The following is a 54790-nucleotide window of genomic DNA, read 5'->3' as shown; positions in this document are numbered from 1 at the left end:
GGGCTTTGCCGTGTCGCTGGCCTATCTGGACACCAACGCCGACCGTGGCGCCTACACCAACAGCAAGGGCCGCTACATGGGCCGCGCCACCGGGCTGCTGTCGTTGACCAAGACGTTCTGAGCCGACCGGGCGTTGACGCGGTTTTTACGCGCCGCGCCCGCATTTATCGGCAGGATTTACGACGCGCTTCCTATAGTGGAAGCGTCGTCAACCACCCCAAGCCGGTACCCCGGAAACACGTTTTCCGGCTTCGCCCGGCCCCACGCCATGATTCCTCGACAAGCTCGCGCCGCCTCCCCAGTCTTCAATCCCGCGTCACGGATTCCGCCGCGCCACGCGCCGGCGGACGTGTCGCTGACCATCCGGATCGAAAGCCTGGACGCGCTGAACCTGCGGCTGGCGCTGCATCGGGCGCTGGGCGCGCGCATCGGCGTCTACGTGCTGGCGGTCGATCACCAGCATGGCCAGACCGCCGTCCAGTTGCAGTGCGCTCGCGACCAGGTCGACGCCATCATGCATGCGGTCATGTCCGGCCTGCCGCGCGCCGAATTCGGCCCGGTGCTGCTGGCCGGTTCCGCGCGGAGGCACTGAGCCATGGACATGCCCGCCCGCCCCGTCTTCGAAGGCATCTGGCTGCCCATGGTCACGCCCATGCGCGCCGGACACGTGGATTGCGAGGCCGCCCAGGCGCTGGCCCGCTACTATCGCAACGCCGGCATCGCCGGCCTGGTCCTGTTCGGCTCCACCGGCGAAGGCAACCTGCTGAGCCTGCCGGAGAAGATCGACATGATCGAAGCCATCCGCACCGATCCGCACGCGCTGCCGCTGGTGTTCGGCGCCGGCGGCGTGGACACGCGCGGCGTGGCGGCGGCCATCCGCCGCCTGGACAAGCTGAGCCCGGCCGGCTACCTGGTGCCGCCGCCGTACTACCTGTGCCCGTCGCAACAAGGCATCCTGTGGCACTACCGCCAGATCGCCTGGGCCACCGAACGCCCCGTCATCCTGTACAACATCCCCAAGCGCGCGGGCGTTGCGATGACGGTTGAGACCATGGAAACGCTGGCCGCGCTGCCGCAGTTCGGCTCGGTCAAGGAATGCAATCCCTCACTGTTGTCCGCGCTCAACGCGCGCGGCAGGATGGACGTCCTGTGCGGCGAGGACATGGCCTTCCTGGATCACTTCCAGATGGGAGGTCGCGGCGCCATTCCCGCCGCGGCGCACCTGTATCCCGAGCGCTACGTCGAGGTCATGCAGCTGGCGCGCGACGGCCACGCCGAAGCAGCGCGCGAGCTGTTCGAACCGCTGCGCGGCCTGATCCGGCTGTTGTTCGCCGAACCCAATCCGGCGCCGATCAAGCGCGCGCTGGCCTTGCAAGGTTTGATCACGGACGAGCTGCGCCCGCCCATGACCAGCGCCAGCCGCGAACTTAGCGCGCGGCTGCAGCGCGCCATGAGCGTGGTCCAGTGCTCGCCTAGTAGGCTGCAGACAGCTTGAACACCGACACGGCGCGGGCCAGGTCGTCGGCCTGGTCGTGCAGCGTGGCGGCCGACGCGGCGAACTCCTCCACCAGCGAGGCGTTCTGCTGCGTCACGCTGTCCAGGTGCGTGACGGCCTGATTGATCTGCTCGATGCCCACGCTCTGCTCGGCCGAGGCCGTGGCGATCTCGCCCATCAGCGGCGCGCTGTTGCGGGCCGATTCCAGCACGCTGCCCATGGTGGCGCTGGCCTGTTCCACGCGCTGGCTGCCGCGCTCCACCGAATCGGAGGACGCCTCGATCAGGCCCTTGATTTCCTTGGCCGCGGTGGCCGAGCGCTGCGCCAGCGCCCGCACTTCGCCCGCCACCACGGCGAAGCCCCTGCCCTGTTCGCCCGCGCGCGCCGCCTCGACCGCGGCGTTGAGCGCCAGGATGTTGGTCTGGAACGCGATCTCGTCGATCAGGCGGATGATCTCGTCGATGCGCTGGGAGCTTTGCGAAATCTCGCGCATGGCGTCGATGGCGTGCTGGGTTTCCTCGCTGCCCTGACGCGCCAGCTGCGCCGACTGGCCCGCCAGCGCGCTCACTTCGCGTACATGGTCGGCGCTCTGCTTGGCGGTGGCCGTGATCTGCTCCACGCTGGCCGCCGTCTGCTCCAGCGCAGCCGCCTGCTTCTCTGTGCGGTCATGCAGGTCCATGCTGCCGGCGGCGATCTGGCGCGAGGCCGCGGCGATCGAGCCCGTGGAATGCACGATGCTGCGCACGGCCACATCGAGGCGTTCCTGCATCAGCGCCATGGCGTCGAACAGCCGGCCGATCTCGCCCCGGTGATGACGCGACACGATGCTGGACAGATCGCCCTGCGCCACTCGCTCGCACACGACCACCGCCTCGTCCAGCGGACGGATGATGTGCGTCCGGAAAAAGCGCAATGCCGCCAGCAGCACCACCGCCAGCAAGCCCAGCGTCACGCCGCCCTGACGCCACAGCGTGGCGCGGAATGCCGCGTCCACGTCATCGACGTACAGCCCGGTGAACAGCAGCCAGCCCCATTCGGGTTCATAGACCGCATAGCTGATCTTGTGCAGGGCTTCGTCCGATCCCGGACGCGGAAACAGGTAATCGACATAGCCGCCGCCGGCCTTGCCCTGCGCATACAGATCCTCGAAGATCGGCCTGCCCTCGGCGTCGCGCGTGTCCCGCACATTGGTGCCGACCAGCTTGGAATCCGGATGCACCAGCAGTGAATAATCGTCGCGGAACGCGCCCACGTAGCCGTCGGCGCCATAGCGCAGCTGCGCCAGGCGCTGGGCGACATTGCGCTGCGCCTGCTCCAGCGTGAGCCCCTCCCTCACGCCCCGCTTGCCGTTCTGCACGATGCTGGACGCCAGGTCCAGCACGTGCCGCAGCTCGGTCTTGCGCTGCGCCACCATCTCGGCCCGCCGCTCCCAGGCGTCCCAGACGCCCAGGGCCAGCACGGCCGCGCCGATGGCGAATACGAACCACAGCAATTCCCTACGCAAACTGGAATTTTTCATAGAACCTCTCTTTCTATGCCCACCCTGCGCATGCAAGCAATAGCGGCAGAATGTGACGGTTTATATGTTGCGTTTCATCAGAATACGGGGATGAGCCAGGGTTTTCACCAGGAAGAGATCGGGCGATTGACGCAGGTCAATGCCACCTGGGTTTTGGTCGCGGATGAAAAAAAACGCAAGGATCAGACCTTGCGTTTTTTGACCGGAGCAGCGCGTAAAGCGCCTCGGATTTCAGGCGCTGGCGGACGAGGCCTGGGAGCGGTTCCCGCGAACCGTGGTCAGCGCGTACAGCAGCACGACCGTCACCGCGTAGATAGGCACGCTGCGCATGTTGCGAAACATCATTTCGGACAGGCTGAAGACGCTGTAGCCCAGGCAAAACAGCAGGCCGAGCTGGGCGCCTACCCGCACCACCACATCATCGCTGCGCATGCGGCGCATGAACACCGCCGCGGGGACGAAATAGAGGGCGAAGATGCTCAGGATGCCAAGCAGGCCGTAGCCCGCCAACGCGCCCAGATAATCATTATGCGGCTCGCCAAAGTCCGTGGAGACCAGCTTGGTCACAGTCCCCTGCTCCGCCATCTTGACCAGCTCGGGCCGGAAGTTGGGCACGCCCACGCCGACCAGCGGGCTTTGCTTGAACATCAGCCAGGACGCGTGCCAGAGCTGCATGCGTATGCCGACGGAGGTATCGCGTTCCTTGTTCTCGGTGAAGAGGCTCACGTCCGATGCCGCTTCAGTCCAGCGCGTGCCCTTGGCATGCCATGCCGCCACCGCTCCCAGGGCCAGGACCGCGGCAATGCAGGCCACGAAAATCGCCTTCTTGCGTACCGTCCAGCCACGTTTGGCCAGTAGAAACACCACACCGCACACCGGCAGCAAACCCCAGCTGCTGCGGGTCTGGGACACCCAGACGGCAGCCAGCGTCAGCGGCAGGGCGAAGATCTTCAACGCCGCCTCAAACCTGGCCCAGCGCGTCAACGTCCAGGGCAGGGTCACGATCGACATCACGCCGAACAACAGGGTCAGGTCGGCGAAGGCAACGGCGTTGTAGCGCCCGCCGTAGTCCGATACGAATCCACGTCCCAGACTCGGATGCAGCAGAATGACCATTAACATGATCGAGCCGGCATACGCGCCGAACAGCAAGCTCCATTGCACATGCTGCAACCAACGGCGCGGCGCTCGCAGCAGCAGCCAGCAAACTGGCACTGCCAACGCAAATCGAAGCAGCTTTTCAACCTCCGAAGCACTCCACACGCCCAACCAGACGCTGCTGATCAACATGGCAAACAAAGGCGCGAAGAACGCCACCGCCATGGTGGTCAGATCCTGGAAATCGAACGGTTCCCACTGCTTGAAAGCGTTCGAGACAAGGGTCCCCAACGCGATGAGCGCGGTAAGGTAAATCACGGCAGGACCGCCGATCGCGCTGGTCAGAGCAAGCGCCGGCACCAGCAAGACCAATAGAGCAGCGCTGCGGAAACAAATTATCGGCATGTCGGTAAGCATGCTCGCCGGGAAACAGGCGAGCAGATAATCAATAGGAGTTGAAGGTGCCTGGACAGCGCGGGCGCGGTCCGTGCCTGCGGGCACGGGATCATTCGGGATGGAATCGCTTCGATGAAGACGAAGATCCCTCGTACTCTCGCGCAAGACGGCCGAACGCCGCCATGACGCTCCCCGGCCACAGCCAGTCTCGCCAAAAGCGGTCGCGCCATCTGCCGCCGGGAATATAGGCTGGATAAACGATATGCGACAAGGACCACCCCGGCCTCCACGCCCTGGTTCGCGTCGGACGGCCGGTAAGCGTCAAGGTCGGAACCCCCACGCTGGACGCCAGATGCCCGACGCCGGATTCGTTGCCGATGAACCAGCCGCACTCATGGATGAAGGCGGCGACGTCCGCCAGCGAGGGCGCTTGCTGGATCTGCAGGCCGGCCTCCGCCAGGCACGCCCATTGCTCCCGCTCATGTGGCGCCAGGATATAGAACGGCTCATAGCCATCCCGCTTCAAGCGCAGCCCCAGCTCAACGAAATGCCTGGGCGCCCAGCAGCGTTCTATCCCGCTCGACGACGGATGCACGGCGATACGCCGCCTATGGAGGCGATGCCGCCCTCCCACCGGGGGACGCAAGCCTATATCAGTAGCCGAAAGCGCCAACCCAAGCTGGTCGCGGCAAAAATCACTGATCTGGTTGACCTTTACGAAGCCTTTGCCCGTGACCACCACATGGGCATCGTAATAGAAATACGAGCGTGCATGATCGTGCAGCGCATAGGGCCAGCCCACATGCATCTGCGCGGCACAGTCAAAGTCGGCCAGCGCCGAAGCGGCCTCCGATTCCGACAACGATGGACGGATGTCCATGCCGGGAAACCAAGTGCGCAACGCATGCGCGTAGTCGCCAAAAACCGTCACGGCGCGCCCGTGCTTGGCCAGGTTGTTGGCCATGGCCATCATCAGCAGGGTATCGCCCAGCCGCGGCGCCATCAGCAAGGCAATGCGCCGCGCCTCACGCAGGCTGCGCAGGCAGGCGGACGCATCATAAGGCGGCATGTTCGGAGCGGGTTGTGCCATCGTTTCGGAGGTCAGCGGAATCCGGGGGACAACAACAGCACGATAGTGCTCGGTTCTATTGAGGCGAGCATTATATTCCTCAAAAACTAACAATTAAATACGATTAACTCGGTTTGCATCGTATTGATTACAACTTTCAACCCGCGCATTAACAAAAAACCCGCAGGCCGGCTTGACCTTGCGGGTTTCGCGTGAGACCACGCACCGGCACCATTCAATCACGCGATAAACCATCGGCTGGCAACGACTTGTCTCGGAACTTGAGTCTGAAAGGCAACGTCCCGTGGCTAAGCACCATATGAATTCCACTGTAGCGGATTTACCCTTCATGCGCATCAGCAAAGCACATGACCAGAAAAAACCCGCCCAGCGCCGGAGCCGGCGCCAGCGTGTCGCTATCGCCCAACACCAACCTGCCCCGAAAGCATCGTGCCCGACGCGAAGCAGGCCGCAGGCGCGCGATGGACGTGACATCGCCAGTCGGATCGCCAGATTGCCGGCATCCCAGAAGCCGCGGAGCAGTGTCCGCGGCATTGCGGCCTCCGGCAATCGTCGGGCCCACCTTACATATTGTCGATCATCACCTGCCCGAAGCCCGAGCAAGACACCTGGGTCGCGCCCTCCAGCAGGCGGGCGAAGTCGTAGGTGACCTTCTTGGACAGGATGGATTTCTCCATGCTGGCGATGATCAGGTCGGCGGCTTCGGTCCAGCCCATGTGACGCAGCATCATCTCGGCCGACAGGATTTCCGAACCCGGGTTCACGTAGTCCTTGCCCGCGTACTTGGGCGCGGTGCCGTGCGTGGCCTCGAACATGGCGACCGAGTCGGACAGGTTGGCGCCCGGCGCGATGCCGATGCCGCCCACCTGCGCCGCCAGCGCGTCGGAGACGTAGTCACCGTTGAGATTGAGCGTGGCGATCACGTCGTACTCGGCCGGGCGCAGCAGGATCTGCTGCAGGAAGGCGTCGGCGATCGAGTCCTTGACGATGATCTCGCGGCCCGTCTTCGGGTTCTTGAACTTGCACCACGGGCCGCCGTCGATCAGCTGCGCGCCGAATTCCTTCTGCGCCAGGGAGTAGCCCCAATCGCGGAAGCCGCCTTCTGTGAACTTCATGATGTTGCCCTTGTGCACCAGCGTGACCGAGGCGCGGTCATTGTCGATGGCGTACTGCAGGGCCTTGCGCACCAGCCGCTCGGTGCCTTCGCGCGACACCGGCTTGATGCCGATGGACGAGGTGGCCGGGAAGCGGATCTTCTTCACGCCGAGCTTGGTCTGCAGGAACTGGATCAGTTCCTTGGCCTGCTCGCTCTCGGCCATGTATTCGATGCCGGCATAGATGTCTTCCGAGTTTTCGCGGAAGATCACCATGTCGGTCTTTTCGGGTTCGCGCACCGGCGAGGGCACGCCCTTGAAGTAGCGCACCGGGCGCAGGCACACATACAGGTCCAGCTGCTGGCGCAGGGCCACGTTGAGCGAACGGATGCCGCCGCCCACCGGCGTGGTCAGCGGCCCCTTGATGGAGACCACGTAGTCCTTGACCACGTCCAGCGTTTCCTCGGGCAGCCAGACGTCGGGACCATAGACCTTGGTGGCCTTTTCGCCCGCATAGACTTCCATCCAGTGGATCTTGCGCTTGCCGCCGTAGGCCTTCTGCACGGCGGCGTCGACGACCTTGATCATCACCGGCGTGATGTCGGCGCCAGTGCCATCGCCTTCGATGAAAGGCACGATGGGCTGCTCAGGCACATTCAGCGAGAAATCGGCATTGACCGTGATCTTCTGGCCGCCGGCGGGAACCTTGATATGTTGATAGGACATGAATGCTCCATTTGCTCCGGGTGATTATTCTGCGCGCGCGCCGCGACGCCCGTCGTGCTTCCCGGCCGGGCGCGGCGGCCCGCTGGACGCACGAGGCAAGCGGATGGCAACCCATTCTATATCGCAATGGCCCGCCCGGCGGGGCCCGCCCGGCCGCGAGCGCTAAAATGTGGACATCTATCGCCAATTCACTTTTGCAGATGTTCAACCCATCACGCGACCAAGTCCGCGAATTCTTCATCGAAACCTGGCGCAAGCACCGCGCGTCCGAGGTGCTGACGCCTCTCGAGATCATGGCCCTGGACTGGATCATCGAGCACCCCGAATACCATGGCGACCTGGAAAGCCCGGAAGCCATGACGGCCGAATACGCGGTGGAAAAGGGGCGCACCAACCCGTTCCTGCACCTGTCGATGCACCTGGCCATCGCCGAGCAGCTGTCCATCGACCACCCGCCCGGCATCCGCCGCGCCTATCAGAAGCTGGTCTCGCGCAGCGACGCCCACCACGCCGCCCACGAAATCATGGAATGCCTGGGCCAGGTGGTCTGGGAAGCGCAACGGCTGGGCAAGCCGCTGGACAGCGACAGCTACGTGGAACTGATCCGCCAGCGCGCCGAACGCTGAAGCCCGGCGCAAACAGCCAACGCAACGGGCGTTGCAATCCGACGCCTGCTCACACCCCACGAACGGGGTCCGATGCCCCAACATGGCAAGGCCACCCTCTCAAGGCAACGCAAGACCAATCGTGTAGCCACAGCACAGCGCCCCCGCAAAACGCAGACGCCCCAAGAGCGCGATGCCACGGATCCGGCTCCGCCGGTCCGTAGGCATGCCCCCTAGAGGGGGAAGCGCGCAGCGCTTCGGGGGTGGACCTATTTCCGCACGCCCAGATCGCTGGGCTGGGACGAGAGCCAGGCGGCGACGTTGTTGATGTCCTGGTCGGAAAGCTGGGCGGCGAACGCGCCCATGATGGGATTCTTGCGCACATTGGCCGTGGCCGCGCTGCCCGAGGCGCCGCGCTTGTAGGCCTTCAGCGCATGGACCAGGTAGTCGGCGTGCTGGCCAGCCAGCGTCGGATAGGCCGGATCCACCGCGCTCTTGGCGTCGGCGCCGTGGCAGGACGCGCAGTTGAACTTGTCGAACACGGCCTTGCCGGCCGCAAGGTCTTGCGCCTGGGCGGCGGCGCCCGCCATGGCCAGGGTTGCGCCCGCGAGGGCAAGCATGGTGCGATTCATGGTGTGGCCCCCTCTTATTTGAGATTCGAGTAGTAAGCGGCGAGGTCGGCGATGTCCTGGTCGGACAGGCTGCCGGCGACGGCGTCCATCGTGGGATGGCTGCGCGCGCCTTTCTTGTACTCGTTGAGGGCCGTTTCGATGTACTTGGCGTTCTGGCCAGCAATCTTGGGTACGTGGTACAGCTCGGGGAACGTCGCCTTGTAGCCTTCAATGCCATGGCAACCGATGCACATGGAGACTTTATCGCGGGCGTTCTGGATATTGCCGACCGGGGCTGCGTCGGCAGCGACTGCCTGACCGGCGATCGCACAGGATGCCATCGCGGCCAACACGGAAACCGTGCACTTCAGAGAGGTTCGCAACTTCATTGGAATGACTCTTCTTGATATGGCTAGGGACAGGGCAAACACTTCGCGGGGCGAACCCGGCTGCAAAACTGCCCGATTGTACGATAATTGCCATGAATGAATACCTTTGAAAGCGTATTGATCCCCGTCAATCCCATCCGGCAAAACCCCATGTCCGCAGCTCAATCCGCAACGCCCGCGCGCTTCGAGGGCACCGATACCTACGTCGCCACCGACGATCTCAAGCTGGCGATCAACGCCGCGCTGACCCTGCAGCGCCCGCTGCTGATCAAGGGCGAGCCCGGCACCGGCAAGACCATGCTGGCCGAGGAAGTGGCCCGCGCGCTGGGCCGGCCGCTGCTGCAATGGCACGTGAAGTCCACCACCAAGGCGCACCAGGGCCTGTATGAGTACGACGCGGTGTCGCGCCTGCGCGACTCGCAGCTCGGCGACGAGAAGGTCCGCGACATCCGCAACTACATCGTGCAGGGCACGCTGTGGCAGGCCTTCGAAGCGCCGGAGCCCGTGGTGGTGCTGATCGACGAGATCGACAAGGCCGACATCGAATTCCCCAACGACCTGCTGCGCGAGCTGGACCGCATGGAATTCCATGTGTACGAAACGCGCCAGACCATCGCCGCGCGCCACCGCCCGCTGGTGATCATCACGTCGAACAACGAGAAGGACCTGCCTGACGCGTTCCTGCGCCGGTGCTTCTTCCATTACATCCGCTTCCCCGACCGCGAAACCATGCGCGAGATCGTGGCCGTGCATTTCCCCGAACTGAAGCAGGACGTGCTGCGCGCCGCGCTGGACAATTTCTTCGCGCTGCGCGAGGCGCCGGGCCTGAAGAAAAAGCCGTCGACGTCCGAGCTGCTGGACTGGCTGCGCCTGCTGCTGGCCGAAGACGCCACCGCCGCCGAGATCGACGCGCACGCCGCCGCGGCCGTACCGCTGATGGCCGGCGCGCTGCTCAAGAACGAGCAGGACATGCACCTGCTCGACCGCCTGGCCGCCATGACCCGCGGACAACGCCGCTAAGCCTTGCGCCGGCCCCGCCATGCTGATCGATTTCTTCTACCACCTGCGGGCGCACAAGCTGCCGGTCTCGGTCAACGAGTACCTGACGCTGGTGAACGCGCTGCGCCAGGACCTGATGCCGCCGACGCTGGACGATTTCTACTTTCTGGCACGCGCCACGCTGGTGAAGGATGAATCGCTGTACGACCGCTACGACAAGGCCTTCGGCGCGTACTACAAGGGCATCGCGGCCGCGCTGCCCGAAGGCCGCGAAGTGCCGGCGGACTGGCTGATCAAACAGTTCGAAAAGAGCCTGACGCCAGAGGAAAAGGCCGCCATCCAGAAACACGGCTGGGACAAGCTGATGGAGCTGTTCAAGCAGCGGCTCGAAGAACAGAAGGAACGCCACGCCGGCGGCAACAAGTGGATCGGCACGGGCGGCACCTCGCCGTTCGGCAATGGCGGCTACCATCCCGAGGGCATCCGCGTGGGCGGCGACTCGGCCGGCAACCGCAGCGCGGTCAAAGTCTGGGACATGCGCCAGTTCCGCGACTACGACGACCAGGTCGAACTCGGCACCCGCAACTTCAAGGTGGCGCTGCGCCGGCTGCGGCGCTTCGCGCGCGAAGGCGCCGAGCTGGAGCTGGACCTGGACGACACCATCGCCAGCACCGCGCGCAACGCCGGCCACCTGGACCTGCGCATGGTGCCGGAACGCCACAACACTGTGAAGGTGCTGATGCTGCTGGACGTGGGCGGCAGCATGGACGACCACATCACACGCGTGGAGGAACTGTTTTCCGCCGCGCGCAGCGAGTTCCGCAACCTGGACGTCTACTACTTCCACAACTGCCCGTACGAAAGCCTGTGGCAGAGCAACCGGCGCCGCAACAACGAGCGCTTCGACACCTGGGACGTGCTGCGCAAGTACAACCCGGACTGGCGGCTCATCATCGTCGGCGACGCCACCATGAGCCCATACGAGATCCTGCAGCCGGGCGGCTCGGTCGAGCACTACAACGCCGAGCCCGGCGCGCTGTGGCTGCGGCGGCTGCTGGACGCCTGGCCCAAGTCGGTGTGGCTCAATCCGGAGCCGACCGCGTCCTGGCAATACCGCCAATCCATCGCGCTGCTGCGCGACATCATGCAGGACCGCATGTACCCCGTGACCGTCGCCGGCCTGGAACAGGCCATGCGCGTCCTGTCGAAGTAGTCCGCCCGCGCCGCGCGTCCGGGCGGGTCAACCCTTCAGCCGTCGACCGGGTTCGCGGGCGTATCCAGCGTCAACTGATAGAACGCCAGATCCAGCCAGCGGCCGAACTTGAAGCCCGCCTCGCGCAGCGTGCCCGCGTGCTTGAAGCCCAGCTTTTCGTGCAGGCGGATGCTCCCCTGGTTGGCCGCGTCGATGCCGCCGACCAGCACATGCACGTCGCGCTCGCGCGCGCGGGCGATCAGCGCGCGCATCAGCGCCTCGCCCAATCCCAGTCCGCGATGGCGGCCGTCCACATAGACCGAGTGCTCCACCGAATACTTGTACGCGGGCCAGGCGCGGAACGTGCCGTAGCTGGCGAAGCCCATCAGCTCGCCCGCCGCGTTCTCGAAGCCGATCACCGGAAATCCGCCCTTCTGCTTGGTCTGGAACCAGGTATCCATGGACTCGCGCGGCCGAGGCTTGTAGTCGTACAGCGCGGTGGACGTGGCGATGGCATCGTTGAAAATGGCGAGGATCTGGTCGGCATGGCGCTCGAGCGTGCAGTCGACCAGCGTGGCGCCCTCGGGCGCGGGGAATTCGGCGGACGGGTTCATGCGCTGATTGTAGCGATGGCCCACGCATCGCGACGCCAGCGCGGCGCGAAAAAAAACCGGCGCGAGACGCCGGTTCAAGCAGATGCTGCCGCTTCTGGCCACTCTGTCAGGCGGCGCGGCTCTCCACTGATCCTCCCGCCGCGCCAGCGCAGCGCAGGCCCGGACAATTGCGCCAGGCCAGTTCGTCCGCGTCCATGTCCAGGTCGAACAGGTCGTTGGCGGCGGGCCAGGGATGCCGGCGCGCGGCCGATCCCTCCATTTCCAGCACATGGCCGGCGAATCCCCTGGGCGAGCCGCCGCATTCGGCGAAGTAGCGGCGCGCGCTCAGGTCGACCACGTAGGTCGTCATGTCGTGGGTGAGTATGGCTACGAATTGGCCGTCGTCGCTGGCATAGGCGTATTGAAACTGTCCTTTGATCAGCTCGCCGCTCATGGGCCGGCCGGTCAGTTGGGACAAGGCACGCGTGACGATCTCGGTCAGCATGGGTCGTTCCTCCGAAAGATGCGCCGGCAGGATGCCGGCGGCGAAGGCGCGAACACAAGCACCGGCGCCGCGATGAACCAGCGGCGTCTGGCGTTGGACGGGAAACCTGCTAAGCGGCTGTCGCGCACCCCGTCTGCAACAGGTGATACGGTGCGGACAGCTTACACCCGTGACCGGGCGGTCTTCAAATCCACCGCACCGCGCCTGCTTGTTGCGTCGCAACACGGCATGACCGCGTGCCGCGCGGGCCGTTATGCGGCCGCGACCGGCGTGCAGCGGTCCCCATCACCATCGCGATCGGACGCCGCGCGCCAGTCCTGCTGACGCAGCCGATACAGCACATGCAGGCTGAGCGTATGGTCCTCGGCCAAGGCGGGATGCCGGAACGGGACGGGATCCTCGCGCATGCCCAGCTTCGCCATCACCGCCCGCGAGCGCCGGTTTTCCACCACCGTGAACGCGACGATCTCGGGCGCGCGCAACTGCTCGAAGCCCACCCTCAGCGCGGCCCGCGCGGCCTCGGCCGCATAGCCACGCCCCCAGTATGGGCGCGCCAGCCGCCAGGCGATCTCGATGCCAGGCGCGAAAGGCAGTGCGGACGACAGCGGCCGGATGCCGACGAAACCAATAAACGGCGCCACGCCTGGCGCTTCGACCGCCCAGACGCCCCAGCCATGCTCATCGATTTCGGCCGCCAGCCGGTCCGCCAGCGCATCGCTCTGCGCGGCGTCCAGTGGCACCAGGAATTCAGTGACTTGCGGATCGGCGTTCAGCTCGGCGAAAGGCCGGCGGTCGGCGGCGCGCCATTGCCGCAGCAGCAGACGCGGCGTTTCGATTTCCATAGACAGGGACATGCGGAATTCCTTGGGTGCGCGGCCCGGAACAGCCTGAACCTATCACACCGTATACACTCCAACGGATTCTGCCATGACCAAGGAATGATTCGCCATGCGCCTGTCCCTGTCGAAGCTGCCGCGCCCATTGGGCACGCTGCTGTTTACCTCCTTCCTGGCCTTCCAGGCCGGCGCCGCCAGCCTGCCGGCAGGCGTCACGGAGGCCGCCTCGATCGAAGGCATCACCGAGTACCGCCTTGGCAACGGCCTGCGGGTGCTGCTGGTGCCGGACGAGTCCAAGCCGTCCACCACGGTCAACATGACCTACCTGGTCGGCTCGCGCAACGAGAACTACGGCCAGACCGGCATGGCCCACCTGCTGGAGCACATGCTGTTCAAGGGCACGTCCACCACGCGCAACGCGATGGGCGAATTCTCGCGCCGCGGCCTGCAGGCCAACGGCTCGACCTCTGGCGACCGCACCAACTACTTCGCCAGCTTCGCCGCCAACCCCGAGACGCTCAAGTGGTACCTGGGCTGGCAGGCTGACGCCATGGTCAATTCGCTGATCGCCAAGGAAGACCTGGACTCGGAAATGACCGTGGTCCGCAACGAAATGGAAAGCGGCGAGAACAGCCCGTCCCGCATCCTGATGCAGAAGATGCAGGCGGCCGCGTTCCAGTGGCACAGCTACGGCAAGAACACCATCGGCGCGCGCTCCGACGTGGAAAACGTCGACATCGGCCAGCTGCGCGCCTTCTATCATCAGTACTACCAGCCCGACAACGCCGTGCTGATCGTGGCCGGCAAGTTCGACCCGCAGGCCACGCTCGCCGACATCGAGGAAACGCTGGGCAAGCTGCCCAAGCCCGAACGCGCGCTACCGCGCGAGTACACGGTGGAACCGGTGCAGGACGGCGAACGCTCGGTGACGCTGCGCCGCGCGGGCGGCACGCCGCTGGTCGCGGCCATGTATCACATCCCCGCCGCCGGCAGCGCCGACTTCGTGCCGCTGGACCTGGCCGCCACCATCCTGGCCGATACGCCTTCCGGCCGCCTGTACCACGCGCTGGTGCCCACCAAGATGGCCTCGGGCGTGTTCGGCTTCACCATGGAGCAGCTCGATCCCGGCCTGGCCATGTTCGGCGCGCAGCTGTCGCCGGGCAAGAACGTGGACGCGGCGCTCAAGACGCTGACCGGCACGCTCGAAACGCTGGACAAGAAGCCCTTCACCGCGCAGGAACTGGAACGCGCGCGCAGCAAGTGGCTGACCTCGTGGGAGCAGGTGTACAGCGATCCCGAGCAGGTCGGCGTGGCGCTGTCCGAAGCCATCGCCGCCGGCGATTGGCGCCTGTTCTTCCTGCAGCGCGACCGCGCCCGCAAGGCCACGCTGGGCGACGTGCAGAAGGCGGCCACGTCCTACCTGGTGCAGAGCAACCGCATCGAGGGCCGCTACCTGCCCACCGAAAAACCGCAGCGCGCGCCGCAGGCGCAGCGCGTGGACCTGAGCGAGGTGTTCAAGGACTACAAGGGCGACCCGGACTTCAAGAGCGCGTCGGCCTTCGACCCCTCGCCCGCCAACATCGACAAGCTGACGCTGCGCAAGAAGCTGGACCTGCCCAACGGCCCCGTGCAGCTGGCGCTGTTGCCCAAGGCCACGCGCGGCAACCGCGTGCAGGCACAGATGCAGATCCAGTTCGGCACCGCGCAGGACCTGCGCGGCCAGCGCGTCAATGCCGCCGCCGTGGCTGACCAGCTCAACCGCGGCACGGCCAAGCTCTCGCGCCAGGACATCCAGGATCGCCTGGACAAGTTGCAGGCCGAGCTGGGCTTCTCGGGCTCGGGCACCACGCTGCGCATCGCCATGTCCACCAAGGGCGAGAACCTGCCCGAGCTGACCACGCTGGCGCTGGACATCGTCCGCAACGCCAACTTCCCGAAGGACCAGTTGGAGGAGTACCAGCGCCAGCTCGAAACCTCGATCCGCAACGCCATGACCGAGCCCTCGGCGCTGGCCTCGCGCGCCCTGGCCCGCCAGGACAATCCGTGGCCCGCCGATGACCTGCGTTACGTGCCGACCTTCGACGAAGCGCTGGCCAGCGCCCGCGGCCTGAACCGCGACGCCCTGGCGAAATTCCACGCCAGGTTCTACGGCGCCGGCAACATCGAGTACTCGGCCGTGGGCGACTTCCAGCCCGAGGCCATCGAGAAGGCCATCAAGGCCGGCCTGGCCGGCTGGAAACGCGCGCCCGCCTATGAGCGCGTGGCCAATCCGTACCGCGAGATCGCCGCGCAGCGCTTCGATATCGAGACGCCCGACAAGGCCAACGCCTTCTACCTGTCGCGCATGCCGCTGAAGCTGCAGGACAGCGACGCCGACTATGCGGCGCTGTACCTGGCCAACTACCTGTTCGGCGCCTCGGAAACCTCGCGCCTGTGGAACCGCGTGCGCGAAACCGAAGGGCTGTCCTACAACGTGCGCAGCTCGCTGTCGGTGTCGGCATTCGAGCCGAACGCCTCGTGGAGCATCTACGCCATCTATGCGCCGCAGAACCGCGAGCGCCTGGAAAAGGCCGTGGGCGAGGAACTGGCCCGCGTACTGAAGGACGGCTTCTCGGACAAGGAGATCTCCGACGGCATCACCGCTCTGCTGAACTACCGCAACCTCGCCCGCGCGCAGGATGACGTGGTGGCCGGCGTGTGGCTGGACTACCTGGAGCGCGGACGCACCTTCGCCTGGTCGGCCGACATGGACAAGAAGATCTCCGCGCTGACGCCCGACGTGGTGAACGCGGCCATGCGCAAGTATCTGCGCCCGGACGCCTTCAGCACCGCCGTCGCCGGCGACTTCAAGAAAAAAGCGGCGCCCTGACGCCTAACAGGCGCGGCCTCGCCCGCCCCGCTGCTGCCCATCCAGCCCCTGCCTCGGCAGGGGCTTTTCTTTTGGCGCGCCGTCATGATGCGCCGCCCTGCCTGCCCGCACGGAGCTGCGCATGCCGCTACCCCACGCAGGTGCCTCCGCCCCCAGCCGGATCTCCCACGGCCGGCCAAGCCGCCCCGAAGGCATTCTCCCTTCCACCTGTGGGGCAATTCATAAGAAAGAAATTTATTACTCGGTTATTTGGAAAGATGTTTTCAACGAATGCGGGTTTATCCCAGGTGGGATAACGCGGAGAATTCAGTCATCGGGAACACATGACGAACCACGACGGAGACCCGCCGGATTCGCACCCTAAATCCAAGACACGGAGGTCTACCATGAAAACCCTGACTACCACCCTGCTGATTTCGCTGGCCCTGGTCGGCGCCGGCGCCCAAGCCGCCGATCTGTCGCAAGCCAAGAGCAGCGCCCAGGTCGCCACCGAACTGCAACAAGCCAAGGCCAGCGGCCAGTACACGTTCGGCGAGCTGGACTATCCGCCCGCCCTGCCCCAGGCAACCAGCCTGAGCTCGCAGCAAGTGAGCGATGAGCTGCAACAAGCCAAGATCAACGGCCAATACACCTTTGGCGAACTGCAATACCCGCCCGTCGCCGCCGCCCCCGCGGCCAAGGCCGCGAAGTCGCGCGCCGACGTGCAGGCCGAACTGGCGCAGGCCAAGGCCAGCGGCCAGTACACCTTCGGCGAGCTGGAATACCCGCCGATCGTGCGCTGAACCGGCCATCCGGTGAGCTGCTTGCTGTAGCCCGGCCGGCCTCGGACGGCATCATGGTCCGGGGCCGGTTTTTTCAGCTACGACAAGCGGATGCAGTGCAGCCGCGGCAGAGATGCCGCGGTTTTTTTTGCCCGTCGAAATAGGCCGCCAAGGCCGCGCGCCCTGCGGGCGCCAGCTGCCCCTAAAGGGGGCATTTCATCTTGGAGGCGGCCCTGCGATGAAAAATCCCCGCAAGGCATGACGCCCTTGCGGGGATACGCAAGCCGGGGCGCCAGATTGGCGCCCTATCCGGCGATTCAGCTGAAGAATTCCTTCACCCGGTCGGTCCAGGACTTGCTTTGCGGCGAATGGCGGTCGCCGCCGTCGTTCAGCGAGGCCTCGAACTGGCGCAGGATGTTCTTCTGCTCGTCGCTCAGGCGCACCGGCGTCTCGACCACCACGTGGCAGTACAGGTCGCCCGGATAGCTGCCGCGCACGCCGCGGATGCCCTTGCCGCGCAGGCGGAAGGTCTTGCCCGACTGCGTGCCTTCGGGGATCGAGATCTCGGCCTTGCCGCCCAGCGTCGGCACTTGCAGCTCGCCGCCCAGCGCCGCCGTGGTGAACGGGATGGTCAGCTCGCAATGCAGGTCGTCGCCGTCGCGCTGGAAGATCTGGTGCTTCTTGATGTGGATTTCCACATACAGGTCGCCCGGAGGACCGCCATTGATGCCCGGCTCGCCATTGCCGCTGGAGCGGATGCGCATGCCGTCGTCGATGCCGGCCGGAATCTTGACCTGCAGGGTCTTGTTGCGGCGGATGCGGCCCACGCCATCGCAAGCCTGGCAGGGATCGGTGATTTCCTTGCCGTTGCCGTGGCAGGTCGGGCAGGTCTGCTGCACGCTGAAGAAACCCTGCTGCATGCGGACCGCGCCCGAGCCGCCGCAGGTGCGGCAGGTCTTGGGCGAGGTGCCGGGCTTGGCGCCCGAGCCCTTGCAGGTGTCGCAGTTTTCCCAGCTGGGCACGCGGATCTCGGTGTCAAAACCGGCCGCGGCCTGCTCCAGCGTGATTTCCAGCGCGTATTTCAGATCGGCGCCGCGGTAGACCTGCGGGCCGCCGCCGCGACGACCGCCGCCGCCGCCGCCGAAGATCTCGCCGAAGATGTCGCCGAACGCATCGGCGAAGCCGCCGCCCATGCCGCCGCCCATGCCCGCGGCATTGGGATCGACGCCGGCGTGGCCATAGCGGTCGTAGGCGGCGCGCTTCTGCTCGTCGCCCAGGACTTCATAGGCCTCTTTGGCTTCCTTGAATTTCTCTTCGGCTTCCTTGCTATCCGGATTGCGGTCCGGATGGTACTTCATGGCCAGCTTACGATAGGCCTTCTTCAGTTCGTCGTCCGAGGCGTTCTTCGCCACGCCCAGGACTTCGTAATAGTCACGTTTTGCCATGATCGGTGGGCCCGGAAGCGAGCCTTCTTTTCAGTGCTACAGAATGAGTCCGCCCGGTAGGCGGAAAATCCGGCTACCGGGCGGCGCTGGGCAGGTCAGAGCCTGGCCATCAGTGGTCGCGCTTGACTTCCTTGAAGTCGGCGTCGACGACATTGTCGTCCACCGGCTTCGCGTTGTCCGCGGCCTGTTGCTGGCCCGCGGCCTGCTGCGCCTGCATGTCGGCGTACATCTTCTCGCCGAGCTTCTGCGAGGCGGTCGACAGCGCTTCCACCTTGGTGTCGATCGCGGCCTTGTCGCCGTCCTTCAGCACGGCTTCCAGGTCCTTGATCGCGGCCTCGATGCTTTCCTTCTCGGCGGCCTCGAGCTTGTCGCCGTATTCGGTCAGCGACTTGCGGGTGGCGTGCACCAGCGCGTCGGCCTGGTTGCGCGATTGCGCCAGCTCGGCCACGCGGTGATCTTCCTCGGCATTGGCCTCGGCATCCTTGACCATGCGCTGGATCTCGTCTTCCGACAGGCCCGAGTTCGCCTTGATGGTGATCTTGTTTTCCTTGCCGGTGCCCTTGTCCTTGGCGGACACGTGCAGGATGCCGTTGGCGTCGATGTCGAACGTGACTTCGATCTGCGGCACGCCGCGAGGCGACGGCGGGATGCCTTCGAGGTTGAACTCGCCCAGCGCCTTGTTGCCGGCGGCGATTTCGCGCTCGCCCTGGAACACCTTGATGGTCACGGCGGGCTGGTTGTCGTCGGCGGTCGAGAAGGTCTGCGAGAAGCGGGTCGGGATCGTCGTGTTCTTCTGGATCATCTTGGTCATCACGCCGCCCAGGGTTTCAATGCCCAGGGACAGGGGGGTGACGTCCAGCAGCAGCACGTCCTTGCGCTCGCCCGACAGCACGGAACCCTGGATGGCGGCGCCGGCGGCGACGGCCTCGTCGGGATTAACGTCCTTGCGCGGATCCTTGCCGAAGAATTCCTTGACCTTCTCCTGCACCTTGGGCATGCGGGTCATGCCGCCGACCAGGATCACGTCGTCGATGTCCGAGACCTTGACGCCGGCGTCCTTGATGGCCACGCGGCAGGGCTCGATGGTGCGCTCGATCAGTTCCTCGACCAGCGCTTCCAGCTTGGCGCGCGTGATCTTCAGGTTCAGGTGCTTCGGACCCGAGGCGTCGGCCGTGATGTACGGCAGGTTGATCTCGGTCTGCTGGCTGGAGGACAGCTCGATCTTGGCCTTTTCGGCGGCTTCCTTCAGGCGCTGCAGGGCCAGCACGTCCTTGGACAGATCAACGCCCTGTTCCTTCTTGAACTCGGAGATGATGTAGTCGATGATGCGCTGGTCGAAGTCTTCGCCGCCCAGGAAGGTGTCGCCGTTGGTCGACAGCACTTCGAACTGCTTCTCGCCGTCAACGTCGGCGATTTCGATGATGGACACGTCGAACGTGCCGCCGCCCAGGTCATAGACGGCGATCTTGCGGTCGCCCTTCTCGTTCTTGTCCAGGCCGAAGGCCAGCGCGGCCGCGGTCGGCTCGTTGATGATGCGCTTGACTTCCAGGCCGGCGATGCGGCCGGCGTCCTTGGTGGCCTGGCGCTGGCTGTCGTTGAAGTACGCGGGCACGGTGATGACGGCCTCGGTCACTTCCTCGCCCAGGTAGTCCTCGGCGGTCTTCTTCATCTTGCGCAGCACGTCGGCCGACACTTGGGGAGGCGCCATCTTGTTGCCGCGCACTTCCACCCAGGCGTCGCCATTGTCGGCCTTGACGATGGCATAGGGCATCAGATTGATGTCCTTCTGCACCGCCTTTTCGTCGAACTTGCGGCCGATCAGGCGCTTGACCGCGTACAGCGTGTTCTTGGGGTTGGTCACCGCCTGGCGCTTGGCCGGGGCGCCGACCAGGGTTTCGCCGTCGTCCATGTAGGCGACGATGGAAGGCGTGGTGCGGGCGCCTTCGGCGTTTTCGATGATCTTGACCTGCCCACCGTCCATGACAGCCACGCAGCTGTTGGTCGTGCCCAGGTCGATGCCGATGATTTTGCTCATGGTGGGTTTACCTTGAATGTATATCTATGAAAATAGAGAAAATTTACTGTCCCCGCATAACTGGGGCCGCCGGCAGGGTTTTTCAAGACGTCCCGGCGGAATTTTCCGGAGGCGGCTCACGCAGCCGGCGGATCGCCGCCGTGAACTGGGGCAGGCCCGGCCAGCCGGTGATGCGTCCCAGCCGCTTGCCCGCCCGGTACAGCACGAAGGTGGGCACGCCATGCAGCGAAAAGCGCCGGCCCAGCGGCTCGTCGGCGTAGACGTCGGCCTCGAACCAGCTCAGATCCAATTCCAGCAGCGCATCCCGGTGCAGCAGGGCGGTCTGCTTGAAGATATTGCAGTTGTAGCAGTCCTGCCCCCACAGGAACACGCAGCGCAGATCGTCGCCCGGCGCCTGGACCACGGCCGCGTCGAAACCGGCGGAATCGACACGGCGCATGCCGAAGGCCTCGAAAAAGCTGGCCGGGTCGAATTGGGGCGCGCTCATGGCGGGGGGGATCGTCCGGTTTCAGCCCTGGCCGGCGGACACCACCACCAATGCGGGCCGCAGCGTGCGGTCGGCAATGGCGTAGCCCTTCTGCAGCAGCTGCAACACGGTGTTGGCGGGCTGATCGGCCGGCACCGACGAAATCGCCTGGTGCAGGTGCGGATCGAACTTGTCGCCCTGGGCCGGCGCGATTTCCTTGAGCAGGTTGCGCTCGAAGGCGGCGGCCAGCTGCTTCAGGGTCACTTCCACGCCTTCGCGCAGGGTGTCCACGGTCTGTTCGGGCTGGGCCAGCGCGGCTTCCAGGCTGTCCTTGACCGGAACCAGGCTCTCGGCGAACGACTCGATGCCGAACTTGCGGGCCTTGGACACGTCTTCCTGGGCGCGACGGCGCACGTTCTCGGCTTCCGCGCGCACGCGCAGCAGCTGGTCATGCTGTTCATTGACGGTGGCCTGGGCGGCGTCCAGTTGGGCGCGCAGCTCGTTCAGCTCGGCCAGCAGGTCGTCCTGGGCGGCGGGGGCCGCGTCGGCGGCGGCGCCGTGCTCGGGCGTCTGGTCTGCGGGCTCGTGGGGTGCCGTCATGGGGAATCCTCCAAAAAGAATGGCTTTCGCAGACATGAATGGGGGCCAATACCCCTATTTCAAGCCCGGGATAGCGAAATATTCCCCGGCGGCGGAACCTTTGCGAAAAATCGGGGTCGCCCTACTTTTTTCTGTGCGGCTGGGCGGGCGCGGCCGGATCGCTGGCGGGAAAGCTGTCCTTCAGCGCCCGGTCGACCCGGGCCTCATCCGTTTCCGGCTCGGGATGGACGGCGATGGGGTCGCTGGCGGGAAAGGTCTCGGCCAGCGCCTCGTCCAGCTCATGCTCGACCTGATCCTCGTCCACCGGGGTAGCCACCGTCCCCTTTTTCACGGTCTTGCCAGTCTTGGGATCATGATGCATGAGCCTGCTCCTTCAAGTCGGTGAGTGCGCGCCCCACCCTTGCAGATGCCTGGCCGTCAAGCCTGCCAGGCCGGCGATCCAGGCCGGATCGTCGTTCAGGGCGGGAATGTAGCGGAACTGCCTGCCGCCGGCCTCGAGGAAGGCATGGCGGCATTCCTGGCTGATTTCCTCCAGGGTTTCCAGACAGTCTGCCACAAAACCCGGGCACACCACGTCCACGTCCGTCACGCCGGCGGCGGCCAGCATCTTGAGCGTGGGCTCGGTATAGGGCTCCAGCCAGCGGGCCGCGCCGAAGCGGCTCTGGAAGGTGACTTCGATCTGCTCGCGCGGCAGCGACAGACGCTGCGACAGCAGCCGCGCCGTTTCCATGCAATCGCGGTAGTAGGGGTCGCCCAGCTCGATCGAGTAGCGCGGCAGGCCGTGGAAACTCATCACCAGCTTCTGCGGACGACCATGCTCGCGCCAATAGGATTCGATGCGGCCGGCCAGCGCGTCCAGGTAGAACGCGTCTTCATGAAAACGCTTGATGAAGCGCAGCTCCGGCTGGTCGCGCAGACGCCCCGCGTGGCGGGTCACGGCGTCCACCACCGTGGCAGTGGTGCTGGCGGCGTACTGCGGATAGAGCGGCACGGTCAGGATGCGCTCGCAGCCCTGCGCGCGCAGCCGGCCGATCGCGTCCGGGATCGACGGGTTGCCATAGCGCATGCCCAGTTCCACCGTCGCGTCCACGCCCGCCTCGCGCAGCGCCGCGGCCACGCCCTCGGCCTGGCGGCGGCTGTAGACCATCAGCGGCGAGCCGTCCTGCAGCCAGATGCCGGCGTAGCGCGGCGCCAGCTTCTTCGGGCGCAGGGTCAGCACCAGGCCATGCAATATCGGCTTCCACAGATAGCGCGGAATTTCGATCACGCGCGGGTCGGACAGGAATTCGCCCAGGTACTTGCGGATATCCCTGGCCGTGGGAGCGTCCGGGGTGCCCAGGTTCACCAGCAGCACGCCGACCTTGCCCGGCGCGCGCGGCGGCGGATCCTCGTTGAAGGGATCGTCCTGCTCCGGTTCGGGCAGGTAGCGTTCGGGCCACAGGTACTTGAACAGGCGAAGAAACACAAAAACTCCCCTTCCTCCGCGAGGAGGATGCAGCTTTGACTGGGAACTACTGGTTGTGGCTGAGCGCGTTGGACAGCAGGCGCGCCGTGATGTCCACGATGGGAATGACGCGCTCGTAGGCCATGCGGGTCGGGCCGATCACGCCCAGAGTGCCGACCACCTTGCCGTCGACCCCGTAGGGCGCGGTGATGACGGACACCTCTTCCATCGGCACCAGCTGGGAATCGCCGCCGATGTAGATCTGCACGCCCTGCGCGCGGCTGGAGACGTCCAGCAGCTGCAGCAGGTCGGTCTTTTTCTCGAACAGCGCGAACATCTTGCGCAGCCGGTCCATGTCGGAGGCGATGTCGGTCACGTCCAGCAGCTTGCGCTCGCCGGAGATCACCACGGCATCGCCGTCCTCGGCCGCTTCGGCGCTGGCCTCGACCGCGGCCTGCATCAGGCGCGAGATGTCCTCGCGCAGCTGGGCGAGTTCGGTGGACAGCGTGCGGCGCACGGCGTCGAAGGACTTGCCGGCGAAATGGACATTGAAGAAGTTGCCGGCCTCCAGCAGCTCGGACTCGGCGTAGTCGCGCTGCACGAACAGGATGCGGTTCTGCACGTCGCCATCCGGCGTGACGATGATGAGCAGCACGCGCTTGTCGGACAGGCGGATGAATTCGATCTGGCGGAATATCTGGGCGCGCTTGGGCGTGAGCACCACCCCGGCGAACTGGGTCAGGTTGGACAGCAGCGCGGCGGCGGCATTGACGGCCCGGGTGGGCTCGGCCGCCGACAGCATCTCGCCCATGTTGCGCGGTTCCAGCTGGTACGACTGCACCGCCAGCAGGGAATCGACGAACATGCGATAGCCGCGCGGCGTCGGCACGCGCCCGGCCGAGGTGTGGGGGCTGTGGATCAGGCCCAGCTCTTCGAGGTCCGACATGACGTTGCGGATCGTGGCCGGGGAAAGATCGAAGACTTTGGATAGCGTCCGCGAACCCACGGGCTGCCCATCGGCGATATAGCGTTCGATCAACGCCTTCAGTAACGCGCGTGCACGGTCGTCCATGGCGGGTATTTTAGGGAATCTTTTCCAATTGAGGCGATTTTTGTCCCGCAAGCGTATATGCGGCCCCATATAATCGGCAAACTGGCCCATTCCGGGCAAGTGTCGCGTTTTCCAGCGTCGCCTTTTCTGATCCGCTCGCAGCCATGCACTTTCCCACCGTCGCCCTGATCGGCAGATACCAGGACACCGGCCTGGACGCACCGTTGCGGGCGCTCGCGCTCGCGCTCAGGCAGGCCGGTCGGCAGCTGCTGGTCGACGCCGACACGGCGCGCAACACCGGGCTCACCGAATTCCCCGCCGCCTCGCTCGAAGAGATCGGCCAGAACGCCTCGCTGGCGGTGGTCATGGGCGGCGACGGCACCGTGCTGGGCGCGGCGCGCCACCTGGCGCCCTTCGGCGTGCCGCTGGTCGGCATCAACCATGGGCGGCTGGGCTTCATCACCGACATCCCGCTGCAGGACTCGCAGGCCGCGCTAGCGCGCGTGCTGGAAGGCAGCTTCCAGATCGAGGAACGCATGCTGCTCGAGGGCAGCGCCTGGCGCGGCGAACAGCAGCTGTATTCGGCCACCGCGCTGAACGACGTGGTGCTCAACCGCGCCGGCCGCGGCGGCATGATCGAAGTCCGCGTCGAGCTGGACGGCGCGTTCATGTACACGCAGCGCGCCGATGGCCTGATCATCGCCACGCCCACCGGCTCGACCGCCTACGCGCTGTCCGCCAACGGCCCCATCCTGCATCCGGGCATGAACGCCATGGTGCTGGTGCCGGTGGCGCCGCAAACGCTGTCCAACCGCCCCATCGTCATTCCCGACAGCGGCGTGCTCAACATGACCCTGACCGCCATGGGGCGCGTGGGCGTGGGCGCCAGCGTGCACTTCGACATGCAGACCTGGTCCGACCTGCAACCCGGCGACCGCATCGTGGTGCAACGCTCGCGCCACAATGTCCGCTTCGTGCACCCCGAAGGCTACAGTTTCTTCTCCACCCTGCGCCGCAAGCTGCACTGGAACCTGATGCCGCAGGCCACCGACAACGTAGAGTAGTTAGCGCCCCCCATGCTGCGCACCCTGCATATCCGCGACTTCGTCATCGTCGAACAGACCGAGATCCATTTCGGCCCGGGCTTCACCGTGTTTTCCGGCGAGACCGGCGCGGGCAAGTCCATCCTCGTCGACGCCCTGGCCCTGGCGCTGGGCGAGCGCGGCGACGCCAGCGTGCTGCGCGAGGGCGCCGCGCGCGCCGACATCTCCGCCGTCTTCGATACCCCCGCGACGCTGCGTCCCTGGCTGGCCGAGCGCGAATTCGACGCTGACGAAGAACTCGCCCTGCGCCGCGTGATCGACGCCCAGGGACGCAGCCGCGCGTATATCAACGGCACGCCCGCCACCGTCGCGCAACTGCGCGAGCTGGGCGACAGCCTGGTCGACATCCACGGCCAGCACGCGCACCAGAGCCTGATGCGCCCGGACGCGCAGCGCGACCTGCTGGACGCACACGGCGGCCATGGCGAACTGCGCCAGGCCGTCGGCCAGGCCTGGAAGCTCTGGCGCGCGCTGGCCCGCCAGCTCGAAGCCGCCGAAAAAGACGCCGCCGGCCTGGCCGCCGAACGCGAACGCCTGCAATGGCAGGTGGAAGAACTCGACAGCCTGGACCTGGGCCAGGACGAATGGGACGCGCTGCAGTCCGAACATACGCGGCTGGCACACGCACAATCGCTGCTGGACGGCGCCGGCCAGATCCTGGAAGCGCTGGACGGCGACGGCGACTCGGCCCATCACCGGCTCAACTCGGCCGGCCAACGGCTGCAGCAGATGCTGCGCCACGATCCCGGCTTGCAGGGCGTGGTCGATGAGATCGAATCGGCCCGCATCGCCGTCAGCGAAGCCGTGTCCGACCTGAACAACTATGTCAGCCGCGTCGATCTGGATCCGCAGCGGCTGGCCGACGTCGAGGCCCGCCTGAGCGCGGTGTTCGAGACGGCGCGCAAGTTCCGCGTCGAACCCGACGGGCTTTGCGGCCTGCGCGAAGACCTGCACACGCAGCTGTCCGCCCTGCAGGCGGCCGCCGACATCGACAGCCTGCGCGAACAGACCCAGGCCGCCCAATCACGTTACGACGCCGCCGCGGCCAAGCTCGGCACGGCCCGGCGCAAGGTCGCCAAGGATCTCGGCAAGCTGGTCACCCAGGCCATGCAGACGCTGGCCATGCAGGGGGGCCGCTTCGAGCCGACGCTGTCACCCGCGACGCCGTCCGCGCACGGCAACGAACAGGTCGAATTCCTGGTGGCCGGCCATGCCGGCACCTCGCCGCGCCCCCTGGCCAAGGTGGCCTCGGGCGGCGAGCTGTCGCGCATCTCGCTGGCCCTGTCGGTCATCGCCAGCCGTGCGGCGCGCGTGCCCACGCTGATCTTCGACGAAGTCGACAGCGGCGTCGGCGGCGCGGTGGCCGAAGTGGTCGGCAAGCTGCTGCGCGAATTGGGCGAGCGGCATCAGGTGCTGTGCGTGACCCACCTGCCCCAGGTCGCCGCCTGCGCCAACAGCCAGTTCCTGGTCAGCAAGGCGGAATCGCGCGGCACCACCCGGTCCAGCATCGAGGCGCTGGACGACGCGGCCCGCGTCGAGGAAATCGCCCGCATGCTGGGCGGCATCAAGCTCACCGCCACCACCCGCGAGCACGCGCGCGAAATGCTGGAAGGCGCGGTCCAGGCCACGCGCTGACCCAGAAGACCGGTCGCCAGGGGCGCCCGTCGCTCGGCGCCCCGCGCTGATGATAAAAAAAGCCCCTTTCAATGAAAGGGGCTTTTGATTTCACCGACCCGCGACGAGCGCGGCGCGAATCGGGGGGAATCAGGCTTGCTGCGTCCGGACGCGGATCCCGGACACGGGGATCAACGCCCCTTCAGGCAGCTGCCGCAGATGCCGTACAGCACCATGGCGTGGCTTTCCAGCGCGAAGCCGTTGTCCTTGGCGACCTTCTGCTGACGCTTCTCGATGTCCGGATCCGAGAATTCCACGACCTTGCCGCAGTTGGTGCAGATCAGGTGGTCGTGATGGTCGCCGTCGTTCAGCTCGAACACGGCCTTGCCGCTGTCGAACTGGCTACGGGCCAGGATGCCGGCTTGCTCGAACTGGGTCAGCACGCGGTAGACGGTGGCCAGGCCGATCTCGACGTTCTCGCCGATCAGGGCGCGGTACACGTCTTCGGCGCTGAGGTGCCGTTGGTCGGATTTGCGAAAAATATCAAGAATCTTCAGGCGCGGGAACGTCGCCTTCAGCCCCATGTTTTTCAGTTCGCTTTGGTCGGTCATGGTGTAATCGCTCTCCGTCCGCGTTGGCATGGGCAAGGATCAGGGGAAAACCGCAAGCGGGCCGCCCGGAATTCATGCCGCCCCGCGGAACTATCCTTATGAAACCTTTATGATAACGGTTTTGTCTGCTTCCAAATAATAGGGGCGCGTAGTGTCCATGATTGCACGAATTCCCTCCCGTTCGCTGAAGACCGGCTTGGCCGTCGCCGCCCTGGCCTTCGCCCTCGCGGGCTGCTCGTCCGGCAAATGGGGTTTCCCGTACAAGGCGGGCGTCCAGCAAGGTAACTGGATCACCCAGGAACAAGTGGCCCTGCTGCAGCCCGGCATGTCCCGCGAGCAGGTGCGCTTCGCGCTGGGCAGCCCCACGCTGACCAGCGTGCTGCACGCCGACCGTTGGGACTACCCGTACTACTTCAAGCCCGGCTACGGCGACGCCCAGGAGCGCAAGTTCACGGTCTGGTTCGAGAACGACCGGCTGGTGCGCTGGGAAGGCGACAAGCAACCCGAGCTGCAGCCCTACCAGATCAACACGCCCAGCGCCCAGGGTGACGAAAAGGCCGAGAAGCGTCTGAACGAAGACGAAGCCCGCCTGAAGGAAGAGCAGGACGCCAAGAAGCGCGACAGCGCGGCCCCGGTCGACCCCGCCACCCAATACCCCGGCCAGCCGGGCAACGCGCCCGAGCCGCTGCGCTGACACCAAGGAATTCCCACATGCGTATTGCAATCGCAGGCGCCAGCGGCCGCATGGGCCAGATGCTGATCGAAGCCGTGCTCGCCGCCGACGGCCTGGAACTGGCGGTGGCGCTGGACCGCAAGGACTCGGCCTCGCTGGGCCAGGACGCCGGCGCCCCGCTGGGCAAGCAGACCGGCGTCGCCATCACCGACAACCTGGACGCGCTGTCCGGCGCCGACTGCCTGATCGACTTCACCCGTCCCGAGGGCACGCTGGAGCATCTGCAGGCCTGCGTGCGCCATGGCGTGAAAGCCGTCATCGGCACCACCGGCTTCGACGAGGCCGGCCGCGCCGCCATCGAGGTCGCCGCCCAGAAGACCGCCATCGTCTTCGCGCCCAACATGAGCGTGGGCGTGAACGCCACGCTCAAGCTGCTGGACATGGCCGCCCGCATCCTGAATTCGGGCTATGACGTCGAAGTGTTCGAGGCCCATCACCGCAACAAGGTCGACGCGCCCTCGGGCACCGCGCTGAAGATGGGCGAGACCATCGCCTCGGCCTGGGACGTGGCGCTGCCGGACGTCGCCACCTGGAGCCGCCACGGCGACACCGGCGTGCGCAAGCCCGGCACCATCGGCTTCTCGGTGCTGCGCGGCGGCGACATCGTGGGCGACCACACCGTGTCGTTCTGCGGCATCGGCGAACGCATCGAGATCACGCATCGTTCTTCCAGCCGCGTCACTTACGCGCAGGGCGCGCTGCGCGCCGCGAGCTTCCTGGAAGACAAGCACAACGGGCTGTACGACATGCAGTCGGTGCTGGGTCTCTAAGCGCGATCCGCCCATGCCGCCGCTGGCGGCATGGCGTCGGCCGACCGGCATGGCCGGCGCATGAAAAAGGCTCCCACGGGAGCCTTTTGCTTTTTCATGACCGCCACCGAGCATGCGCGATGCAGGTGCGCTCAGACCCGCACCGGCTCGGGCTCCAGCGCCACGCCATAACGCTCGGCCACCGCTTCCTGGATCGCCCCCGCCAGCGCCATGATGTCGGCCGCCGTGGCCCCGCCCCGGTTCACCAGCACCAGCGCCTGGCGGTCGTGCACGCCAGCCGCGCCCAGGCTGCGCCCCTTCCAGCCGCACTGGTCGATCAACCAGCCAGCTGCCAGCTTGTAGCCGCCATCGGGCTGCGCGTAGGAAACCAGGCCGGGAAAGCGCGCCAGCAGTTCGTCGCGCCGCGCCGCGGACACGATGGGGTTCTTGAAGAAGCTGCCGGCGTTCCCGGTCACCGCCGGATCGGGCAGCTTGGCGCGGCGGATCTCGCAGACCGCGTCGAAGATATCCCTGGCCGTCGGCGACGCCGTCCGCGACAGGCGTTCGTGGCGCTGCAGGTCCGGATACGCCAGCACCGGCCGCCACGGCCGGGGCAAGACGAAGCGCACGCTGACGATGACCCAGCTGCCCGGCGCGTCGTGCTTGAAACGACTGTCCCGGTAAGAAAAACAGCAATCCGCCGCGGACATGTCCACCATGCGCGCCTGTTGCACATCCCAGGCCGTCAGGCTGTGAAAGCGCTGGTCCAGCTCGACGCCATAGGCGCCGATGTTCTGCACCGGCGACGCCCCCACCGTGCCCGGGATCAGCGCCAGGTTTTCCAGCCCGTCCCAGCCCTGCTCGACGCAGGCCGACACGAAGCCATGCCAGTTCTCGCCGCCCGCCGCCTCGATCAGCCAGGCATCGGCGCGCGCCTCAAGCAGCCGGACACCCTGGAAGCGCACCCGCGCCACCAGTCCCGGCACGGTCTCGGGCAGCACCACATTGCTGCCGCCGCCCAGCACCAGCAGCGGCGCGCGCTCGCGAGCCAGGGCCGACAGGGCCGGCAATTGCGACGGCTGATCCAGCGTCACGCAGGCCCCGGCGCGGGACGCCAGGCCCAGGGTGTTGAGGCCGGAAAGATCCTGGGCGACCGGGAACAGCGTGGTTTTCGCGTCAGGCATGACAGGGGAATTTGACATGGGTGCTGCGGGGTTGCTATAGTTTCTGTCTTCGCTCATATTACTTGATTGAGTTTTTCGGTTTTTCTGCCAGTTGTCTAAATCAACGAGACAACAAGAAAAGCAAATCCGGCGGAAGAAAAAACCGCTGGCAAGACAAGCTCAAAAAAATCATGTAAGATGCGCGCCTTCTGATCGATAACCAAGTTGATCAGCGCGACAGCCGACAGGATCACGATTCTTCGGCACGCAATAAAAAATGCGGTTTTCGCAAGCCGTTGGCGCAAGCCAGCCGCCCAGAGGAAACCAATGCGGGAGTAGCTCAGTTGGTAGAGCGCAACCTTGCCAAGGTTGAGGTCGCGAGTTCGAGACTCGTCTCCCGCTCCAAATTTTGATCCGCAGGTTTTCATGCCTGCGGATATCGAGAAAGGGCCGAAAGGCCCTTTTTTCATTTCCGCCCCCCTTCCCCACGACACTGGTCGCCGTTCAGAGCCAAGCCTAGAATACAAAAAACAAAGGCTGGAATTTCCTGGGGGGAACATGCCATGACCGTAATCAGCCTGTCGACTGATGTCATGCCGCCATCCGAACGCGCTGAATCCTGGCGAGACTTCATCTCCAGAACGATTCACAACGTCTCCGTCGAAAGGATATCGGCCAAGGACTTTTCCGCCAGGATCAGCGCCAGGCAACACGATGGCATCCGCTGCGCATCGTTCTGGACCAAGGCGCACGATGTCTGCGGCAAGCGTGAGACGCTGGGCAATGCCGGCGCATCCGGCTATCTCGTCAGCTGGCAGATGGAAGGCACGGCGGAGATCACGCACGACGAACAACGCCGGATCCTGGTTCGTCCGGGGGATGTCACCATCATAGACAGCCGCCGCCCGATGAAAGTCTGCTTTCCTGGAAGCGTGCGCAGAATCGTCGCCAACCTGCCTGCGGCCGCGGTCGAAAAGTCGCTGCCCGTCTTGCAGCACATCCACAGCATGCCCCTTGCGCCCGCTGAACCATTCGCCGCCATCCTGCGGTCCTATCTGGTCGAATTGTCCACGGGAAACCATGCGCTGAAACTCGGCGACGGCGATCTGCTCGTGGAGAACATCTGCAATCTGCTGCGGGTGATCGCGCATCGCCAGGATGTCTACATGACGCCTCGCGAGCTTCAGCGCGCGGCGATTGCGCGGTTTGTTTCCCGCCACGCGAGTAACCCCGATCTCTCACTGGACGACGCCGCCGCTCACCTGAAGATGTCCAGCCGCTTGATCCAGAAGGTGCTGCATGAGCAGGGCACCAGTTTCTCGAACATGCTGCTGCAGGAAAGGCTGGAACTGGCTCGGACACAACTTCTCGCCTGCCACGACCGGATATCCGGCATCGCCTACGCATGTGGCTTCAATGACATATCCCACTTCAATCACGCCTTCAGGAAACGATTCGGCATGACGCCGTCCGACGTCCGTTCGGCCGAACCCGCCGGTCGGCGCGACGCCTAGCATTTCCCCTGCCCTCCAGCGCCTTTCAGGCGCGACTGCCCCTGAACACCTGTTCATGGAGCGCATGACCCAGGGGATGGGAAAAATCAAGGAATGCATCCAGGATGTTGTAGTGATTCTTCCCCTGGACCTGCAGATAGCTCACGTCATAGCTTTTGCCCTGGAGCGCCTGGGCGTAGTCCCTGGATTGCCGGATGTACTCGCCCGTTTCGTGTTCCGCCACGGCGATCACATAGGGCACCCGCCGTCTTGGCGTGCGGAACATGCTCGAATTCCTCAAGGACTGGGCCTGATCCAGCCGCAGATATTGATTGAGGAAAGAAAGCCGCCGCGCCTCCTGGTCATAGATTCCGCTTAGCGAGATGGCCGCCTTGATGACGTCATCCGGCGCGCCATGATCATCCCAGCAGGCTTCCAGCGCGCGCGCGACGATATGCGCGCCGGCGGAGTGGCCGGAGATCGTGATCGCATTGGGATCGCCTCCCATGATGCGGGCGTGCCGATACACCCAGGCAATGCTGCGGCGGGTCTGCGCCACGATGTCGTCCAGGCCGACCGCGGGACACAGGCCGTAATTCGGGATGACAACGACCGCGCCCCGCTCGACCAGCGGCCCGGCCACGAAGCTGAAGTTGTACTTGTCCTGCGAGCGATAGCCCCCGCCATGGAAGAAGATATGCACGGGCGCCCCGCAAGACCTGGACTGGAAAAAGATATCCAGCGTCTCGCCTTCCTCGCCGCCATATGGGACATCCGGCGAAAACAGCAGACTGGCCCTGGCCGCCGCGCTTCTGGCGTTGTAGTCGTCGAAGTACGGCCTGGTGTCGCCTACATGAGCCGCGGCGTTGTACTCGCGATCGAGTTCCGCCTGATCCAGATTCCGATAGACATGTTGCGGCATCCCGCGCCCCTTGAAGTTCATCGAGCGCCTACTGCGGCTCGATACCCGAAGACTTGATGAGTTCCCCCCAACGGCGGGTGTCCGACGCGATGTCGGCCGCGAACGCCGCCGGCGCATTGGCCGCCGCGGAGATTCCCAACTTCTCGAACTGTGCCCGGACCTGTGGATCGTCAAGCGCCTGAGCAACCGCCGCCGCCAATTTCTCGCGAACGGCGAGCGGTGTCCCGGATGGCGCGCCCAGGCCCCACCAGTTCGATACGTTCAGGCCGGGCACGCCCGACTCCGCCGCCGACGGCGCATCGGGATAGCCCGGCAGGCGCGAGGGCCAGGCAGTCGTCAATACATGAATCCCCTTGGCCCCGCTGGCCACCTGCTCCAGCCCGGCCGATACGCTGGCGAAATAGACCTGCACCTCGTTGGCAAGCAAGGCGCGCACCGACTCCGCATTGCCCTTATATGGCACGTGCTCCATCCGCACGCCGGCCAGGCGCGCGAACAACAGCCCCGCCAGGTGGGGCGCCGTGCCCACTCCCGAAGAGGCATAGAAGAACGTGCCCGGCCGTTCCCTGGCCAGCGCGATGAAGGCCTGCACATCCTTGACCTGCACGGCGCCGCTTGCATACATGACATACGGCGTTTCAATGACCTTGGACACCGGCGCCAGCGGCTTGATCGGCCTTTCGATCAAGGATCGATACACGAACTGGTTGATCGCGTAGTTGTTGACCGCGGCCATCAGCAGCGTATGGCCGTCAGGCGCGGCGTTGGCGACGAAATTCGTGCCGATGTTCCCGCCCGCGCCCGGACGATTCTCAATGATGATCTTTCCCTTCAGCGCCTGCTCCATTCCTGGCGCGATCAGCCTCACGACCATGTCTCCGGTGCTGCCCGCCGCGTAGGGCACGATGATGTGAATGGGCTGGGACGGGTACGCGCTGTCGGCCGCTAGGGCGGCGGTGGACAGCATCGCGGCGATGCAGAAGATGATTCGACCGATGATGGACCTGAGCATGGCGTCCCCCTTGGAATATGGCGCACGGTGAGCGGGCCAGGAAACCTTACCGTAGCCAGGAAACGGCGCTTGGTCTGTCGCGCATCTTGAATGGTCGCAAGCGCCCGGCACTACCCATGGGGCGGCGCGGTCGCCCCGGCATGGCCCGGAAAGACAAGCCCGGCGCGCAGACATCGCGCTGGCACAAGCTATCTGCGCTTCGCGCCAAGACTTGTTTCACGGCCGGCCTTCAGAATCATTCCATCGGAGACCATACCGTCGCGGACATGAAGACCAGCCTGACAGATGAGCAGCTCGCCGATCCCGCGATCGCGGAAGCGGACAGAATCCTGAATACGTGCCAGCACTTCGGCTTTTGCACGGCGGGATGCCCCACTTACGTTCTGCTGCACGACGAGAACGATGGCCCGCGCGGCCGCATCGATCTGATCAAGGAAATGCTGGAAAGCCAGCGCGCGCCGACGCCGCGGACCGTTGCGCACATAGACCGATGTCTTTCCTGCATGTCGTGCATGACCACTTGCGCGGTGAAAGTCGACTACATGCATCTGGTCGATACGGCGCGCGCGCACATAGAGGACAACTACCGGCGTCCGCCTGGACAGCGCATCGCCCGAGCCTTGCTCGGCCGCGTTTTGCCGCGCCCCGCCCTGTTCCGGATGGCGCTGGGTCTGGGCCGCCTGGTCAGGCCCTTCTCGGCGGCGTTGCCGCCCTTCCTGCGCAGCGCATTGCGCCTGATTCCCGAACGACGCCGGGCAGGCCTGCGCCAATACCGCTACCCCGCCCGCGGCGAACGGAAGTGGCGCGTCGCCTTGCTGGCGGGTTGCGTGCAGCCCGTGCTCTCGCCGCACATCAACGACGCGACGATACGCCTGCTGACGCGCCTGGGTTGCGAAGTGGTCGTACCGGCCTCGGCGGCCTGCTGCGGCTCGTTGAATCTGCACATGGGCAACCGCAAGCAGGCCCGAGAATTCGCCAAGGCCAACGTGCGGGCCTGGATCGCGGAAATCGACGGCGAGGGCCTGGACGCCATCCTGGTCAATGCATCGGGCTGCGGCACAACCGTCAAGGACTACGTCCATCTGTTGCAGGACAGCGACCACGCCGTCGCGGCCGCGCGCGTATCCGCGCTGGCGCTCGACATCACCGAATGGCTGATGCGCATGAATCCGCCCGACCCGCCCGCTCCCCGGCGGCACCACGTTGCCTACCATGACGCGTGTTCCCTGCGCAACGCGCAGAAGGTCACTGACCCGCCGCGCGCGCTGCTGCGCAAGGCAGGCTACCTCGTGCAGGACATACCGGAAGCGCACTTCTGCTGTGGTTCCGCGGGAACCTACAACCTGCTGCAGCCCGACCTTGCCCGGCAGCTGGGACAAAGGAAAGCAATGAACATCGCGGGCCTGGCGCCCCAGATCATTGCCGCGGGCAATATCGGATGCATCACGCAAATCGGCCAGTACAGCGACGCGCCCATCGTACACACCGTCGAGCTGCTCGATTGGGCCTACGGCGGCCAGCGGCCGTCGGCGCTGGAGGACATCGCGCTCGAAGAACTGCCCGCGCCGACCACAGCCGAGGGCAGCGCTCCCGGGACGCAAGCCTCAGCCGTCGTCAGGCTGCACAAGAAGACCAAGCCCGACGGCGACGACGTCGGGATCTGGTGATCCACGCCTATCCACAGGAGACATCATGAATGAGGGAATGCAGGGCTTCCTGCGGGAAGTCGCCGCCGGCATCGGCGAACAGTGGGTGGACACGCGGCGGGAAACGCTCGCCCGCTACGGCGAACATACCCTGCCGGCGCCGGTCCGGGAACCATCGGCCGTGCTGTTTCCAGCGTCAACGGAACACGTGCGCGCCATCGTCCTTGCGGCCAATCGGTGGCGCATCGAGCTATACCCCATCAGCACGGGCAACAACATCGGGCTGGGCTCCCGGGCGCCGACCAGCGCCGGCCAGGTTGTGGTGGATCTGGGATACCGCATGAACCGCATCCTCCAGGTCAACGAGGAAACGTGCTACGCCGAACTCGAGCCGGGCGTCAGCTTTCAGATGCTCCATGACGAACTCGCGCGGCGCGGCAACAAGCTGATGGTCTCCGCGACCTCCGGCCCGCCACATGGCGGCATCATTGGCAACGCGCTGGACCGAGGGGCCGGCTACGGCCCCTACTTCGACCACTTCGGCATGCTTTGCGGGATGGAGATCGTCCTGGGCAATGGCGACGTCATCCGCACCGGCGACGGCGGTCTGGATACCGAGGATCCGATCAACTGGCATGTCTCCAGGTTTTCATCGGGGCCGGCGCTGGACGGACTCTTCGCGCAGTCCAATTTCGGGATTGTGACGCGCGTGGGCATCTGGCTCATGCCCCGACCGCCCGTCTCGCGCTCCTTTCATTTCGTCTTTCCGGATGACGAGGACATAGAACAGATCATCGATCTCTGCCGCCCCCTGAAGCTCTCCAATTTCGTGCCTAGCCTGTTCCGCGTGGCGAATGATCTGTATGCGCTGGCTCCGGAGGAACGCAACCCCGAATACGTGGCCGGATCGAAGGATGGCATCTCGGATGCGGGACGCGCCGCCTTGCAGCGCAAGCATGGGCTGGGCGCCTGGCAGGTGTCCGGCATGTTCTATGGCCCGTCCGACGCCGCGCTTGAGCCGCAGATCCAGCGCGTGCGGGCGCATTTCGAGCGCAGCGGCAAGGCCCGCTACATCAGCCACGAGGAAGCGCAGAACATGGCGCCTCTGCGCGTGGCGATCGATTCAATGAACGGCCGCCCCAGCGCGAACGAATTGGGCATGCTGCAGTGGCGGCCCGGCAGCGGCAACTCATGGTTCCTGCCCGGCACGCCCATGGTGGGCAAACAGGCCCTGGCGCTCGATCGTCTCGGGCGCGCCATTTTCGCCAAGCACGGGATGGACTACATCGTCATGCACGTCGCGTCCGCGCGATTCGCGCGGGGCCTGCATGTCCTGGTCTGGAACAAGGACGACAAGAACGAAAACGCGCGGGCCGATGCCTGCTATCGGGAGCTGGCCGAAACATTCGCCAGGCACGGCGTCGGCGTTGGCCGCGCCCCGGCGGACTACCACGACCTGCACATGCGGCAGATGATCCCGGAACTGCGCGACGCCTGCGCCGCCATCAAGAAGGCGCTTGACCCCAATGGAGTCATCAGCCCAGGAAAATACGGGATTCCCACGGAGAAATGATGATGGCGCATGACGACAACTGGCTGGGTCCGAAAACGGGCTCGCACATGGTGGTCGCCGGCGGCTGCGGCGGCATCGGACGCGAACTCGTCGCCCAGGCGCTGGCCCATGGCGTGAACGTCACCGTGCTGGACCTGCCCAAGGCCATCCGCCCCGACTGCCGCGTTGCCGGCGCCCGCTACGTCGGCTTTGACGCGCTTGAAGAGCAATCCATCATCGAGGCGGTCGGACAGATCCGGAGCGCCTGGCGGAACGTCGATGCATTCGTGTTCCTCTGCGGCTATCCGATACTGCCGCGCCGTCCCTTGGCCGAGGTCGCGCTGTCGGCATGGAATGACCTGATGTCAGTGAACCTGACATCCGCGCATATCCTGGTACGCGAGCTGCTGCCGCTGTTGCGTGCCAGCGAAACGCCCTCGATAACGACCGTGGCATCGAGCCTGGGCTACCAGGTCATGCCGGGCATGGGCGCCTACGCCGCGTCCAAGGGCGCCCTGGTCAGCCTGACCAAGGCATTCGCCATGGAACTGGCTCCTCATGTGCGCGCCAATGTGGTGGCGCCTGGGGCCGTCGAGACGGCCTTTCTGGGGGGAGGCACCGGACGCGAGGACATCGTGAGCGACCGTGGCTGGTTCGACCAGCTGAGCGACAAGTATGTATCCTCCATACCGCTGGGCCGCGTTGCCAGCCCCGCCGACATCGTCGGGCCCATCCTGTTTCTTTCCGGACCGGGTGCCGGCTACATCACGGGGCAGGTCCTGCACCTGAACGGCGGCAGGTTGACCCCTTGAAGGTTGAAGATGGATATGCGGCAGCTCGAGCATCAGTATTTGACGGGACAACTGCGCACGGCGTTCCTGCGGCAAAGCCGGGAAATGGCGGAATGCTGGGCCGGGAATGGCAATCCCGCCGTCTGCCAGGCGCTTGACGGAGACGATCACTTCAGCGTGCTCAAGATGGCGACCGACGATCCTGGCCCGATCGTGGAACAGGCGCTCGCGTTCATCTCGCGACCCGGCTAGCGGCGCGGGCCACCCGGACCTGGGCGCGCCAACTGCGCAAGCGCCACGGCCAGCCCTTGTCCGCTACTGCCGCAGCAACTCTCCGATCTCGCGCGCCGCGCGGCGCAACACAGGCAGCACCTCGCGCACCCTTGCGTCGGTCATGCGGCCGTGCGTGGTCGCCACGGTCACGGCCGCCAGCAGCAGGCCGCTGTCGCTGTGCACCGGCAGGCCGACCGCGCTGATGCCCGGAACCGCGCGATTGGCGATCAACGCGTAGCCGACCTTGGCGGCCTGCGCGCAATGCGTCCGCACGTCGCGCGCGTCCAGGTCGCCGTAGGCGCCCAGGCGCGGCGCGATGGCATCGATGATCCCTTCCTGCTCCGCCGGCGTCAGATTGGCCAGCAGCGCCAGGCCGCCGGCGCTCACGCCCAAGGGCTGGCGGCTGCCCATCGGCAGGGCCGGCGTCTGGATCGGATAGCCGCCCTGGACGCGATTGATGCATACCGCATCGTTACCGCTGCGCACGAACAGGAAGCTGGTATCGCCAGTCTCCACGGCCAGGCGAGTCAGGGCGGACATGCTCAGATCGCGCAGGTTGAACCGATGCGCGGCGGCCAGGCCCAGCTCGAAGACCAGCGCGCCGAGCCGATAGCGGCGCGTCGCCGTGTCCTGCACCGCCATGCCTTGCGCGACCAGCGCCCTGAGCAGCCGATGCATGGTCGGCCGCGCCAGGCCGGCGGCGCTGGCCAGATCGACCAGCCTCATGCCGGCGTCGGCCTCGCGCGCCAACAACTTCAACACCTGAATGGCCCGGGTGATGCCCTGGGCGCCGTTCACGGTTTCTATGGCTAGGCTCATCGTCAGTCCAATTGATGGAATTTAATTTATTTCACTTGGTGGGCCTGCATTCAGCAACCTAGCATGTCTTCGCGATGTATCCGGGTCAAACCATTCCAACATCTTTTCCACTATTTGGAATAGTTGGCCCACCGCAATGATTCCTTGCTGGAGCGAAGCCGATGCAGCCGTCCCCTCCCCCCTGGTCCGCGCGCGACCGCGTACCCTACGAACCGATCACCCACCGCGCGCCCTTCACGCTGCCGGGCAATGCCCGCGTCGCCGTATGGACCATCGTCAATGTAGAAAACTGGCAGCCGGGGCTGGCGATGCCCCGTGCGGTGCTGCCGCCGCCCATGGGTCAGCCGCTGCTGCCCGACATCCCCAACTGGTGCTGGCACGAATACGGCATGCGCGTCGGCTTCTGGCGTTTCCTGGATGTGTTGAACGCGCGCCGGCTCAAGGCCACGCTCGCAGTGAACGGCACGGCTTGCCAGCTATACGCCCCGGCCTGCCAGGCCGCGCTCGACGCCGGCTGGGAATTCATGGGCCACGGGCATGTGCAGCAGCCCATGCATCGCGTGGCCGACCAGGCCACGGCGATCCGCGACACCATCGCCGCCATCAAGGCCTTCACCGGCCGCGCGCCGCGCGGCTGGGAAAGCCCCGGCCTGACGGAAACCGACGACACAATCGACCTGCTGGCCGAGGCGGGCATCGAGTATGTGGCCGACTGGGTGCTGGACGACCAGCCCGTGCCCATCAGGACGCGCTCGGGCGATATCGTGTCGGTGCCCTATACCGTGGAGCTCAACGACGTGGTGATATCGGCCGTGCAATTACACGGTTCCGATGAACTGCTGCTGCGCGGCCGCGACCAGTTCGACCAGCTGTACCGCGAGGGGGCCGACATTCCCCGCGTGATGGCCATCTCCATCCACCCCTATCTCACCGGCGCGCCGCACCGGATCCGCTACCTGGCGGAACTCTACGACCACATCCTGTCGCATCCCGACGTGCTGATGTGCACGGGCGAAGAGATCCTCGACATCTACCGCGCGCAATCGCAAGGAAACCGGCCATGAACGGCGTGCCCGGCCTGACCCCGCCCCGCATCCTGCTGCTCGGCACCGGCGGCACCATCGCGATGGCCTCGGACGCCGGTGGCGCCATCAAGCCCGCCCTGCAGGCCGACGAACTGGTCCGCGCCGTCCCGGCGCTGGAGCGGATCGCCGCGCTGGAAACCGTCGCCTACTCGAACAAGCCAGGCGCCACGCTGACGCTGCGCGATCTCGCCAGCCTGTCCGACGTGATCGCGGACGGCTTCGACCGTGGCTGCCAGGGCGCCGTCGTGGTGCAGGGCACGGACACCATCGAGGAAACCGCTTTCGCCCTGGAACTGCTGGCGCGGAGCACGCTGCCCGTGGTCGTGACGGGCGCCATGCGCGGCGCCCAGGCGCCGGGCGCGGACGGTCCGTCCAACCTGCTCGCGGCCGTGACCGTGGCCGCCTCGCCGGACGCCGCCGGACTCGGCACGCTGGTGGTCCTGGGCGACGAGGCCCATGCCGCGCGGCACGTGCAGAAGACCCACACCACCCTGCCGTCGGCCTTCCGCTCGCCCGGCGCGGGACCGCTGGGCACGATCCAGGAAGGCCAGTTCCGCCTGTTCGGCTGGCAGGCGCCGCTGCCGGCCGTGCGCGTCGCGGCCGCGCGACTGGACGAAACCCCGGTCGCCTTGCTGCGCATCGGGCTGGACGACGACGGGCGCATGCTGCGCGCGCTGCCGCAACTGGGCTACCAGGGCGCGGTCATCGAAGCCATGGGCGCGGGCCACGTGCCGGCGTGGCTGGCGCCGGACATCGGCGAACTGGCGGCGCGGATGCCGGTCGTGCTGAGCACGCGCGTGGCGGCGGGTCCGGTGCTGCGCATCACTTACGGCTTCCCCGGATCCGAGAGCGACCTGCTGTCGCGCGGCGCCATCCACGGCGGCAGCCTGGGCGGACTCAAGGCCCGGCTGCTGTTGCGCCTGCTGCTGGCGGCGGGCTATCAGGGCGCCTCGCTGCGCGCCGAGTTTGCCTGCCGCAGCCTGGCCGACGCCTGAGCGCGGCCACGTCATCCCCATCAACGCCCACACAGGAGTTCCCCAAATGCAAAAGCGCCATGCCGCACTCGGGATGTTCGCCGTGCTGTTGTTCTCGTATGTCATCAATGCCATAGACCGGCAACTGTTCTCGGTGCTGGCGGCCGATGTCCGCAATGCGCTGGATCTGAGCCTGCCGCAGGTGGGACTGGCGTCCACGGTCTTCACGCTGGGCATGGGCGTGGCGGGCATTCCGACCGGCTACCTGCTGGGCAAGATGTCGCGCAAGTCGGTCACGCTGATCGGCCTGGTGATCTTCTCGGCCGCGACCTACCTGACCGCCTACTCGCGCGGCCTGCCCGACCTGCTGCTCTACCGTTTCGTCTCGGGCCTGGGCGAAGCCATGCAGCTGACCGCCCTGCTGGCCATCGGCACGAGCTACTTCTTCCAGCACCGCGCGGTCGCCGCCAGCTCGTTGAACTTCACCTTCGGCATCGGCGCCATCATCGGCCCCAACCTGGGCGCCGCCATCCTCGGCGCCACGCACTGGAAAATGCCCTTCATCGTGTTCGGCCTGTCCGGCATCGTCGCCTTCGTACTGATCGTGCCGCTGGTCAAGCCCTGGTTCAGCGAAGCGCGTCCGCAACCCGATCCGGCCGCGAACCGCGCCGGCGCGCCGGCCGATCCCGCGCTGGACAGCCTGTGGGCCCCGACGCCGCTCATGCTGGCCGTCGCCACCGCCTTCGCCGGCCTGTCCATCTACGGTTATCTGGGCCTGTACCCGACCTATCTGCGCGACGCGCTGGGCTTCACGCCCAAGCAGGCGGCGGGCGCGGTCAGCTTCTACGGCCTGGGCGCCCTGCTGTCGCTGCTGGGCGGCTGGCTGGGCGACCGCTACGACTACCGCAAGCTGCTGTTCTTCTCGCTGCTGATCTCGGCCGTGGCCGGCGGCCTGCTGTTCACCGAACTTGGCCGTTCCCTGGCGCTGCACGCGACGCTGTCCTTTGTCTTTGGCGCGGCCATCAGCGGCATGGTCTACGCCAATCTGTCGGCGGGCATCATCAAGTCGGTCAGCAGCGCCAAGGCCGCGCAGGCGTCCGGCCTGTTCGTGGCCAGCCTCTACATCCCCGCCGCTTTCGCGGGCTACCTGCTCGGCCACCTGAAAGGCGGAATGGGCTGGACCCTGGCCGGCATCCTGCAGGTGTCGGGCTGCGCGCTGCTGGCGGCGCTGCTGGCCATCATGGCGGGCGCGCGGCGCGCGGATTGAGCGCCCTTGAAGCGACCGCCAGCCTCATGCGCCGGCGCAAGCTGCCTGCCCTGAAAAAGGCAGGGCCCGGCGCAATGCCGGGCCCCGCTCCACAGACTCCGGACTCCCCTGCCCGTCCCATGGGACTGGCCGACGGGAAGCCGGATCCGCTACCGCTTTACTTCACGGCGGTCCAGGCTTCCGACCAGTTCAGGCCCGTGCCCGGCGCATAGTACTGCGCCGACTGGCCGCACCAGTTGGTGTAGGGCCACGGCTTGCACTCGAAGTCCTGGCCAGCGTTGCTGACGCGTTCGCCGGCCTTGTAGGCCGTGCCTTCCTTGTAGGCCGGGTACTTGCCGCCGCCGGTGCCGCCGCCGCCCTGGTCCTGCTTCTTGACCGTGACGGTGTGCTCGGCCGAGGACGAGCCCTTTTCATTGGTCACGGTCAGACCGAACGTGTAAGCCTTGTCCTGCGACAGCTTGGGCGCGACGAAGCTCAGGTCGGCCTGGTTCACCGGGGCCGTGATACCGGCCGGCAGCTTCCACAGATACGTCAGCTTGCCGCCGCCGTTGTTCGAGTTCTTGCCCGACAGCAGCACGGTGGCGCCGCCCTCGGCGGTGGCCGGGCCGGTCAGCTTGGCCGTCGGCGGCACGATGCCGGTGGGGGGATCGACGGGCTCCGGACCGCGCTGGTCGACGGCGAAGCTGTAGACCTTGTTCAGGCCGTAGACTTCGTTGCCGTTGGCAACCGGCTGCGGCACGACCTTGCCGTCGGCGCCGAGCTTGCCCAGGCGGACGATGCCGGACGCATTGTTGGTCTTCTGGGACAGCACATACTGCCACTGCTCGGGCTTTTCCTGGCCCTTGGACACGATGATCGAATGGCTTTCCAGATCGCCGCCGCGCACCTTGTCGAACACGCGCAGGGTCATGGTCGAGCCGGTCTCGACCTGGCCGCCCTCCAGCGTGCCGCTGGCCTTCCACTGCATGTCGACGGGCATCACGTCCACGTTCGAGCACGAGTAGAAGCCTTCCTTGGCATCCCCCGGATCACGCTGCCAGACCGTGTAGATGACGCGCTTGCCGGTGTACTGGGCCGGGATCTTCACGTCCAGCTTGGTAATCTTGTCGTCACCGGGACGGTCCAGCCAGCCCGAATCGCCGATCAGTTCCAGATCGGACCAGCGCAGGCCGGCCTTGGGATCGTAGCTGTCCTTGCTGATGTAGGTGCGGAAGTACTTGGTGATGTGCGGAGCGGTCTGCTGGTACTTGAACGTCAGCTTGCCGTCCGCGCCCGGCGTCAGGACCGTGGTGGGCCAATCATAGTTGCCGTCGATTTCCTTCCAGTCTTCCTTGCCGCCAGCGCACAGCAAGCCGTCGGGAATGTAGTCCTGATGATTGTCCAGCACGCCGCCCACCGCATTGGACATCCAGCTGGACGACTGCGAGGCGATCTTGCCGCAGCCGCTGTGCTTGGGATTGCTCCAGGGGGTATCGAACTTGTTGCACGCGTATTCGCGGCTGGGCGGGTCGATCAGGGAACCGTGGGCGTTGGCGGAGGTCGGAGCCATGGCCATCAGCACGGCCTGGGTCAGGGCCGCGACGGGCAGCGCCATCTTGACCGCGTTGCGCAGGGAAGCACGCATCTCTGTTGAGTCCTTTGAATGTGAGAATGAAGGTGAGCGCCAACGCGAATCCGGATGAAGCCGCGAATCGCGAAAGCGGGCGCATTATGTGGACCGCCCTTCATTCGAAAAACCATTCTCAAGAGAGCCTGAATATCGGAGCGCCAGCTGGCCTGAACCTGCGCTGCGCGCACCTCGTCCCGCGCCTCGCCCGCCGCTCCAGCCGCGCCGAGGCCGGCATTGCCCCTTCGATAAAAAAAGGCGCCGTCAAGGCGCCTTACTCCAACCGGACCGCCGCGCCTTGCGCGGCTTCGCCGGGTTCTGGAGGATCCTCGTTTTCAAGCGCGCCGCCGCGCGGCAACAGCGGCATGGTCAGGATGAACGTGCTGCCCTGGCTCGGCCGCGATTTCACCATCACTTCCGCGCCATGCCCCTTGGCCACGGCGGCCACGATGGCCAGGCCCATGCCCACGCCGTCCTGGCAGTGCCTGCGCGCTCCGGCGGCCCGATAGAACGCCTGGCACAGCCGGGGCAAGGCCTCGGCCGCGATGCCCACGCCCTGGTCCGCCACGTACAGACGCGCGGCATTGCCCAGCCGCTGCGCGCCCAGCGTGACCCGCGTGCCGGAAGCCGAATACTTGACGGCGTTCTCCAGCAGATTGACGACGGCGCGCAACAGCATGCAATAGTCGCCGGCGACCCACAGCGTTTCATCGCCGTCCCGCACGTCGATCGACACGCCCTTCTTGTCGGCCAGGGGCAGCACCTGGTCCGCCGCGCTGTGCGCCAGGTCTTGCAGCGACACCGGCAGGAAACGCGACCGGTCCAGCCGTTCCGCGCGCGACCTCTGCATGAAGTGCTGCGCGACCGACAAGCCGTATTGCACCTGGTCCCGCACCGAACGTAGAAAGTCATGATGCACCGCCTCGGCCTTGTCCGCGCCCTGCTTGTCGACCAGCGCCAGAACGGCCGACAGGGGACTGCGCAGGTCGTGCACCATCTGCGCGACGGCGTCGCGGTCGGGCGCGGCGGGCGCGAGCTTCGGCGGTTCGGATGGCGTCGCGGCCGCCTGGGGCACAGCCTCGCGCGCCACCAACGCCTGGATCCGTGAAGCGCCGACGCGCCAGTGGACCACGCAGCCCAGCATGAACAACACCGCCATCGCCGGCGACCCCGCCGGCGTCACGCGCCGCGCGATGATCAGCGTCAGCACCACGGCGGTCCAGAAGACCGCCAGGCGCAGCGCGGCTCGTCCACGCTGATGGAACAGGCCCAGGGCCACGATGAACAAGGCAACGCAGACGATGACCAGCACATCCGCCGCGCTGAAAGGCCGGGGCGGCGAACCCACGCGGCCTCCGGGCAGAACCAGCGCCAGGGCGACGATGCTCAGGTGACAGCACAGCCAGGCGTTACGGCAAGGCGCAAGCGCCGTGTCGTTGGCTCGCGAACCCGGAAAATTCGACAGCTCCATATCCCACCATCCCAGAAAAATCAGGCCACGCGCTCCAGGCGGTATCCGTAGTTGTAGACCGTGGAGACCACATAGCCGTTGCGCGCGCGCAGGCCCAGCGCCGAGCGCAGGTTGCTGATGTACGTGGCCAGGCTGGCGTCGTACTTCCGGTCCACGGTGCCCCAGATGTGCTGGCACAGCGCGTCCTTGGTCAGGATCCGGCCTGGGTTGCGGAACAGCAATGCCGCCAGCTCGAACTCGCGCGCGGGCAGGCTGACGGGCCGCCCTTGCACGGTCAGCCTGCGCGATTGCAGGTCGAACGCATAGGGGCCGACCTGCAGCTCCTGCCCCGGCGCATCGGCATGGCGGGAACGCCTGGCCTGCGCGGCCACGCGCGCCAGCAGCTCGCGCTCGCGCAGCGGCTTGTGCAGGTAATCGTCCGCGCCCGCGTTCAGCGCGGTGACGACGTCGTCCTCGTCGTCGCGCTGCGTCAGCATCAGGATGGGCATGGAGCGGTTCAGATTGGACCGCGCCCAGGACAGCACGGACAGGCCGGACGCGCCGGGCACTTCCCAGTCCAGCAAGGCCGCGTCCACGACCTGGCTGCGCAACAGCGCGATGAAGCTGTCGCCGTCGCCGCGCGCCACCACCTGATGGCCGCGATCGTGCAGCAGCTTGGTGACCCAATCCCGCTGGGCCGGACAGTCCTCGAGAACGGCGACGATCATGCTGCGCCTCCCCGGGTCGTCGCAGGTACTTTGAACATGCGCATGCCTCCGGTCAGTTATGTGTCAGGGACGCATCATTCCATAACAAATTTGCCCACCCAATCAGAAAATTCTCAAAGAAAAGCTGTGGTAGGTTTTGCTAACCAAATTCATTTTCCGTGGCAGAAACCGGCCTCTCAACGCCGCTCGTCGTACAGGAAGATCCAGTCCGCGTAGCGGCTCTTGCCCGCGAAATTCCCCAAGCTGGCGGGGAATCCGTCCTGCTTGAGCGGCTTGCCCGGCGCCTGGCTGTAGACGCCGATGACGCCTCCGTCGGGCCCCTTCACCACGCCCCAATCGGCGCTGCCCGTGAGCGGATCCCGGTACAGGCGGCGCAGATGCCGCAACATGAACGGCACGCGGCTGTCCTTGAGCAAGGCGTCGAGGGATCTTGGAAACGCCGGCGACGGGCCGGCCCGGTAGTAGGATGCGATCGCGCGCTCGAACTGCTGGCCGATGAACAGCAGCTCGGCCTCGCGCGCGCGCTGCTGCTGCATGCTCCAGGGTCGCGCCGTGGCGGCCAGGCCCGCGGCGATGGCGGCCGCCAGCATCAGCACGCCCAGGTACGCCAGGCCGGACTGCGCGCGCGCCGGCGCGCTACCACGCCTCATAGCTGCTTCCGTCCAGGCCCTTGCCCGGCGCGCCGCTCTTCACGTCCGCCACGCCGCCTTCTTCGGCGGCCTGCGTCTTCCAGGAATCGCGCTTGCCCGTCAGCGGGTCCAGCGGCAACTCGCGCAGGTACTTGCCGGACACCAGCTTTTCCAGCCCTTCCGGATTGACGCCATGATCGGCGCGGTAGTCGTCGATGGCCAGCCGGATCGCGCGCAGATTGTGTCGCAGCACCGTCTCTCGCGCGCGGTCGTTGCTCTTGAAGAAAGAAGGCGCCACCAGCGCCGTCAGCACGCCGACGATGGCCATCACGGCCAGCAACTCGATCAGCGTGAAACCGGCGCAGGCGCGCCTACCATTCGTTGTACGGGATGCCATTGGTTCCTTTTCTTTCGCTGCGGGAGCGCAGGTCGAACACGTCGCGGCCGGACGAGAATGACTCGGCCGAACTGTCGTAGCTGCGGGTCTCCCAGGTGTCGGCCGCGTCCGTGCCCTCGCAGGACTCGCACATCGGATCCGCCGGCAGGCGCCGCAGGAAGTACAGCTTTCCCCCGTTCGGATCGGTCTTGTCCGTCACGCCTCGCGTCAGGCTGTCCAGATCCGGCGGATAGCCGCTGCGATCCAGGGACTTGTCGATCTTCCCCTCCAGGCTGGCCGCGTGATAGGCGTCGATCGCATCGCGCACGATGCGCAGGCTGTGCCGCAGGTCCTCTTCCAGATTGCGGCGGCGGACCAGATCGGCGTAGGGCAGCGCCACGCTCAGCAACAGCGCCAGCAGCGTGAGCGCGGCCAGCATTTCGATCAGGGTGAAGCCTTGTTGCCTGCGCATGGACATCCTCAATACGGCGGCGCCAGCGGCGCGTCCAGCCCGGGCCGGGCCGGCGCGGTCGTCAAGGGCAGCACGGTCACGCTGGCTTCGGTGCCGGACGGGAAATAGCTGTTGGACGCCGCCGGCAGCTCTAGCGAACGCTCCACGTGCGGCGTCAGCAGCAGCACGATCTCGGTCGACTCCTCGCTGTCCTTGGTGCTGCCGAACAGGCTGCCCAGCCATTCCAGCGTGCTCAGCCCCGGCAGGCCGCTGGTGTTGCCGGATTGCTTCTGATTGACCAGCCCGGCCAGCACCTGCGTTTCGCCGTCCCTCGCGGTCATGACGGTCTCGGCGTTGCGGGTGCTCATGGGATAGACCACGCCGCCGCCGGCCGTCTTCACCTCGCCCTTCAGGTTGCTGACTTCCATGCTGACCTTGACGGACACGTCGTTACCCAGCGTGACCTGCGGCTCGACCTGCAGGCTCAGGCCGACGTCCTGATAATTCACCGACTCGGTCACCACGCCATTGGCATTGGTGGTGGTCACCACCGGCACCTTCTCGCCGATCTTGATGCTGGCCTTTTCCATGTTGCGCACGCGGATCTTGGGATTGGCGAGCACGCGGGTCTTGCCGCGCTTCTGCAGCAGGTTCAGGGCCATGGACAGCTCATTGCGGCTGGAAACGCCCAGCATGTCGCTGTTCAGGCCAAGGATGTCGCCCACGGTCACCTTGCCGCTCTCGCCCTGAGGCAGGATCGACAGGCGCAGGTCGCTGGGATAGTCCACGCCGACTTCCAGCTCGTCATTGGTGTTCACTTCCAGCACGCGCACATCCATGGTCACTTCCGACTGCGCCAGGTCCAGCGCGGCGACGATGCGCTCGGCCACCGCGATGACCTCGGGCGTATCGCGCACGATCAGCGCGTTGGCGCGTTCATCCAGGTGCACGTTCTTGATCGTGCCCACCTGCCGCAGCGCCGGCACCACCTTGGCGGCCTGGGCATTGCTCAGGTAGAACACGCGCACCATCAGCTCGCGGTATTCCTTGGACTTTTCCGCGCTGGCCGGATAGATCAGCAGGCTGCGCTCGCTCAGCACCTTCTTCTCGAGCTTGCTGGTGCGCAACAGCAGATTGATGGCGTCCTCGGCGGTGGTCTGGTCGGCGATGATGGTGGCCGGCGCTGATGAGGCCACCTCCGGATCCAGCACGAAGTCCACGCCGGCGATCTTCGAAATGGCCTCCAGGATCTGCACCACCGGCTGCGACTTGAAATTCAGCGAGACGGGCTTGCGCAAGGCGTCGGCCAGCCTCGGCCGCGCCGAAGCGCGCTGCGCCTGGGCCCGCATCAGGGTGGCGCGCAGCGCCCTGGCCGGCTCGTAGTCCGGCTGCTCCTGCAGGATGCGGTTGACGACGTCCAGCGCCTCGGTCGGATGGTCGGCCTGTCGCTTGCCGGCCTCGGCCAGGTCCCGCTTGAGCAGCAGGCGGCGCTCCAGCTGCGCCTGCAGCTGGCGGGCGCGCATATTGCCGGGCTGGACGGCCAGCAAGGCGGACAGTTCCGCCTGCGCGCCGGCTTCGTCGCCCGCGGCCATCCGGCCGCGCACGCGCCGCAGCAGGTCCAGCGCGGCCTGCGCGCCATCGCGCGCCAGGTTCTTGTCGTTCTCGATATCGTCGGGCGACTGCTCCTGGCGGGCCAGCGCCTGCGCGTAGCGTCCGGCGGCGTCGGACGCCGGTGCGTCGCCGGCGCCCTGTTTGAACATTCCCGACGCCGAGCAGCCGCTCAGGACGAGACCGAATAGCGCCGCCGTGGCGGCCGATCTGGAAATCATGATGATCCTGTTCCTTGAGGAAATTCGGTAGAGAACGGCAGGTCCACGCTCACCTCCTGGCCGTTCGGCGCCAACAGCACCGCGCGTCCGGGTTCCAGGGACTTCAGGCGGTACCCGTCCCTGGGCGCGCCGCCGGGCCGCAGCGCGGATGGCGCGGCGCAGCGCTGGCACAGCAAATACAGGCGGTCCTCGGAGCGCAACACCACGATCCGCTGCCCCGCTTCGCGCCACTCGCCCACGCGGGCAAACAGCGGCGCGGCGACGGCGTCCGCCGCCGGGGCGGACCAGGACCGCTGCGCGGCGGCGGACGCCGCGTCCGCATCCGCGTCCTGTCCTTGTCCGTCCTGCGCTTCCCGCGTCGCGCGCGACAGCGAGTCCCAGCTTTGCGACGGAAAGATATCGACGTTGCCCGCCCGCGCAATGCCCGCGACACCGCAGGCCGCCAGCAACGCGGCCGCCATGCCCATGCGCGCCCGGCTCATCGCGGCGCTCCCAGCATGCTCAGCTTCATCTTCACCTCGATCAGCCGGTTCTCCGGACGCTGGCGGTCCAGCGCCAGCGTCTCCATGCGCAGCAGCGGCTGCGCGGCCAGCAGTTCCAGCGCCGCGGTCAGGTCCTTGTATGAGCCCACCGCCGACACATCCATCGAGGTGCGCCGCAGGCTGCCGCGCACCGCGTCCTCGCCGCGATAGCGAATGTCGATCAGCAGCAGCCCGGCGCCGCCCAGCTGCTCCATCACGGCGAACTTGCGCTGGTCCAGCGCCATGCGCAACTGCGCGCGCACCTGCTCCATGGCAGCGGCCGGCGCCGACGCGGGCGTGTGGCAGGCCTGCAATTGCGCGATCAGCGCGATGCGCTGGCGGCGCAGCTCGCCCTGCTCGGGCCACAGCACGAAAGCGCCATGAACGGCCAGCACGATGGCGGTGGCCAGCGCGAGCAGGCCGCCCCGGCCCAGCGCCGCGCGCCAGCGTTGCCAATGCCAGCGGCAGCGCGCCAGCAACGGGACATTGCCCAACGCCTCGCGGCGCTTGGCCAACGCAGCCGGCAGGTTCATCGGACCTCCACGAAAATCGATACGACGATGGCCTGATTCGGATCGCCCGGCCGCAGGCCATGGCGCTCGACCACGGCGTAAAAGCCGGGCTGCGCCGCGTTCAGGCGCTGAACGAAGGCGAAGGCCTCTTTCAGGCTGGCGACCAGCATTTCCACGCGTGCGCTTTTTCCGCCCGCCTCCAGCTTCAGCCCGAGCATGGCCACGCGCGGCGACCAGGCCTTCTCGACCGCGCGCAGGATGGCCGGCCGCAGCCGGTCCTCGGCCCGCTGGCGCGACAGCAGGGCCTCGATCTCGCGCTCCTCGGGCGATTGCGCCAGCCTGCGGCGCTGCTCGCGTTCCTGCTGGAGGCGGCGCTGCGCCAGGCTGTCCTCCATGGACGCGACCTCGCGGCGCAGGGCCAGGACGCTCCATTCGCGCCAGGCCGTCAGGCCAACCACGACCAGCAGCAGCAAGCCGGCGACCAGGCAGACGCCATTGAGCCCGGCGCGCCGCGCGAAGTCCGCCATCCCTCTTGCCCGGGCCTTCATGCCGCCACCGCCAGCATGGGATGCGGCGCGCCCAGCCAGCGCGAGGCGTCCGGCAAGGGCAGCGCATCCGGCGCGCACAGGGACGACCAGCGATAGCCGTTCCCGCCCGCGCGGCCGCACAGCAGTTCGGCCGCGGACAACAAGGTCTCCAACGACTGCCCCGGGTCGCGGCGCAGCGTGATCAGATCTTCCCAGCCCTGTGCGGACCGCCACAGGCAGCTCAGCGCACCGGTCTCGGCCAGCACCAGGCCGCCGCTGTCGCGCAGCGCGGCGCGATACCGCGCCAGGCAGGAAGACAGCAGATCGTGGCAGGACCAAAGCCGCCAGCCGGCTGCCGAGGCCATGCCTTCCAGCGCGTCGAGCAGGCCGGCATCGATGCCGAACGCCAGCCGCGCTCGGCCGTGGCGGCCCGCATCCAACCGCAGGCGCAGCGGTCCGGCGACGCCGCGCTCGCGCATCAGCGCCCGCGCATAGGCCTCCCATTGATGATCGCCGCCGCCCAGCGTGACTTGCCAGGGCAGCACCTGCGCATGCGCCCACGGATAGCCGATCCACACGCGCAGCCGGTTGCGCCACGCGCCGCGCCGGCGCCGCGAATCGGCCAACAGTTCGGCGGCCGCGCCGGCGGGATCGCCGCCATGCGGCCGGCTGCGGCCATGCGCCAACGGCGCCGCCGGCGCCAGCAGCGTCACCTTCTCGGCGTCGATCAGCATGGCGCGTTCATTCCATAGCGACGGCACGGCACACCTCCTGATAAGTCGTCAGTCCGCGCGCGACCGCCTCGCCGGCGGCGTCGCGCATCGATTGATAGTCGGCGCAGGCGGCCAGGGCCGCCTGCCTGCGTTCCGGGGACCGCTCCAGCAGCGCGGATTTCATGCGGCTGTCCAGGCGCAACACCTCGGCCAGCGCGATGCGGCCCAGGAAGCCGGTGCCGCGACAGGCCGCGCATGCGGCCGCCGGCGCGACAGACCCGCCGCCGCAATGCGGGCACAGGCGCCGCACCAGCCGCTGCGACACCACGCCGTTGAGCGATTCCAGGAACGTGGCCGCCTCCACGTCCATGTAAAGAAAACGGTCGATCACGCTGAAGGCGTCGTTGGCGTGCACCGAGGACAGCACGCGATGCCCGGTCAGCGCCGACTGCACGGCGATGGCGGCGGTCTCCGCATCGCGGATCTCGCCCACCAGGATCGTGTCCGGGTCGTGGCGCAGGATCGAGCGCAGCCCCCGAGCGAAGGTCAGCCCCTTCTTTTCGTTGACGGGAATCTGCAGCACGCCGGCCATTTCGTATTCCACCGGGTCCTCGATGGTGATGATCTTCTCGTCGCCGGTGTTCAGCTCGGACAGCGCGCCATACAGCGTCGTGGACTTGCCGCTGCCCGTCGGGCCCGTGATCAGCGTCAGGCCATAGGGCAGCTGCGCCAGCGCGCGGATGCGCGCGGCGGTCCGCGCCGGAAAGCCCAGGCCATCCAGGCTCAGGCGTTCGTCCTTCTGCGAGCGGTCCAGCAGACGCAGCACCGCGTTCTCGCCGTGGCTGCCCGGCATGATGGACACGCGGAAATCCACCTCGCGGCCCTGCAGCTCGACCTTGAAGCGTCCATCCTGCGGCACGCGCTTCTCGGCGATGTCCAGGCTGGACAGCACCTTCAGACGCGACATCACCTGGTTCGCGGTGAGCTGGCCGGGCACCTTGCGGATGGTGAGCATCGCGCCGTCGATGCGGTAGCGGATCAGCAGCCCTTCCTCGTCCGACTCCAGGTGGATATCGCTGGCGCGGCTCTGCAGGCCGTCATAGAGCGTCATGTTCACCAGCCGGATCACCGGGCTTTCGTCCTTGGCGAGCGAGGCGATGGAAATCGACTCCACCGCCTTGGCCAGCGTGTCCTCGGCCACGTCCACGGCGACCCCGTCGAGCACGCGCTCGCTGGCCTCGGCCTGCTTGAGCCAGGCATCGACCGCGCCCGGCAGGGCCAGCGCGAACAGCACCGGCCGGCCTTCGAAGCGCGCCTGCAGCCACAAGCGCGCGCGCCGGTCCAGCGGCGCGCCCATGACCGCCAGCAGCTCGCCGTCCCGCTCCACCATCGCCACGCGGCAGTTCAGGGCGTCGGCCAGCGGCAGCACATCGTGCCTGGCGACGGCCCTGTCCCAGTCGGCCGACTCCATGTGCTGCATGCCCAGCGCCATGGCGACCACCGGCAGCAGCTGCGGCGCGCGCGCGAGTTCCTGCTCAAGCAGGCCGGGCCGCGCGATCCACGCCAGCGCCTGCGTCGTCCCGGATGCGGGCATTGGTTCCATCATGTTCATCTCCTGGCCGTAGGGCGCGGACGCCTGTCCGCGCGCGCCTATCCCATGCTGCTGGCCAATTCGAAGATCGGCATGTACAGCAGCACCACGATGGTCCCCACCATTGCGCCGACCACCAGCATCAGCAATGGCTCGAAGACCTTTCCGAAAACCTCGACCGCATGGTCCAGGGTGCTGTCATGAAACAGCGCGATCCGTTCACACATGCCGCCCAGGTCGCCGCTGTGCTCGCCCACCCGCAGCAGGCGCCGCGCCACCGGCGTGGTCAGTCCGTGCGCGGCCAGCGTCTCGCCCACGGCCCTGCCGGCGCGCAACTCGGCCAGAGCCTGCTCCAGCCTCGCGGCCAGCCGTTGCGGCAACAGGCGCTGCGACAGCTCCAGCGCCTGCAGCACCGGCGTGCCACCTTCGACCAGCAACCCCACCGTCCGATAGAAGCGCGCCAACACGAACAGAAAGGCCACATCGCGCAGCTTGGGCAGCCGCCAAAGCTGCGCGGCCAGCGCGGCGCGGATGCGCGCCGTGCGCAGCGCCAGCACGGCCGCCACGATCACGCCGGCAATGCCCGCGCCCAGCGCCATGCCGTGCTCCCGCACCAGCCGCGCCCACCAAAGCAGGGCCTGCGCCGTGGCCGGCAAGGACTGCAGGCTTTCGAACACCACGGCGAAACGCGGGATCACGAAAAACAGCATGAACATCAGGACGCCAAAGCCGACCGCGACCACCGCCGCCGGATACAGCAGCGCGCCCACGACCTTCTTGCGGATGTTCTCGATCCGCAGCTCGTAATGCTGATAACGCCGCAGCGCCTGCGGCAGCTGCCCGCTGCCCTCGGCCGATGCCACGGTGGCCACGAGCAGTTCCGGGAATACGTCCGGCTGCGCCTGCATGGCCTTAGACAGGGGCTGCCCCTGGTACAGCTCCTTGAGCAGATCCGCGAGCACGGTCTGCACCTGGCGGTTGCCCGCGCCAGCCTTGTCGCTCAGGGCCTCCAGCGCTTCGATCAGGGCCAGCCCCGCCTCCAGCAGCGCCGACAGCTCCTGCAGCAACAGGCCCAGCGAGATGCGGCGACGCTTGCCGGCGGCGCCTGCGATGCGCGCGGGCCTGACGCGCTGCACGTCCAGGACCACGCCCTCATCCGGGCCGATCTGCGCGACGGCGGCGTCCTTGCTGCCAGCGCGGCATACGCGCTCGCAGACCTGGTCCCGCCGCAACAGCCGGACCCTGTATTCCCCACCCATGTCAGCCACCCGCCCGACGGCGTCGCTCACGCTCACCCGCCAGTTCCAGGTACAGCGGCCATACCCGTTCGACGTAGCGCGTCCTGGCGGCCTCGCGGTCAGAAGCGCTGCCGGCGTTGTATGCGCCAACGGCGCGCCAGGTGCGGCCATGCCGCCTGATGAAACCGGACAGGATGGACGCGCCCACGTCGATCGACAGGCAGGGCTCGTCCAGCAGGCGCTGGCGCGTGATGCCCTGGCGCGCCAACCTGGGCAGATGCATGCTGTTGATCTGCATCAGGCCGATGTCATGGCTGCCGTCGCGGTTGCGGTTGATGGCCCGGGCATCGAGCGACGACTCCGCGCTGGCGATGGCATAGAGCAGCAAGGGATCGATGCCGTGGCGCTGGCCGGCGGCGCGCCAGCAATCGGGCGCCGCGCTCGCGGCAGAAGCCGACAACAGGCAGGCGACAGCCAGCGCGGCGCGCGCCCTAGAGGCCATAGACCAGTTCCCCATTGCCGCCCGCCCGACCTTCCTCGCCCAGCGAAACGATCTCGGCCTCGCCGCCGCGCCCCGGCACGTTCAGCTGATAGGGCCGCCCCCACGCATCGGCGGGCACGTCCTTCGCCAGGTACGGGCCGTACCAATTCGAGACGCCCTGAGGCGCCTTGACCAGCGCCTGCAATCCCTGGTCGGACGAGGGATAGCTGCCCACGTCCAGCCGGTACTGCACCAGCGCGTCGCCCAGCGTCTTCATCTGCGCCTGGGTGGCGCGCACCTTGGCGCGGTCGACCTGGGAAAAGAGCTTGGGCCCGACGTAGCCCGCCAGCAAGGCGATGATCAGCAAGACCACCAGCAGTTCCAGCAAGGTGAAGCCCTGTTGCGCGGCGCGGCCACGCCGCAGATTGAAAGTCTTCATGATTGCGCTTGGTATCCAAAGAGCGCCGCGCTCGCGGCGGATCCCTCGCGCGGCACGGCGCGCGGGCGGCGGA

56 protein-coding genes and 1 tRNA gene (1 of these 57 cut by a window edge) are annotated in these 54790 nt (G+C 66.5%); 21 read left to right on the top strand and 36 right to left on the bottom strand.

What is annotated here, in order from left to right:
• From AC6LJ5_RS03995 to dapA, 3 genes are all read left to right on the top strand, one after another.
• Positions 1-121: the 3' end of a TorF family putative porin gene (locus AC6LJ5_RS03995; protein ID WP_498139871.1), read on the top strand. It extends 641 nt beyond the left edge of the window; the window shows 121 of its 762 coding nt (coding positions 642-762); its start codon lies beyond the left edge, outside the window; its stop codon occupies positions 119-121.
• A 147-nt stretch (positions 122-268) separates the two neighbouring features.
• The gene (locus tag AC6LJ5_RS03990; RefSeq protein ID WP_498139870.1) at positions 269-592 is read left to right on the top strand and encodes a hypothetical protein; all 324 of its coding nucleotides are present in this window, start codon (positions 269-271) and stop codon (positions 590-592) included.
• Between the two features lie 9 nt (positions 593-601).
• Positions 602-1495 (top strand): 4-hydroxy-tetrahydrodipicolinate synthase, encoded by an 894-nt coding sequence (gene dapA / locus AC6LJ5_RS03985; protein WP_233772733.1) that lies wholly within the window; start codon positions 602-604, stop codon positions 1493-1495.
• Here the strand turns inward: dapA and AC6LJ5_RS03980 are convergent.
• From AC6LJ5_RS03980 to icd, 4 genes are all read right to left on the bottom strand, one after another.
• Positions 1473-3014: a methyl-accepting chemotaxis protein gene (locus AC6LJ5_RS03980; RefSeq protein ID WP_103272874.1), complete on the bottom strand. Its 1542-nt coding sequence runs from the start codon at positions 3012-3014 to the stop codon at positions 1473-1475. The genes dapA and AC6LJ5_RS03980 overlap by 23 nt on opposite strands.
• Positions 3015-3245: 231 nt before the next feature.
• The gene (locus tag AC6LJ5_RS03975) at positions 3246-4517 is read right to left on the bottom strand and encodes an O-antigen ligase family protein (RefSeq protein WP_498139874.1); all 1272 of its coding nucleotides are present in this window, start codon (positions 4515-4517) and stop codon (positions 3246-3248) included.
• Positions 4518-4617: 100 nt separating this feature from the next.
• Positions 4618-5598 carry a glycosyltransferase family 9 protein gene (locus AC6LJ5_RS03970; RefSeq protein WP_498139869.1) on the bottom strand — a complete coding sequence of 327 codons (981 nt, stop codon included), beginning with the start codon at positions 5596-5598 and terminating at the stop codon, positions 4618-4620.
• A 563-nt stretch (positions 5599-6161) separates the two neighbouring features.
• Entirely contained in the window at positions 6162-7418 is a 1257-nt protein-coding gene (gene icd / locus AC6LJ5_RS03965; RefSeq protein ID WP_498139868.1) for an NADP-dependent isocitrate dehydrogenase, read from the bottom strand.
• A 200-nt stretch (positions 7419-7618) separates the two neighbouring features.
• Between icd and AC6LJ5_RS03960 the strand changes: the two genes are divergently transcribed.
• Positions 7619-8044, top strand: a complete 426-nt coding sequence (locus tag AC6LJ5_RS03960) for a DUF1841 family protein (protein ID WP_103272871.1) — start codon at positions 7619-7621, stop codon at positions 8042-8044.
• A 248-nt stretch (positions 8045-8292) separates the two neighbouring features.
• Here the strand turns inward: AC6LJ5_RS03960 and AC6LJ5_RS03955 are convergent, their stop codons facing one another.
• Positions 8293-8655: a c-type cytochrome gene (locus tag AC6LJ5_RS03955; RefSeq protein ID WP_103272870.1), complete on the bottom strand. Its 363-nt coding sequence runs from the start codon at positions 8653-8655 to the stop codon at positions 8293-8295.
• A gap of 14 nt (positions 8656-8669) precedes the next feature.
• Positions 8670-9023, bottom strand: a complete 354-nt coding sequence (locus AC6LJ5_RS03950; protein ID WP_103272869.1) for a c-type cytochrome — start codon at positions 9021-9023, stop codon at positions 8670-8672.
• A 150-nt stretch (positions 9024-9173) separates the two neighbouring features.
• Here AC6LJ5_RS03950 and AC6LJ5_RS03945 point away from each other — a divergent pair, with 150 nt between their 5' ends.
• Together AC6LJ5_RS03945 and AC6LJ5_RS03940 are read left to right on the top strand one after the other, a co-directional pair.
• Positions 9174-10043, top strand: coding sequence for an AAA family ATPase (locus AC6LJ5_RS03945; protein WP_498139867.1), 870 nt, complete (start codon positions 9174-9176; stop codon positions 10041-10043).
• A gap of 19 nt (positions 10044-10062) precedes the next feature.
• A complete protein-coding gene (locus AC6LJ5_RS03940) occupies positions 10063-11235 on the top strand; it encodes a vWA domain-containing protein (RefSeq protein ID WP_103272868.1) in 1173 nt (390 codons plus the stop codon).
• Positions 11236-11270: 35 nt separating this feature from the next.
• On the opposite strand, the gene AC6LJ5_RS03935 is transcribed toward AC6LJ5_RS03940, so the two are convergent.
• From AC6LJ5_RS03935 to AC6LJ5_RS03925, 3 genes are all read right to left on the bottom strand, one after another.
• The gene (locus AC6LJ5_RS03935) at positions 11271-11828 is read right to left on the bottom strand and encodes a GNAT family N-acetyltransferase (protein WP_103276336.1); all 558 of its coding nucleotides are present in this window, start codon (positions 11826-11828) and stop codon (positions 11271-11273) included.
• Positions 11829-11934: 106 nt separating this feature from the next.
• Entirely contained in the window at positions 11935-12312 is a 378-nt protein-coding gene (locus AC6LJ5_RS03930) for a hypothetical protein (protein WP_103272867.1), read from the bottom strand.
• Positions 12313-12563: 251 nt separating this feature from the next.
• The gene (locus AC6LJ5_RS03925) at positions 12564-13166 is read right to left on the bottom strand and encodes a GNAT family N-acetyltransferase (RefSeq protein WP_498139866.1); all 603 of its coding nucleotides are present in this window, start codon (positions 13164-13166) and stop codon (positions 12564-12566) included.
• Between the two features lie 94 nt (positions 13167-13260).
• On the opposite strand from AC6LJ5_RS03925, the gene AC6LJ5_RS03920 reads away from it, so the two are divergent.
• Together AC6LJ5_RS03920 and AC6LJ5_RS03915 are read left to right on the top strand one after the other, a co-directional pair.
• On the top strand, positions 13261-16017 hold the full coding sequence (locus AC6LJ5_RS03920; protein WP_498139865.1) for a M16 family metallopeptidase: 2757 nt from the start codon (positions 13261-13263) through the stop codon (positions 16015-16017).
• Positions 16018-16403: 386 nt separating this feature from the next.
• Positions 16404-16799: a DUF4148 domain-containing protein gene (locus tag AC6LJ5_RS03915; RefSeq protein ID WP_498139864.1), complete on the top strand. Its 396-nt coding sequence runs from the start codon at positions 16404-16406 to the stop codon at positions 16797-16799.
• A gap of 296 nt (positions 16800-17095) precedes the next feature.
• On the opposite strand, the gene dnaJ is transcribed toward AC6LJ5_RS03915, so the two are convergent.
• The 7 genes from dnaJ to hrcA all read right to left on the bottom strand — a co-directional run bounded on the left by dnaJ (position 17096) and on the right by hrcA (position 23840).
• Positions 17096-18223: a molecular chaperone DnaJ gene (gene dnaJ, locus AC6LJ5_RS03910; RefSeq protein WP_103272863.1), complete on the bottom strand. Its 1128-nt coding sequence runs from the start codon at positions 18221-18223 to the stop codon at positions 17096-17098.
• Positions 18224-18332: 109 nt separating this feature from the next.
• Complete coding sequence (gene dnaK / locus AC6LJ5_RS03905; protein ID WP_498139863.1) at positions 18333-20258, bottom strand: molecular chaperone DnaK; 1926 nt, start codon at positions 20256-20258, stop codon at positions 18333-18335.
• An 82-nt stretch (positions 20259-20340) separates the two neighbouring features.
• A complete protein-coding gene (locus tag AC6LJ5_RS03900; protein WP_392412019.1) occupies positions 20341-20745 on the bottom strand; it encodes a thioredoxin family protein in 405 nt (134 codons plus the stop codon).
• A 21-nt stretch (positions 20746-20766) separates the two neighbouring features.
• A complete protein-coding gene (grpE, locus tag AC6LJ5_RS03895) occupies positions 20767-21324 on the bottom strand; it encodes a nucleotide exchange factor GrpE (RefSeq protein ID WP_103272860.1) in 558 nt (185 codons plus the stop codon).
• Between the two features lie 121 nt (positions 21325-21445).
• On the bottom strand, positions 21446-21685 hold the full coding sequence (locus AC6LJ5_RS03890) for a hypothetical protein (protein ID WP_103272859.1): 240 nt from the start codon (positions 21683-21685) through the stop codon (positions 21446-21448).
• 12 nt (positions 21686-21697) lie between these two features.
• Positions 21698-22789 (bottom strand): ferrochelatase, encoded by a 1092-nt coding sequence (gene hemH / locus AC6LJ5_RS03885; protein ID WP_103272858.1) that lies wholly within the window; start codon positions 22787-22789, stop codon positions 21698-21700.
• Positions 22790-22835: 46 nt separating this feature from the next.
• Positions 22836-23840 carry a heat-inducible transcriptional repressor HrcA gene (gene hrcA, locus AC6LJ5_RS03880; protein ID WP_392412017.1) on the bottom strand — a complete coding sequence of 335 codons (1005 nt, stop codon included), beginning with the start codon at positions 23838-23840 and terminating at the stop codon, positions 22836-22838.
• Positions 23841-23983: 143 nt separating this feature from the next.
• Here hrcA and AC6LJ5_RS03875 point away from each other — a divergent pair, with 143 nt between their 5' ends.
• Together AC6LJ5_RS03875 and recN are read left to right on the top strand one after the other, a co-directional pair.
• A complete protein-coding gene (locus tag AC6LJ5_RS03875; RefSeq protein WP_103272856.1) occupies positions 23984-24883 on the top strand; it encodes an NAD kinase in 900 nt (299 codons plus the stop codon).
• A 12-nt stretch (positions 24884-24895) separates the two neighbouring features.
• The gene (gene recN, locus AC6LJ5_RS03870) at positions 24896-26557 is read left to right on the top strand and encodes a DNA repair protein RecN (RefSeq protein WP_392412015.1); all 1662 of its coding nucleotides are present in this window, start codon (positions 24896-24898) and stop codon (positions 26555-26557) included.
• 170 nt (positions 26558-26727) lie between these two features.
• Here the strand turns inward: recN and fur are convergent, their stop codons facing one another.
• The gene (fur, locus tag AC6LJ5_RS03865) at positions 26728-27147 is read right to left on the bottom strand and encodes a ferric iron uptake transcriptional regulator (RefSeq protein WP_103272854.1); all 420 of its coding nucleotides are present in this window, start codon (positions 27145-27147) and stop codon (positions 26728-26730) included.
• Positions 27148-27304: 157 nt separating this feature from the next.
• On the opposite strand from fur, the gene AC6LJ5_RS03860 reads away from it, so the two are divergent.
• Together AC6LJ5_RS03860 and dapB are read left to right on the top strand one after the other, a co-directional pair.
• Positions 27305-27841: an outer membrane protein assembly factor BamE gene (locus AC6LJ5_RS03860; protein WP_103272853.1), complete on the top strand. Its 537-nt coding sequence runs from the start codon at positions 27305-27307 to the stop codon at positions 27839-27841.
• A 17-nt stretch (positions 27842-27858) separates the two neighbouring features.
• Entirely contained in the window at positions 27859-28650 is a 792-nt protein-coding gene (gene dapB, locus AC6LJ5_RS03855; RefSeq protein ID WP_103272852.1) for a 4-hydroxy-tetrahydrodipicolinate reductase, read from the top strand.
• A gap of 131 nt (positions 28651-28781) precedes the next feature.
• Here dapB and murB read toward each other — a convergent pair whose 3' ends face one another.
• A complete protein-coding gene (gene murB, locus AC6LJ5_RS03850; protein WP_498139862.1) occupies positions 28782-29831 on the bottom strand; it encodes a UDP-N-acetylmuramate dehydrogenase in 1050 nt (349 codons plus the stop codon).
• A gap of 290 nt (positions 29832-30121) precedes the next feature.
• Here murB and AC6LJ5_RS03845 point away from each other — a divergent pair.
• Positions 30122-30197: transfer RNA gene (locus AC6LJ5_RS03845), tRNA-Gly, on the top strand.
• A 158-nt stretch (positions 30198-30355) separates the two neighbouring features.
• Entirely contained in the window at positions 30356-31306 is a 951-nt protein-coding gene (locus tag AC6LJ5_RS03840) for a helix-turn-helix domain-containing protein (RefSeq protein ID WP_103272843.1), read from the top strand.
• 25 nt (positions 31307-31331) lie between these two features.
• Here the strand turns inward: AC6LJ5_RS03840 and AC6LJ5_RS03835 are convergent, their stop codons facing one another.
• Positions 31332-32228: an alpha/beta hydrolase gene (locus AC6LJ5_RS03835; RefSeq protein WP_498139861.1), complete on the bottom strand. Its 897-nt coding sequence runs from the start codon at positions 32226-32228 to the stop codon at positions 31332-31334.
• A gap of 7 nt (positions 32229-32235) precedes the next feature.
• Entirely contained in the window at positions 32236-33174 is a 939-nt protein-coding gene (locus tag AC6LJ5_RS03830) for a Bug family tripartite tricarboxylate transporter substrate binding protein (RefSeq protein WP_158658340.1), read from the bottom strand.
• A gap of 185 nt (positions 33175-33359) precedes the next feature.
• Here AC6LJ5_RS03830 and glcF point away from each other — a divergent pair, with 185 nt between their 5' ends.
• The 4 genes from glcF to AC6LJ5_RS03810 are packed head-to-tail and all read left to right on the top strand — an operon-like array spanning position 33360 to position 37460.
• Positions 33360-34886, top strand: coding sequence for a glycolate oxidase subunit GlcF (gene glcF / locus AC6LJ5_RS03825; protein ID WP_498139860.1), 1527 nt, complete (start codon positions 33360-33362; stop codon positions 34884-34886).
• Between the two features lie 25 nt (positions 34887-34911).
• Positions 34912-36438 carry an FAD-binding oxidoreductase gene (locus AC6LJ5_RS03820; RefSeq protein WP_498139859.1) on the top strand — a complete coding sequence of 509 codons (1527 nt, stop codon included), beginning with the start codon at positions 34912-34914 and terminating at the stop codon, positions 36436-36438.
• A gap of 2 nt (positions 36439-36440) precedes the next feature.
• Complete coding sequence (locus tag AC6LJ5_RS03815) at positions 36441-37229, top strand: SDR family NAD(P)-dependent oxidoreductase (protein ID WP_158658339.1); 789 nt, start codon at positions 36441-36443, stop codon at positions 37227-37229.
• Between the two features lie 15 nt (positions 37230-37244).
• Positions 37245-37460, top strand: a complete 216-nt coding sequence (locus AC6LJ5_RS03810; protein ID WP_498139858.1) for a hypothetical protein — start codon at positions 37245-37247, stop codon at positions 37458-37460.
• 63 nt (positions 37461-37523) lie between these two features.
• Here the strand turns inward: AC6LJ5_RS03810 and AC6LJ5_RS03805 are convergent, their stop codons facing one another.
• Entirely contained in the window at positions 37524-38300 is a 777-nt protein-coding gene (locus tag AC6LJ5_RS03805; protein ID WP_103272836.1) for an IclR family transcriptional regulator, read from the bottom strand.
• Positions 38301-38461: 161 nt separating this feature from the next.
• Here AC6LJ5_RS03805 and AC6LJ5_RS03800 point away from each other — a divergent pair, with 161 nt between their 5' ends.
• Genes AC6LJ5_RS03800 through AC6LJ5_RS03790 form a run of 3 tightly spaced genes read left to right on the top strand, consistent with a single transcriptional unit; the run spans position 38462 to position 41626 of the window.
• Positions 38462-39364 (top strand): polysaccharide deacetylase family protein, encoded by a 903-nt coding sequence (locus AC6LJ5_RS03800; protein ID WP_498139857.1) that lies wholly within the window; start codon positions 38462-38464, stop codon positions 39362-39364.
• Entirely contained in the window at positions 39361-40380 is a 1020-nt protein-coding gene (locus AC6LJ5_RS03795; RefSeq protein WP_498139856.1) for an asparaginase, read from the top strand. The genes AC6LJ5_RS03800 and AC6LJ5_RS03795 overlap by 4 nt, the downstream gene beginning before the upstream one ends.
• 46 nt (positions 40381-40426) lie before the next feature.
• Complete coding sequence (locus AC6LJ5_RS03790; RefSeq protein WP_498139855.1) at positions 40427-41626, top strand: MFS transporter; 1200 nt, start codon at positions 40427-40429, stop codon at positions 41624-41626.
• Between the two features lie 157 nt (positions 41627-41783).
• Here AC6LJ5_RS03790 and AC6LJ5_RS03785 read toward each other — a convergent pair whose 3' ends face one another.
• The 15 genes from AC6LJ5_RS03785 to gspG all read right to left on the bottom strand — a co-directional run bounded on the left by AC6LJ5_RS03785 (position 41784) and on the right by gspG (position 54717).
• Positions 41784-43250 (bottom strand): lytic polysaccharide monooxygenase, encoded by a 1467-nt coding sequence (locus AC6LJ5_RS03785; RefSeq protein ID WP_103272833.1) that lies wholly within the window; start codon positions 43248-43250, stop codon positions 41784-41786.
• Positions 43251-43506: 256 nt separating this feature from the next.
• The gene (locus AC6LJ5_RS03780; protein WP_498139854.1) at positions 43507-44703 is read right to left on the bottom strand and encodes a sensor histidine kinase; all 1197 of its coding nucleotides are present in this window, start codon (positions 44701-44703) and stop codon (positions 43507-43509) included.
• A gap of 20 nt (positions 44704-44723) precedes the next feature.
• On the bottom strand, positions 44724-45410 hold the full coding sequence (locus tag AC6LJ5_RS03775; protein ID WP_103272831.1) for a response regulator transcription factor: 687 nt from the start codon (positions 45408-45410) through the stop codon (positions 44724-44726).
• 176 nt (positions 45411-45586) lie between these two features.
• Positions 45587-46060 (bottom strand): type II secretion system protein, encoded by a 474-nt coding sequence (locus AC6LJ5_RS03770; RefSeq protein ID WP_498139853.1) that lies wholly within the window; start codon positions 46058-46060, stop codon positions 45587-45589.
• Positions 46047-46436: a type II secretion system protein gene (locus AC6LJ5_RS03765; protein ID WP_103272829.1), complete on the bottom strand. Its 390-nt coding sequence runs from the start codon at positions 46434-46436 to the stop codon at positions 46047-46049. The genes AC6LJ5_RS03770 and AC6LJ5_RS03765 overlap by 14 nt, the downstream gene beginning before the upstream one ends.
• Positions 46411-46887 (bottom strand): type II secretion system protein, encoded by a 477-nt coding sequence (locus AC6LJ5_RS03760; protein ID WP_498139852.1) that lies wholly within the window; start codon positions 46885-46887, stop codon positions 46411-46413. The genes AC6LJ5_RS03765 and AC6LJ5_RS03760 overlap by 26 nt, the downstream gene beginning before the upstream one ends.
• 8 nt (positions 46888-46895) lie before the next feature.
• Positions 46896-48695 (bottom strand): secretin GspD/PilQ domain-containing protein, encoded by a 1800-nt coding sequence (locus AC6LJ5_RS03755; RefSeq protein ID WP_498139851.1) that lies wholly within the window; start codon positions 48693-48695, stop codon positions 46896-46898.
• The gene (locus tag AC6LJ5_RS03750; RefSeq protein ID WP_498139850.1) at positions 48692-49177 is read right to left on the bottom strand and encodes a hypothetical protein; all 486 of its coding nucleotides are present in this window, start codon (positions 49175-49177) and stop codon (positions 48692-48694) included. The genes AC6LJ5_RS03755 and AC6LJ5_RS03750 overlap by 4 nt, the downstream gene beginning before the upstream one ends.
• Complete coding sequence (locus AC6LJ5_RS03745; RefSeq protein WP_498139849.1) at positions 49174-49749, bottom strand: hypothetical protein; 576 nt, start codon at positions 49747-49749, stop codon at positions 49174-49176. Before AC6LJ5_RS03745 ends, AC6LJ5_RS03750 begins: the two co-directional genes overlap by 4 nt.
• Positions 49746-50255 carry a hypothetical protein gene (locus AC6LJ5_RS03740; RefSeq protein ID WP_498139848.1) on the bottom strand — a complete coding sequence of 170 codons (510 nt, stop codon included), beginning with the start codon at positions 50253-50255 and terminating at the stop codon, positions 49746-49748. Before AC6LJ5_RS03740 ends, AC6LJ5_RS03745 begins: the two co-directional genes overlap by 4 nt.
• A gap of 17 nt (positions 50256-50272) precedes the next feature.
• On the bottom strand, positions 50273-51016 hold the full coding sequence (locus AC6LJ5_RS03735; protein ID WP_498139847.1) for a hypothetical protein: 744 nt from the start codon (positions 51014-51016) through the stop codon (positions 50273-50275).
• Positions 50997-52562 (bottom strand): GspE/PulE family protein, encoded by a 1566-nt coding sequence (locus AC6LJ5_RS03730; RefSeq protein ID WP_392412022.1) that lies wholly within the window; start codon positions 52560-52562, stop codon positions 50997-50999. Before AC6LJ5_RS03730 ends, AC6LJ5_RS03735 begins: the two co-directional genes overlap by 20 nt.
• 56 nt (positions 52563-52618) lie before the next feature.
• Entirely contained in the window at positions 52619-53848 is a 1230-nt protein-coding gene (locus AC6LJ5_RS03725; RefSeq protein WP_498139846.1) for a type II secretion system F family protein, read from the bottom strand.
• The gene (locus AC6LJ5_RS03720; RefSeq protein ID WP_498139845.1) at positions 53820-54299 is read right to left on the bottom strand and encodes a lytic transglycosylase domain-containing protein; all 480 of its coding nucleotides are present in this window, start codon (positions 54297-54299) and stop codon (positions 53820-53822) included. Before AC6LJ5_RS03720 ends, AC6LJ5_RS03725 begins: the two co-directional genes overlap by 29 nt.
• Complete coding sequence (gene gspG / locus AC6LJ5_RS03715; RefSeq protein ID WP_392411989.1) at positions 54289-54717, bottom strand: type II secretion system major pseudopilin GspG; 429 nt, start codon at positions 54715-54717, stop codon at positions 54289-54291. The genes AC6LJ5_RS03720 and gspG overlap by 11 nt, the downstream gene beginning before the upstream one ends.
• Positions 54718-54790 lie beyond the last annotated feature (73 nt).

The organism is Achromobacter sp. 1011791174 (assembly GCF_059760925.1).
This window is presented reverse-complemented; position numbering and strand designations above follow the sequence as displayed.

Excerpts from the sequence above, each read along its gene's own strand:
- AC6LJ5_RS03990 (WP_498139870.1), top strand. The coding sequence starts at position 269 with ATGATTCCTCGACAAGCTCGCGCCGCCTCCCCAGTCTTCAATCCCGCG.
- dapA (WP_233772733.1), top strand. The coding sequence starts at position 602 with ATGCCCGCCCGCCCCGTCTTCGAAGGCATCTGGCTGCCCATGGTCACG.
- AC6LJ5_RS03980 (WP_103272874.1), bottom strand. The coding sequence starts at position 3,014 with ATGAAAAATTCCAGTTTGCGTAGGGAATTGCTGTGGTTCGTATTCGCC.
- AC6LJ5_RS03975 (WP_498139874.1), bottom strand. The coding sequence starts at position 4,517 with ATGCCGATAATTTGTTTCCGCAGCGCTGCTCTATTGGTCTTGCTGGTG.
- AC6LJ5_RS03970 (WP_498139869.1), bottom strand. The coding sequence starts at position 5,598 with ATGGCACAACCCGCTCCGAACATGCCGCCTTATGATGCGTCCGCCTGC.
- icd (WP_498139868.1), bottom strand. The coding sequence starts at position 7,418 with ATGTCCTATCAACATATCAAGGTTCCCGCCGGCGGCCAGAAGATCACG.
- AC6LJ5_RS03960 (WP_103272871.1), top strand. The coding sequence starts at position 7,619 with ATGTTCAACCCATCACGCGACCAAGTCCGCGAATTCTTCATCGAAACC.
- AC6LJ5_RS03955 (WP_103272870.1), bottom strand. The coding sequence starts at position 8,655 with ATGAATCGCACCATGCTTGCCCTCGCGGGCGCAACCCTGGCCATGGCG.
- AC6LJ5_RS03950 (WP_103272869.1), bottom strand. The coding sequence starts at position 9,023 with ATGAAGTTGCGAACCTCTCTGAAGTGCACGGTTTCCGTGTTGGCCGCG.
- AC6LJ5_RS03945 (WP_498139867.1), top strand. The coding sequence starts at position 9,174 with ATGTCCGCAGCTCAATCCGCAACGCCCGCGCGCTTCGAGGGCACCGAT.
- AC6LJ5_RS03940 (WP_103272868.1), top strand. The coding sequence starts at position 10,063 with ATGCTGATCGATTTCTTCTACCACCTGCGGGCGCACAAGCTGCCGGTC.
- AC6LJ5_RS03935 (WP_103276336.1), bottom strand. The coding sequence starts at position 11,828 with ATGAACCCGTCCGCCGAATTCCCCGCGCCCGAGGGCGCCACGCTGGTC.
- AC6LJ5_RS03930 (WP_103272867.1), bottom strand. The coding sequence starts at position 12,312 with ATGCTGACCGAGATCGTCACGCGTGCCTTGTCCCAACTGACCGGCCGG.
- AC6LJ5_RS03925 (WP_498139866.1), bottom strand. The coding sequence starts at position 13,166 with ATGTCCCTGTCTATGGAAATCGAAACGCCGCGTCTGCTGCTGCGGCAA.
- AC6LJ5_RS03920 (WP_498139865.1), top strand. The coding sequence starts at position 13,261 with ATGCGCCTGTCCCTGTCGAAGCTGCCGCGCCCATTGGGCACGCTGCTG.
- AC6LJ5_RS03915 (WP_498139864.1), top strand. The coding sequence starts at position 16,404 with ATGAAAACCCTGACTACCACCCTGCTGATTTCGCTGGCCCTGGTCGGC.
- dnaJ (WP_103272863.1), bottom strand. The coding sequence starts at position 18,223 with ATGGCAAAACGTGACTATTACGAAGTCCTGGGCGTGGCGAAGAACGCC.
- dnaK (WP_498139863.1), bottom strand. The coding sequence starts at position 20,258 with ATGAGCAAAATCATCGGCATCGACCTGGGCACGACCAACAGCTGCGTG.
- AC6LJ5_RS03900 (WP_392412019.1), bottom strand. The coding sequence starts at position 20,745 with ATGAGCGCGCCCCAATTCGACCCGGCCAGCTTTTTCGAGGCCTTCGGC.
- grpE (WP_103272860.1), bottom strand. The coding sequence starts at position 21,324 with ATGACGGCACCCCACGAGCCCGCAGACCAGACGCCCGAGCACGGCGCC.
- AC6LJ5_RS03890 (WP_103272859.1), bottom strand. The coding sequence starts at position 21,685 with ATGCATCATGATCCCAAGACTGGCAAGACCGTGAAAAAGGGGACGGTG.
- hrcA (WP_392412017.1), bottom strand. The coding sequence starts at position 23,840 with ATGGACGACCGTGCACGCGCGTTACTGAAGGCGTTGATCGAACGCTAT.
- AC6LJ5_RS03875 (WP_103272856.1), top strand. The coding sequence starts at position 23,984 with ATGCACTTTCCCACCGTCGCCCTGATCGGCAGATACCAGGACACCGGC.
- recN (WP_392412015.1), top strand. The coding sequence starts at position 24,896 with ATGCTGCGCACCCTGCATATCCGCGACTTCGTCATCGTCGAACAGACC.
- fur (WP_103272854.1), bottom strand. The coding sequence starts at position 27,147 with ATGACCGACCAAAGCGAACTGAAAAACATGGGGCTGAAGGCGACGTTC.
- AC6LJ5_RS03860 (WP_103272853.1), top strand. The coding sequence starts at position 27,305 with ATGATTGCACGAATTCCCTCCCGTTCGCTGAAGACCGGCTTGGCCGTC.
- dapB (WP_103272852.1), top strand. The coding sequence starts at position 27,859 with ATGCGTATTGCAATCGCAGGCGCCAGCGGCCGCATGGGCCAGATGCTG.
- murB (WP_498139862.1), bottom strand. The coding sequence starts at position 29,831 with ATGTCAAATTCCCCTGTCATGCCTGACGCGAAAACCACGCTGTTCCCG.
- AC6LJ5_RS03840 (WP_103272843.1), top strand. The coding sequence starts at position 30,356 with ATGACCGTAATCAGCCTGTCGACTGATGTCATGCCGCCATCCGAACGC.
- AC6LJ5_RS03835 (WP_498139861.1), bottom strand. The coding sequence starts at position 32,228 with ATGAACTTCAAGGGGCGCGGGATGCCGCAACATGTCTATCGGAATCTG.
- AC6LJ5_RS03830 (WP_158658340.1), bottom strand. The coding sequence starts at position 33,174 with ATGCTGTCCACCGCCGCCCTAGCGGCCGACAGCGCGTACCCGTCCCAG.
- glcF (WP_498139860.1), top strand. The coding sequence starts at position 33,360 with ATGGCCCGGAAAGACAAGCCCGGCGCGCAGACATCGCGCTGGCACAAG.
- AC6LJ5_RS03820 (WP_498139859.1), top strand. The coding sequence starts at position 34,912 with ATGAATGAGGGAATGCAGGGCTTCCTGCGGGAAGTCGCCGCCGGCATC.
- AC6LJ5_RS03815 (WP_158658339.1), top strand. The coding sequence starts at position 36,441 with ATGGCGCATGACGACAACTGGCTGGGTCCGAAAACGGGCTCGCACATG.
- AC6LJ5_RS03810 (WP_498139858.1), top strand. The coding sequence starts at position 37,245 with ATGCGGCAGCTCGAGCATCAGTATTTGACGGGACAACTGCGCACGGCG.
- AC6LJ5_RS03805 (WP_103272836.1), bottom strand. The coding sequence starts at position 38,300 with ATGAGCCTAGCCATAGAAACCGTGAACGGCGCCCAGGGCATCACCCGG.
- AC6LJ5_RS03800 (WP_498139857.1), top strand. The coding sequence starts at position 38,462 with ATGCAGCCGTCCCCTCCCCCCTGGTCCGCGCGCGACCGCGTACCCTAC.
- AC6LJ5_RS03795 (WP_498139856.1), top strand. The coding sequence starts at position 39,361 with ATGAACGGCGTGCCCGGCCTGACCCCGCCCCGCATCCTGCTGCTCGGC.
- AC6LJ5_RS03790 (WP_498139855.1), top strand. The coding sequence starts at position 40,427 with ATGCAAAAGCGCCATGCCGCACTCGGGATGTTCGCCGTGCTGTTGTTC.
- AC6LJ5_RS03785 (WP_103272833.1), bottom strand. The coding sequence starts at position 43,250 with ATGCGTGCTTCCCTGCGCAACGCGGTCAAGATGGCGCTGCCCGTCGCG.
- AC6LJ5_RS03780 (WP_498139854.1), bottom strand. The coding sequence starts at position 44,703 with ATGGAGCTGTCGAATTTTCCGGGTTCGCGAGCCAACGACACGGCGCTT.
- AC6LJ5_RS03775 (WP_103272831.1), bottom strand. The coding sequence starts at position 45,410 with ATGATCGTCGCCGTTCTCGAGGACTGTCCGGCCCAGCGGGATTGGGTC.
- AC6LJ5_RS03770 (WP_498139853.1), bottom strand. The coding sequence starts at position 46,060 with ATGAGGCGTGGTAGCGCGCCGGCGCGCGCGCAGTCCGGCCTGGCGTAC.
- AC6LJ5_RS03765 (WP_103272829.1), bottom strand. The coding sequence starts at position 46,436 with ATGGCATCCCGTACAACGAATGGTAGGCGCGCCTGCGCCGGTTTCACG.
- AC6LJ5_RS03760 (WP_498139852.1), bottom strand. The coding sequence starts at position 46,887 with ATGCGCAGGCAACAAGGCTTCACCCTGATCGAAATGCTGGCCGCGCTC.
- AC6LJ5_RS03755 (WP_498139851.1), bottom strand. The coding sequence starts at position 48,695 with ATGATTTCCAGATCGGCCGCCACGGCGGCGCTATTCGGTCTCGTCCTG.
- AC6LJ5_RS03750 (WP_498139850.1), bottom strand. The coding sequence starts at position 49,177 with ATGAGCCGGGCGCGCATGGGCATGGCGGCCGCGTTGCTGGCGGCCTGC.
- AC6LJ5_RS03745 (WP_498139849.1), bottom strand. The coding sequence starts at position 49,749 with ATGAACCTGCCGGCTGCGTTGGCCAAGCGCCGCGAGGCGTTGGGCAAT.
- AC6LJ5_RS03740 (WP_498139848.1), bottom strand. The coding sequence starts at position 50,255 with ATGGCGGACTTCGCGCGGCGCGCCGGGCTCAATGGCGTCTGCCTGGTC.
- AC6LJ5_RS03730 (WP_392412022.1), bottom strand. The coding sequence starts at position 52,562 with ATGCCCGCATCCGGGACGACGCAGGCGCTGGCGTGGATCGCGCGGCCC.
- AC6LJ5_RS03720 (WP_498139845.1), bottom strand. The coding sequence starts at position 54,299 with ATGGCCTCTAGGGCGCGCGCCGCGCTGGCTGTCGCCTGCCTGTTGTCG.
- gspG (WP_392411989.1), bottom strand. The coding sequence starts at position 54,717 with ATGAAGACTTTCAATCTGCGGCGTGGCCGCGCCGCGCAACAGGGCTTC.